We start from the raw sequence: 55,778 nt of genomic DNA, 5'->3' as shown, positions 1-55,778 counted from the left end.
GCTTGTCGCCGCCGCCTTTGCCGAAAACGTACTCAATCTCACCCGTTTTTTTGCTTTTATAGTAAGCCATATTTTCAATAACGCCAAGAATTTCATGTTTCGTATGTGTAGCCATCGCGCCTGCTCGAGCCGCAACAAAAGCTGCGGTCGGATGCGGTGTAGTGACAATGATCTCTTTAGAGTGCGGCAGTTTGAAGTGGATGTCCATCGCCACATCTCCGGTACCCGGCGGAAGATCGAGCAGCAAATAGTCCAAATCGCCCCAATAGACATCATTAAAAAAGTTGTTCAGCATTTTGCCGAGCATTGGGCCGCGCCAAATCACCGGCGAGTTGTTTTCTACAAAAAAGCCCATCGAAATTACTTTAATGCCGAACCGTTCGACCGGGATAATTCGTTCGTCCTTAATCGCCGGCCGCCTCTCGATCCCCATCATATCCGGAACACTGAAACCGTAGATATCCGCGTCAAGCAATCCGATCTTTTTCCCTTGCCGGGCCATTGCCAAGGCCAGATTGACCGAAACGGTTGACTTTCCGACCCCGCCCTTGCCGCTTGCTACAGAAATAAACTGCGTTTTGACGCCCGGAGAAAGCAGTGTCGGTAGTTTAACCGGGAACCCGCCTAATTGACCGATCTCCTCATTGCTGAGCACCGTGAACTGAACGCTCACTGCTTTTGCGCCTTTTTCCTTGAGCTTCGAGGAGATTTCAACCTGGATCTGCATTTGTTTCACTCTGTCTTGTTTCGACAGCGCAATTTCCAAGGCAATTCGTTCGCCATCGGCGGAAAACTGCTTGAGTGCCTTGGTTTCGGCTAGACTTTTATGTAAAAAAGGGTCTTGAACGGTTTGCAGCACGTCCAAAACCTGTTGTCGGTCCATCATCGTTTCACCAGTCCTTCCCGTGCATCTTCAGTATAGCAAGCCGATTAGAAAAAACCCAGCATTTTGAACCTCTATTCATTGATCGGAAGGGATTTTTTCATTGGTGAAATAGCGCATAATCCCTTGACTGATTGAAGATGCAGCCTTCTTCTGGTAATTAGGCTGAATGAGCAGCGCGCGCTCTGCTGCATTTGACAGGAAACCCACCTCTACCAATGCCGAGGGTGCTTCCGCCTTCTTAAGCAGATAAACATGGCCAATCGGCTTCGCGTAACGCTTTGTATTCTCCAGATTCTGTTTAAGGGAATCCTGAATGAATAGTGCAAGCTTGCGGTTTTCACTGGACTTCGGATGATAAAAGGTTTGCGCCCCATGAAGACTCGGCATCGGAATGGCATTCATATGAATGCTCACAAATGCGTCCGGATGCGTTTTATTAACCATTTTTGCCCGTCGAACCAAGTCCTGTGTTTTGTGACTTCCCGAAAAGTCATCGTCCGCCAAATCTGTATCACGGTCACGGGTCATGATCACGATCGCACCCATTTCCTGCAAATAATTGCGAATATCCTTGGTAATTTTAAGTGTAATATCCTTCTCCTCAACACTTCCGCCAACCGCCCCGCCATCAGGGCCGCCATGTCCCGCGTCGAGAACAATCACACGTCCCGCCAGCGGCGTATGCCAACTCTGACCGGTATGCCAGCTAATCAGCCATTTGGCACTGGCGAGGGTCACAAAAGCGAGTACCATAATGATGCTTCCCCAAAACAGCCATCTCCGTTTCAATTCAATCCCCCCAACTGCAAGCCCGTCTCTCTCGTTCAATATATATTGGACAAAGCCTGCAATTATGCGGGAATTAATGAAGCTTAAGCCGCCATCGTTTCAGCGAGGCATCATAGCCTTCGGACCACCAATGAAACAAATAGTTGCGGCTTGCGTCCTGCAAGTCATCAAGCAACGGTTGATCCGTCCCCCAGAAAAGCCAAAAATCATAAAAGTCATCAAACAACCCATAAAATTCAACCTTGCATCGTTTGAAGACATCAATTTTTTCTTCCCCGTAAAAGCCGAAACGCCCCATTGAAGAGCCTAACAAAAAGCTTTCCAATGCATATTCTGCGCACATTTCTTTTCCCGCTGCACCGGCAGCCGGGATCTGGACAAGATATTTCTCAAAATAACGCTGGACAGCCTCCTCAATTTTTGAAAAAGATAAATCCTGAAGCGCACGCCGTTCCGACACAACCTGCTTATGACGCAATTTCTCTCTAAAATCCATGACAACACCCAAATCAGTTCTCCTCCTTTCCTTCTTTATCATCCGGCAAGACGTCGCCGCTCAACCGTAACAGCTTTTTCCATGCCGTTTTTAACCGCTCGGAAAGTGATGGAAAACCACCGACATGGAAGAAAATGAAGCATGAATAAGAAAAATTTAGTCGGCAAACCTAAGCATGCATTTAAAAAAGGAGGTTGGGTCATGTCTCTATTGAGTAACTGGGATCATTGGAAGGATTTCCTAGCTGACCGCATGCATCAAGCAGAAAGCGTCGGTGTAAATTCAGAGGTCATCAATGAGTTTGCAACAAAAATCGGCGGATACCTTTCTGATCATGTTGATCCGAAAAATGAACAGGAGCGGCTGCTCTCGGATCTATGGAGCGTCGCCGATGAAAACGAGCATAAAACCATTGCCCGCCTAATCATGAAACTTGTTGCCAATAACGGAACAAAGAAAGAACCTGAACTCCAACACTAATAAATGCAGCCCCTGCACAGCTCGCGCAGGGGTTTTTTATAAGGTATACTGTGAGTACTACAGCGGCACGTATTCTTTAGCTTGGCTGCACCATGGCCGATCCACAATATTTTTCACCTCATGAAATCAATTCATTATCGTTCCAGCGCCTTACGACAACCACACCAAAAAACCTAACCAAATATGAGGGGATTCAATTGAGCTATAGAAAGGATTTGTTTCTCCGGATAAGAAAGAAAAAACCCCTTGAAAAGCCGGCTTTGATGTACAAAGCGCCATAAACCGGATCATTTAAGAAGGGAGCCTTCACTGTGAAGCGCTATCGGCTAACGTTACTGCTCGGATTGACAACGGCTTTGGCTTGTTATTTTGGCTACTCATTCCAAATGATGGCCTATTGGTCGGCTGAACACTGCATGTTCTGGTATTGGATCGGCGCCGTACTCTCCTATTTGTGTTCAGCAGCAGCACTTATTTTATTCTTTATTGATGTAAAAACAGAAAGAGAATTAACAGTCCTCGAACGTATTATTGACGGATGGGTTATGGCCGTTGGTTTTTTTGCCGTTATCCTAAATATACTCTGGACAACGTTCATCATCGCTTGGATGGGGTAGCTCACTTTGTTTTTCTTTCGGCGGAGAGTGAGCAGCTTTGGCTTATCTTACCCTGACTCAGCCTACTTGTATTTCTTAACGCCTAATTTCGGCATGTTTGCTCTACTAAGTGCTTCTACAAATTGTGGTGGAACTGCACGCATGGAAACCACAATGAACATTTACACTCATGTAGCCAAAAAAGTGAAAATTGAAGAAGCAGGAAAGTACGAGGACTACATGAAAAATGCAAAATCAAAATAAATATGGTCAAAATGTAGTCACAAACCCATTTTTAAGCATCAAAAAAGCCCCTTTCGATTGCTCGAAAAGGGGCTTGAAACGCCTGTAAATCAGCGTTTTGAGAACTGTGGTGCGCGACGTGCGCCTTTGAGTCCGTATTTCTTACGTTCTTTCATTCTTGGGTCACGTGTCAGGAAACCGGCTTTCTTGAGAACAGCGCGGTATTCCGGATCAGCTTCCAGCAGGGCGCGGGCAACTCCGTGACGGATTGCGCCGGCTTGGCCTGTGAAGCCGCCGCCTTCAACGTTAACGAGAACATCATATCTGCCTTCAGTTTCTGTTGCAACGAGCGGTTGCTTTAGAATCGTGCGCAGTGTTTCGAGATTAAAGAATTCAGCGTCGCTACGACCGTTGATAACTACTTTTCCTTCGCCAGGTACGAGACGTACACGAGCGACGGAGCTTTTACGACGTCCGGTGCCATAGTATTGTACTTGTGCCATGATTTATTTTCCCTCCCTGATCAACCGCGAAGCTCGTAAGCTTCTGGTTTTTGTGCGGCGTGCGGATGTTGCCCGCCTTCATAAACATGCAGTTTCGTAAACATTTGACGTCCGAGTCTGTTGTGCGGCAGCATGCCTTTGATCGTCCGTTCGAGCATTGCGCGAGCACGGGTTGCACGCATATCTTGCGCAGAGCGTGCTTTGATACCGCCCGGGAAACCGGTGTGGTGAATGTATTTTTTTGACAGCAATTTCTTGCCGGTTAATTCGATCTTTTCCGCATTGATGATGATGACATGATCGCCACAATCAACATGAGGTGTAAACGTTGGTTTTGTTTTCCCACGCAGAATGGCTGCCACTTCACTTGCTAAGCGGCCGAGCGTTTGACCTTCAGCGTCAACAACGAGCCATTTGCGCTCAACTGTAGCCGCATTGGCCATATAAGTTGTACGCACTTTATTTTCCTCCTCGAACAATTCCATTTTCATTGTTCAAGTGCGACCCACAACCGCACTTGATTTGAGAGTTTCCTCTCTCACCGTTTCATTTATCTATTTGAGCCAATATTTTTGGGGCTAATAGTGGTCAAATTAGAAATGCCGAAGTATATAATATAATACCTGGCTTCTAATGTCAAGCACGCACAGCACTTTGCATGCGTTCCGGTGAATTTTGATTTTATCTGCTCGATTCCATGCACTAATAAGTGACCTTCCACAGGGTCAGACCTTGCGGCGGTGCTGTAGCCGATGCAGCCTGACGGTCGCCGCCGGCAATAATCTCGGCAATGCGTTCCGGTGCCATTTGATGTTTCCCGACATCGAGCAAGGTGCCGGTGATGATCCGTACCATCTGATACAGAAAACCACTGCCCACCACACGAATGACTGTTTCATCATCTTTTTCTTGCCGCACCGATAAATGAAAAATCGTACGCACTTTATCCTTCACATCCGTGTTTGCAGCACAGAAGCAGGAGAAATCATGGGTTCCGACAATCACTTCGGCCGCTTGATTCATCGCTTCCAGATCAAGCGGCTGCGCCACATGCGCGGTGTAGACTCTGCGAAACAGATCGGGTTCCGGCCGCGTCAGCAACCGATAGCGGTACTCCTTCTGCTTCACATCATAACGGGCATGGAAGGTTTCCGGTACGGCTTCAGCATGACGCACATAAATATCGTCAGGAAGCAGACTGTTTAAGGCCATCGGCCAGCGCTCAAGTGGTATCCTGAGCGGGGATTCAAAATGAAACACTTGCCCATAGGCATGTACGCCGGCATCGGTTCGTCCTGACGCAACAATTTTGATCGTGCTGCCTTGATGCATCCGTGCCAGTGCAGCCTGAATCTCTCGCTGAACCGTCCGTTTCTGCGGCTGCACCTGATAGCCATGAAATTGCGATCCGTCGTAAGCAACGGTACATTTGATCTTGGTCATTCAATCACCCATCACTCAATATCTTGCAAGAATTAACAAAACAGCCAGTAGCAGAACTGCAGCCAAAAGCAGTGTATCCCGCCAGTCCCATTTCAACTGGTGCAGCTTCGTACGTCCGAAATCGCCATGATAGCCCCGCGCTTCCATCGCCATTGCCAAGTCCTCCGCACGTTTAAACGCTCCGACAAAGAGCGGCACAAGCAGTGGCACAATCGCCTTCACTCGGCTTTTCAAAGAGCCTGACGTAAAATCAGAGCCCCTTGCCGACTGCGCTTTGATGATTTTCTCCGTTTCTTCAAGCAGTGTCGGAATAAAGCGCAGCGAGATCGACATCATCAGCGCAAATTCATGGACCGGCACTTTGATCTTCTTCAATGGATTAAGCAGGCTTTCCATGCCATCGGTAATTTCGATTGGCGATGTGGTAAGCGTCAATAGGGTGGTAACAACGATGATGACTAAGATGCGAATCGCGATAAAGATCGATTGGAGCAATCCTGCCGAAGTCACACGCAGAAACCCCCAGCTGAAGAGTACGGTCCCTCCGGAGGACAAAAATAAATTTAAAAGAAAAGTAATCAGCACAATAATAAAAACAGAACGCAGCCCTCTATAAATAAACGAGACATTTAGCCGTGACAAAGCAATCCCTAAAAAGCAAAAAAGCACCATTAATGCGTTCGTGACCCAATTGTTCGCCAAGAATACAATAATGACAAAGAGAAAGACGCTAATCAGCTTCGAGCGAGGATCAAGGCGATGAATATATGAATCTGCCGGCACGTACTGGCCGATAACAAGATTAAACATGGTCTCTCACCCCATTTAGCAGGTTAACCACTGCATCTGCCGCTTCGTCAATGGTAAACGCAGGAATCGTTCTCGCTTCGCCGGCTCTCTCCAGCAGCTTGTTTAAAAAAGTCATTGTCTCCGGAAGATCAAGCCCGGCTGCCCGAAGCTTTTCTTTCTGAATAAAGACATCATTCGGCGTACCGATGATCAGCGGCTTGCCGCCCTTCATCGCAACCACTTGATCGGATAAAACGGCTGCATCATCCATGCTATGCGTCACCATGATAATGGTAAGATGCTGGCGCTCCTGCAGCGATTTAAATAGGCCAAGAATTTCTTGACGCCCTTTAGGATCGAGTCCTGCTGTCGGTTCGTCCAAAATGACCGCTTGCGGACGAACCGCCAAAACACCGGCAATGGCCACCCGTCTCATTTGACCGCCGCTCAAGTCAAACGGCGATCGATGCCATAATGAAGCAGGCAGACCAACCATCTGCAGACTCTCTTCAGCCCGTTTGATCGCTTCGGATTCTGAAATACCGAAATTCATCGGACCAAAACATACATCTTTGATAATCGTTTCTTCAAAAAGCTGATGCTCCGGGTACTGGAAGACAAAGCCGACCTTCTCTCGCAATGATTTCAAGTCCTGCTTCTTTGCGCCTGCTTTAATCACAACATCACCAACGGTTATTGTCCCCTTGGAAGGCTTCAACAAACCGTTGATATGCTGCACCAATGTCGATTTTCCGGAACCGGTATGACCAATAATTGAGGTGAACGAACCGGACGGGATATGCAGACTGACGTCATCAAGCGCCAGTTTCTCAAACGGTGTCTTGCTGCCGTAGACGTGGGTCACATGTTCGAATGTAATGTCCATAGTTCATCCACCAACTCTTCCTGAAATAATGCAGTGTCCGATAATGGTACACCTTTAGCACGCAGCGCATTGCGCATTTTAATCGCAAACGGCAAATCGAGCCCGACTTTGTGCAGCAGTTCTGTTGATTTAAAGATTTCCCGCGGCGTCCCTTCGCGAATCATTTCCCCATCGCTCATGACCAGCAATCGATCCGAGTGAATCGCTTCTTCCAAATCATGAGTAATCGAAATAACGGTTAGATGCTGCTCTTTATTCAGCGCACGCACCGTCTTTATAATTTCTTTTCTTCCCTCAGGGTCAAGCATTGATGTGGCTTCATCCATGATAATGATCAGCGGCTGAAGCGCAACAATACCGGCAATCGCTACCCGCTGCTTTTGCCCCCCGGAAAGCCGATGCGGCTCACTTTGAGCAAACGCCGACATTTTGACGAGATCCAGCGCTTCCACCAACCTCTTTTTCATGACATCACGCGGCAGTCCATGATTCTCCATGCCAAAGGCAACATCATCTTGGACGGTTGCTCCGACGAACTGATTATCCGGATTTTGAAAGACCATACCTACAGCGCGACGAATTGCCCATATCTTTTCTTCATCGGAGGTGAGTAACCCAGCGACCTTAACGGTTCCCTTTTGTGGGAGAATCAAGCCGTTCAAACATTTCGCTAAGGTCGACTTTCCAGAACCATTATGTCCGACAATCGACAGCCACTCGCCTTTGTTCACGGTGAAATTGATTTTTTTCAATACATCGGGTTGTTCTTCTGCATAGTGATAGGATAGATCATGCACGTCAATGATTTTTTCCATGTACTTGCCTCCACTCCTCTCTGCCGCAGCCATATCTGCAGGCTACTGCACGCAATCAAGCTGCTCTCTTTCTCATCTCAGCTCATATGATCAAGAAAAACACTATTGAAAATAAGTATAAAGGACATGCGCTCATTTTTAAATGAGTAACTTTTTCATAGTCCTGCAGTCGCTCACTTGCCGCGGGCAGTCCAGGAGCCTCCTCAGACAGGCAGGAATCTGCGGGGTCTCCCTTGGCCTGCTCTCCTGCAGGCGCCAGAGCGCTTACGCGTCTCACAAACTGACTTATTGATGTAATAACACTAATCGTTATACCAGCAAGGCAGGATCATAAACGATCTTTACCTGTAAAAAAAAGCAGAAATCCAAGTTCTTTAGAACCCGGCTTTCTGCCTCTGGAAGTGCTTGATTATTTAACCAGCTCGATGATTGCCAATTCAGCACCATCGCCTTTGCGCGGGCCAACTTTCAGGATGCGTGTATAGCCGCCCTGACGTTCTGCATAGCGTTCTGCAACTTCATCAAACAGTTTCTGAACTGCATTCTTACCTGCTTCTTGATCAGCAACTTCATTGCGAATGAAGGCTGCTGCCTGACGACGTGCATGCAAGTCGCCGCGTTTCGCGAGCGTAATCATTTTCTCAACGATCGGGCGAAGCGCCTTGGCTTTGGAATGCGTGGTCTGAATACGTTCGTTAATAATCAAGTCGGTCGCTAGATCGCGGAACAGCGCCTTCCTCGCAGCTGAATCCCGGCCTAATTTTGCATATGCCATTTACTTTTTACCCCCTTTATTGCTTGTCTTCAATCTTTCTTTTTTGCGCAAAAAAGAAAAATAATCCCTTGTCTATTTACGAGTTACTCTTCAACTCTTAGTCCGAGACCAAGATCCTGGAGCTTTTCTTCAACTTCTTCAAGAGACTTGCGTCCAAGATTACGAACCTTCATCATGTCTTCTTCACTCTTTTGGGTCAGTTCTTGAACGGTATTGATTCCAGCGCGTTTCAGGCAATTGTAAGAACGTACGGAAAGATCCAGCTCTTCAATCGTCATTTCAAGCACTTTTTCCTTCTTATCTTCTTCTTTTTCGATCATGATCTCCGCTTTTTGCGCTTGATCAGTCAGTCCGACGAAGATATTCAGATGTTCGGTCAGAATTTTGGCACCCAGAGAAACTGCTTCTTCAGGACGAATGCTTCCATCGGTCCAAACATCGATCGTTAGTTTGTCGAAATTAGCAAACTGACCAACTCTGGTTTTTTCCACTTGATAATTTACACGCGTAATTGGCGTGTAAATCGAATCAATAGGAATTACGGCAATTGGAAGATCCTCGGATTTGTTTCCTTCAGCAGGAACATAGCCGCGGCCCTTCTTGGCAATCATTCGCAGGTGAAAATGAGCACCTTCATCAAGTGTCGCAATTTCCAATTCAGGATTTAATATTTCCACGTCACTGTCGTGGATAATATCAGCAGCCGTCACTTTCCCCGGTCTCTGAACGTCAATTTCCAATGTCTTGTCTTCATCTGAATAGATTTTCAAGCAGAGCTTTTTAATATTCAAGATGATCGCCGTAACATCTTCCACAACGCCTTCAATGGTGGAAAATTCATGAAGCACAGTATCAAACTGTACCGTCGTTACAGCCGCGCCTGGGAGGGATGAAAGTAAAATTCGACGTAAAGAATTCCCCAGAGTCGTGCCGTATCCGCGTTCGAGCGGTTCAACAACAAACTTGCCATAGCTTCCATCGTCTGCTATTTCAACCGTGTCGATCTTTGGCTTTTCGATCTCAATCATTAACAAAGAACCCTCCTTTAAGACGTCGATACTTCGTGCAGCACACGCTTTCCGAAACGAATGGACGCTTCATGAGCATTGGTGCTTCTCAGTTCGGTGTACACGTTTATTTATAGTTGCATTATTAACAGATTAATAGCGAGCTATACAATCAAACGCGGCGACGTTTTGGAGGACGGCAGCCGTTATGCGGTACCGGAGTAACGTCGCGGATTGCGGTCACTTCAAGGCCTACTGCCTGAAGTGCGCGAATTGCTGCTTCACGACCTGCGCCCGGTCCTTTAACAGAAACTTCAATGGTCTTCATGCCGCTGTCCAGCGCACTTTTGCCCGCAGCTTCTGCTGCAGTTTGTGCCGCAAAGGGCGTTGACTTTCTAGAGCCTTTGAAACCAAGACCGCCTGCACTTGCCCAAGCAATGGCATTACCGTGCGGATCGGTAATCGTCACAATCGTGTTATTGAATGTTGAACGGATGTGTGCCACCCCGTTCTCAACATTTCTTTTAATCCTGCGCTTGCGCGTACGTTGTTGTGCTTTAGCCATAAATGTTTAACCCTCCTTTACTTATTTCTTTTTCCCAGCGATCGTACGCTTAGGACCCTTGCGCGTACGTGAGTTGTTTTTCGTATTTTGACCGCGAACCGGCAGTCCTCTGCGGTGGCGAATCCCTCTATATGAACCAATTTCAATGAGTCGTTTGATGTTGAGCGAAACTTCGCGGCGAAGGTCACCTTCGACCCGGTAGTGGTCGACTACTTCGCGGATGCGTGTTTGTTCTTCTTCCGTTAAATCGCGAACACGTGTATCTTCAGAAACATTTGCCTCAGCCAAGATCTTCTTTGCAGTAGTCAAGCCGACACCATAAATGTAAGTCAGCGAAATGACCACGCGTTTGTCTCTTGGAATATCAATCCCTGCAATACGAGCCATGCGTCAGAGCACCTCCTTCTTAACCTTGTCTTTGTTTATGTTTTGGATTTTCACAAATCACCATGACAACACCTTTACGGCGGACAATCTTGCACTTTTCACACATCTTTTTGACAGATGGTCTTACCTTCATTATTGAACCCTCCTTCTTGCACCGCAGAGAATTATTTATGCCTGAACGTAATGCGGCCACGTGACACATCATATGGCGACAACTCGATCGTTACCTTATCTCCCGGTAAAATGCGAATAAAATGCATACGGATTTTACCGGAAACATGAGCTAAAATCTTATGGCCGTTTTCCAATTCTACACGAAACATTGCGTTTGGCAGTGGTTCGATCACGGTGCCTTCAACTTCAATGACGTCTTCTTTAGCCATCGGCTGACTCACCCTTCCTATTGTTACTGATTTCTCCATCTAAATAATGAGCGATGGCAAAACGCAGCTTTCCATTTGTCACACGCCCGATCTCGCGCAGACTTTTCTGTACTTCGACAGATATATATGATTGAAGTTCGAGATGGCTGATGTTCTTCTTCTTTGCATTGTCAAACTTTCTCTTGTCACCATCTGCAATTTCAACGAAACGATGATCGATAAGCCGCACAATAACAAAATAAGAACCCGATTCTTTTCCCTTCAGCACGCGTGCGAGCTGACCGAGAACAGGTAAGGGGGTTTGATCACTACCCATCAATCATCACCTTCACTTATTGCTTTGTCAAGATTTCATTTCCATTTTCCGTAATTACGATGGTATGCTCAAAATGAGCACAGTTCTTGCCATCCTGGGTCATCAGCGTCCAATCATCATCTTCGACCATCCAAATTTTACGGCTGCCTTCATTAATCAGCGGTTCAATCGCGAGCACCATGCCGGGTTCGAGTACCGGACCTCGGCCGGGCCGCCCATAATTTGGAATATCTGGGTCCTCATGAAGTTCACGTCCAACCCCATGACCGGTCAATTCACGTACGACGGAAAATCCTTTTGACTTGGCACATCTTTGAATCGCGTGGGAGATATTCGACAACCGGGAGCCCGGCCTTGCTTCGGCTATTCCCAAATTGAGCGATTCTTCCGTCGTTTCCAGAAGTTTTCGAGCCGCATCAGACGGCATACCCACAGGAAAAGTCCAGGCGGAGTCTGCATGAAAGTCTTCATACTTGGCACCGATATCGATACTGATTATGTCTCCGTCCTGCAGAACATAGGAACCAGGAATACCGTGAGCCAACTGATCGTTGACGGATGTGCAGATACTGTTTAAATAACCATCATATCCCTTGAATGACGGTTCAGCTCCCGCATCCCTTATCAAGCGCTCTGCCAGCGCATCGAGTTCAATCGTCGATATGCCGGGACAAATAGCCCGCCGCAAGCATTCCAGCGTATGGCCGACTATTTTTCCTGCAATGCGAATCCTGTCCACTTCATCAATCGTCTTCCTCGTGATCACTTGGCAAGTTCGCCGAGGATCGCCGCTACTTCTTGGAATACGTCGTTGATCTCCTGATCTCCGTTGATTGTTTTCAAGGATCCTTTTGCTTCATAGAAATCAAGCAGCGGTTGCTGCTGCTTCATATTGACCTGCAACCGTTCATGAACGGTCGCCGCATTGTCATCCGCCCGCTGCTTCAAAGCGCCGCCGCATTTGTCGCAAACCCCTTCTTTTGCCGGTGGGTTGAAAACCAAATGGTAGGTTGCGCCGCAATCGGAACAGATACGGCGGCCCGTCAGACGAGCCATTAGTTTTTCAGGATCAACACGGATGTAAAGGACTGCATCAATCTTTTGTCCTTTATCCGCCATCATTTGATCAAGCGCTTCTGCTTGTTCAACGGTACGCGGAAATCCGTCAAGCAGAAAACCCTTTGCCGTATCTTTTTCGGATAAACGTTCGTTGACAATGCCGATCGTTACTTCATCAGGAACAAGCGCTCCTTGATCAATAAAGGATTTTGCTTTTTTTCCTAATGGCGTACCGCCTTTAATTGCCGCGCGAAACATGTCACCGGTTGAGATATGAGGATAACCGAACTTATCAACAATCCGTTCTGCCTGTGTGCCCTTACCGGCACCCGGAAGTCCCATTAAAATCAAATTCATCGTCATTCCTCCTGACTCATTCACCACAAGTAACCTTTACCTTTTTCTGATAAAGCCTTGATAGTTTTTCTTTACCAACTGACTTTCAATACGTTTCATCGTATCAAGAGCAACCCCGACAACGATCAGCAAGCTTGTTCCGCCAATTCTTGCACTTTGCGGAAGGCTGCCGATTTCACCGAAAACAATCGGTAGAAGCGAAATGACCGTAAGGAAAAGGGCCCCTAGGAAGGTTAGGCGGTAGAGAATCTTCGTAATGAATTTCTCCGTACTCTTTCCCGGCCGAATTCCCGGAATGTAGCCGCCTTGCTCGCCAAGATTCTTAGCCATTTTTTCAGGATTGACCTGTACGAATGTATAGAAGTAAGTAAAGGCAATGATTAATGCCGCATAGATAATCATTCCATATACCGTTGAATAGTCGAACACGCGGATAATCCACGTGGTCACGTTATTCTCGGGGAAGAAACGAGCAATCGTCGGCGGTGTAATCATCAGGGATATGGCAAAGATTACCGGGATGACGCCCGCCGCATTCACCTTAATCGGTAAATGTGCCGGTTGTGCACTATAGGTTTTCGAGCCAATTGTCCGTTTCGCATATTGAATCGGAATCTTTCGCATCCCTTGCTGAACGAAGATGGTTCCAACTACAATCAGCAAAACAACTGCAACAATGGCCAGCAATCCAAGTACTTCCAAAAATGTGTTGGTTGACGAAGCAAACCGCTGAGCGTAAATCTGGCTGACCGCTGTCGGGATTCGTGCAATAATCCCTGCAAAGATAATAATGGAAATACCATTACCCACACCGTAAGCCGTAATTTGATCACCCAGCCATACGAGAAACGCCGTACCCGTTGTCAGTACCAATGCAATGATCAGAAAGGTCCAGAGGGTTGGATTACTAACCAGCCCCTGGTAATTGTTACTGAACGTGTAGGAAAGTCCGAGTGCTTCGATGAATCCTAAAACAATCGTTCCGTACCTTGTCAGCTGATTCAGCTTGCGTCTTCCCATTTCACCTTGTTTCGACCATTCGGTAAGCTTTGGCACGACATCCATTTGCAGAAGCTGCACAATAATGGATGCAGTGATATAAGGCATAATCCCCATGGAAAAGATTGAGAAGTTCTCCAAGGCGCCGCCGCCAAAGGTGTTGAACAAACCGAAAGCACTTGAATCGCTGATATTGATCAGCTCCGTATTAATTTCGGGAACAGGAATGAATGTCCCGATCCGAAATATAATGAGCATAAGCAATGTGAATACTATTTTTCGGCGAATGTCGGCTTCTCGCCACATGCTGGAAAGCACTTGAAACATCAGATCACCTCAATGTTTCCGCCGGCTGCTTCAATCGCTTCTTTAGCAGAAGCAGAAAATTTATGCGCTTTAACCGTCAGTTTCGATTCAAGCTTGCCTTCACCCAAAACTTTAATGCCATCATTCAGTTTGCGGATGACACGTTTTTGGAGCAGCAATTCCGGAGTAATCTCCGTTCCGTTTTCAAACTGATTCAGCTTTTCAACGTTAACAATTGCGTAAATCTTGCGCGTCGGATTCTTAAATCCTTTCTTCGGCAGTTTCTGCAGCAATGGCATCTGTCCGCCTTCAAATCCGAGACGTACTCTACCGCCTGAGCGTGATTTCTGTCCTTTTTGTCCTCGACCAGATGTTTTGCCAAGTCCTGAACCGTAGCCGCGCCCTACTCTTTTGCGAGCAAACCGAGATCCTTCAGCTGGTTTCAATTCATGGAGTTTCATCTTGGCACCTCCTTATTCTCAAAATCGTTATCAATCATTCATTAATTTCGCGAACAGCGAGCAAGTGGGAAACCTTGTTGATCATGCCGCGAATTGCAGGGTTATCATCCTGAACAACGGTTTGGTAAGTCTTCTTGAGACCAAGCGTTTTTACCGTAACGCGTTGTGATTCAGGACGTCCGATCACACTGCGTTTGAGGGTGATTTCCAATTTTTTAGCCAATCTTGTTCCCTCCTTATCCGAGCAGCTCTTCTACTGATTTGCCGCGCAGTTTTGCCACGTGCTCTGCACGCTTCAGACTTTGCAGGCCTTCAACCGTTGCACGAACCATGTTAATCGGATTGTTCGATCCGAGAGACTTCGAGAGAATATCACCCAAGCCTGACAGTTCGAGCACGGCGCGGACAGGACCGCCAGCGATGATTCCGGTACCTTCAGATGCCGGTTTCAGCAGAACGCTGCCTGCTCCTGCCTGACCCGTTACTTGATGAGGAATAGTCGTGTTTACGATCGGAACATTAAATACATTCTTCTTTGCATCCTCAATCGCTTTGCGAATGGCTTCAGGAACTTCGTGAGCCTTGCCCTGACCATAACCTACATTACCTTTTTTGTCGCCGACAACAACCAGTGCGGAAAAGCGGAAACGACGTCCACCTTTGACTACTTTCGCTACGCGGTTAATTGCAACAACACGTTCTTCAAATTCTGATTTGTTGCGATCATTGTTTGCCATGGATTCCCCTCCTTAATGTTAAAATTCGAGTCCTGCTTCTCGGGCGCCTTCAGCAACAGCCTTAACACGTCCGTGATAGATATAACCGCTGCGGTCGAAAACTACCGCTTTGATTCCTTTTTCCAGGGCACGTTCACCGATCAGTGCGCCAACTTTTTTTGCTGCCACAACATCGCTGCCTTTTTCAAGATCAAATGCTTTGTCAATTGATGAAGAGGAAACAATCGTTACACCCTTTGAATCATCAATTAATTGTGCATATATATTCTTGGAAGAACGAAAAACATTTAAACGCGGACGTTCTGTAGTGCCCACAATGCGGTGGCGCACATGAAGATGTCTTTTCTTACGCAGCGCGTTCTTGTCTTTTTTTGTGATCATAGAGTCTACCGCTCCTTTCTCGTGAAAATGGAATGAAATTACTTACCAGTTTTACCTTCCTTACGACGAACCTTTTCGCCTTCATAACGAATACCCTTGCCCTTGTACGGTTCAGGGGAACGTACGGAACGAATATTGGCAGCAACTTCACCGACACGTTGCTTGTCGATTCCTGCAACAGAAACCTTGTTATTGCCTTCAACAGACAATTCAATTCCTTCTTCAGGAACGATTTCTACCGGGTGAGAGTAGCCGACATTAAGTACCAAGTTCTTGCCTTGTTTGTTGGCACGATAGCCGACACCGACAAGTTCCAGTTTCTTAGTGAAGCCTTTTGTCACACCTTCAACCATGTTGCTGATCAAACTGCTCGTCGTGCCGTGAAGCGCGCGATGCTTATTCGAATCAGTCGGTCGTTCAACTCGGATTTCATTGTTTTCTTGCTTAATGATCATATCTTGATGAAATTCACGTGATAATTCGCCCTTAGGACCTTTTACCGTTACCTTCTGACCGTCAATTGTAACAGTCACACCTTCAGGAACAGCGGTAGGTCTCAATCCTATACGAGACATGAGGACACCTCCATTCTTCTTTACTAATTACCAAACGTATGCGAGAACTTCGCCGCCAACGTTTTGCTGACGTGCTTCTTTATCTGTAATAACACCTTTCGATGTTGATACAAGTGCAATACCAAGCCCGCCAAGTACGCGAGGTACTTCATCGGCTTTCGCATAAACGCGAAGGCCCGGCTTGCTGATTCTCTTTAAACCGGTGATTACACGTTCTTTATTGCCACCGTATTTCAGAATCAGTCGAAGTACACCCTGTTTGTTGTCTTCGATGTATTCAACGTCCTTGATGAATCCTTCACGTTTCAGGATTTCAGCAATTTCCTTCTTGATTCTGGATCCTGGCAGCTCGATTTGTTCATGACGAACAATATTGGCGTTACGAATGCGAGTCAGCATATCTGCGATCGGATCTGTCATGACCATGCAAATCGACCTCCTTCCCTATCACTTAAAATTTTACCAGCTAGCTTTTTTAACACCCGGGATTTGTCCTTTATAGGCAAGTTCGCGAAAACAAATTCTGCATAATTTGAATTTCCTAAGAACCGAATGAGGACGTCCGCAGCGTTCACAGCGTGTGTATTCCTGCACTTTGAATTTTTTTGGGCGATGTGAAGAAACAAGCATTGATTTTTTTGCCAAAATTCATATCCTCCTTACGATTATTTTTTAACGAACGGCATACCGAGCAATGTAAGCAATTCTGCAGCTTCTTCATCAGTGTTGGCAGACGTTACAATGACGATGTCCATACCGCGTACTTTATCGACTTTATCATAGTCAATTTCAGGGAAAATCAATTGTTCGCGGATACCAAGCGTATAGTTGCCACGGCCATCAAAAGCTTTCTTCGAAACACCGCGGAAGTCACGTACACGCGGGAGCGCAACCGTAACCAGCTTGTCAAGAAAATCAAACATGCGGTCTTTTCTCAGCGTAACTTTTGCACCGATTGCTACACCTTCGCGAAGCTTGAACGCAGCAATTGATTTCTTTGCACGAGTGATTACCGGTTTCTGACCGGACAGCGCAGTCAAATCTTCAACGGCACTATCGAGTGCTTTTGAATTGTGAACGGCTTCGCCGACACCCATGTTAATGACAACCTTTTTGATTGCCGGCACCTGCATTACAGATGTGTAATTGAATTTTTCCATAAGAGCAGGAACGACTTCCTGATCATATTTTTCTTTAAAACGGCTCATGTGTTTACCTCCTTTCACAGACAAACGGATCAGTCGATGACTTCGCCTGATTTTTTAGAAACACGTACTTTTTTTCCGTCGACTATTTGATGACCTACACGTGTAGGTTCATTTGTTTTTGGATCAAGCAGCATAACATTTGATACGTGAACTGGCGCCTCGTGTTCGAGGATACCGCCTTGCGGAGCTGCTTGGCTTGGCTTGGAATGCTTTTTAACGATGTTTACACCTTCAACAAGCACACGTTCCTTAGCCGGATATGCTGCAAGGATCACGCCTTGTTTGCCTTTGTCTTTCCCAGCAATAACTTGAACCTTATCGCCCTTTTTCACATGCAATTTTGCCATGTTAAATGCCACCTCCTTTTCCTAACCTTTCGAAATTACAGTACTTCCGGTGCGAGAGAGACGATTTTCATGAATTGACCGTCACGCAGTTCGCGAGCAACCGGTCCAAAGATACGTGTACCGCGCGGGCTCTTGTCTTCTTTCACAAGAACAACGGCATTTTCGTCAAAACGAATGTATGAACCATCGCTGCGGCGAACACCGTGTTTCGTACGAACTACGACAGCGCGAACAATTTCGCCTTTCTTAACAACGCCACCTGGTGTTGCTTGTTTAACCGAAGCAACGATGACATCGCCGATATTTGCGGTCTTGCGTCCGGAGCCACCCAAAACCTTGATGGTCAAGACTTCACGTGCACCCGAGTTATCGGCAACTTTCAAACGACTTTCTTGCTGAATCATAAAATGCAACCTCCCTTCGATCTTCGGTCCTTACCGACAGATCAGATAATAACGGATTCCTCAACAATTTTAACGAGACGAAAACGTTTATCTTTTGAAAGCGGGCGAGTTTCAGCAATTTCTACGATATCGCCGACTTTTGCTTGATTATTTTCATCATGCGCTTTGAATCTCTTGGAATACTTCACGTGTTTTCCATAGAGACGGTCGTTCTTATACGTCTCAACGAGCACCGTAATGGTCTTTTCCATTTTGTCTGAAACAACACGGCCGACCAAAACTTTACGAGCATTGCTACGATTTTCCTCTGCCATTTACGATAACCTCCTTCTCAGCCGTTTTGAACGTTCAATTCACGTTCACGCAAAATCGTTTTTGCACGAGCAATGGACTTGCGGACCGCACGGATGCGAGCCGGATTTTCCAATTGTCCGGTTGCGAGCTGGAAACGCAGATTAAACAATTCTTCTTTTAAAGACTTCACGTTTTCTTCAACTTCAGCAGTGGTCAAGTTACGGATATCCTCAGCCTTCATTTGCGTCACCACCCACTTCTTCACGTTTCACGATTTTCGTTTTAATAGGCAATTTATGGCTAGCGAGACGCAATGCTTCACTTGCCACTTCTTCACTAACACCGCCGACTTCAAAAAGTACACGGCCTGGCAATACTACTGCAACCCATCCTTCTGGAGCACCTTTACCGGAACCCATGCGGACATCAAGAGGTTTCTTTGTGTATGATTTTTGAGGGAAAATTTTGATCCAAACTTTTCCGCCACGTTTCATAAAACGTGTCATTGCAATACGAGCGGCTTCAATCTGGCGACTGGAGACCCAAGCGGAATCCAGCGCCTGCAGTCCGTATTCACCGAAGGTTACCGTAGCGCCGCCCTTTGTTTGGCCGCGCATTCTACCACGGTGCTGTCTACGATACTTTGTACGTTTAGGCATTAACATAATTATTTGCCTCCTTCCTTCTTAGTCGTTCCTTTCGTCGGAAGGACTTCTCCGCGATAAATCCATACTTTAACACCAATTTTACCGTAAGTGGTATCAGCTTCCGCTGTTCCATAATCGATGTCGGCACGCAAAGTGTGAAGCGGAACAGTGCCTTCGCTATAGTCCTCTGTACGTGCCATATCCGCGCCACCAAGGCGGCCGGCACATTGTGTCTTAATACCCTTTGCACCTGCACGCATTGCTCTTTGCAGCGTCTGTTTTTGAGCACGTCTCCAAGAGATACGGCTTTCAAGTTGACGAGCAATGTTTTCAGCAACAAGCTTTGCGTCAAGGTCTGCTTGTTTGATTTCAAAAATATTTACGTGAACGCGTTTGCCAGTCAGTTGGTTCAGTGCTTTACGCAGCGCTTCGACTTCAGAACCGCCTTTACCGATGACCATACCCGGTTTCGCCGTCTTAATGGTTACATTAATCCGATTTGCCGCACGTTCCAGCTCGATACCGGAAACCGAAGCGTCCTTCAGCTTTTCTTCGATATAGTTACGGATCTTGATATCTTCGTGAAGATATTCCGCATATTCTTTATCAGCATACCATTTGGATTCCCAGTCACGAATGACTCCGATTCGAAATCCGACAGGATTAATTTTTTGACCCACGCGTTATCCCTCCTTCTTTTCCGATACGATAATTGTAATGTGGCTGGTCCGTTTGTTGATTCTGCTTGCACGGCCTTGTGCGCGCGGGCGGAAACGTTTCATCGTTGCACCTTCATCAACAAATGCCTTTTCAACAAACAATGTTTCAGCATCAAGATCATAGTTATGTTCCGCATTGGCAATAGCGGATTTCAAAACTTTTTCAATGATCGGCGAAGCGGCTCTCTGAGTGTTTTTCAGTACAGCCAATGCATAGCCGATATCTTTGCCCCTGATAAGATCAATAACAAGACGCGCCTTACGAGGAGCAATACGAATTTGTTTAGCGACAGCTTTTGCTTGCATCATAGTTCCTCCTTTCGTTAGCGTGCACTCGTTTTCTTATCGGAAGAAATGTGTCCGCGGTACGTTCTCGTCGGAGCAAATTCTCCTAGTTTATGTCCAACCATGTCTTCCGTAACGTACACCGGCACATGCTTGCGTCCGTCATATACGGCAATGGTATGTCCAATGAATTCAGGGAAGATGGTTGATCTGCGGGACCACGTTTTAATGACTCTTTTTTCGTCCTTTTCGTTCAAAGCAACGACTTTGTTCATCAAGTGATCATCAATAAAAGGTCCTTTTTTTAGGCTTCGGCTCACGAGTAGGCCTCCTTCCAAAATAAAATATCTATCCAAAAACAATTATTTCTTCTTGCGGTGACGAATGATGAATTGTTCCGACGTATTCTTCTTCTTACGCGTCTTGTAACCCATCGTTGGTTTGCCCCAAGGCGACATTGGCGACTTGCGTCCGACCGGTGCTTTACCTTCACCACCACCATGCGGGTGATCGTTCGGGTTCATTACAGAACCGCGGACCGTAGGCCGAATGCCTTTCCAGCGGGAGCGGCCGGCTTTACCGACTGACACAAGTTCATGTTCCAAGTTTCCAACCTGACCGATGGTTGCACGGCAAGTTTCAAGGATCATACGCACTTCGCCGGATACAAGGCGGATCAGCACGTATTTGCCTTCTTTACCAAGAATCTGAGCAGAAGTTCCTGCAGAACGTACAAGCTGTCCGCCTTTTCCTGGTCTCAATTCAATATTATGAATCGTCGTACCAACTGGAATGTTCTTCAGTGGAAGAGCATTTCCAACCTTGATATCGGCTTCCACACCAGACATAATCTCGGTACCTACTTTAATGCCCTTTGGTGCGAGAATATAGCGTTTTTCGCCATCTGCGTAGTGAACCAACGCAATGTTTGCAGTACGGTTTGGATCATATTCGATCGTCGCAACCTTACCCGGCACGCCATCCTTAGTACGTTTAAAGTCAATGATACGGTATTTACGTTTGTGACCGCCGCCTTGGTGACGAACAGTCAAACGGCCTTGGTTGTTGCGTCCTGCTTTTTTCGGCAGAGACTTCAGCAATGATTTTTCCGGCTGATCCGTTGTGATTTCTGCGAAATCCAATGAAGTCATGTTACGGCGACCATTGGATGTCGGTTTATACTTCTTAATTGGCATGATCAATAACCTCCTTCTTTAGAATTCCTCATTCACCGTCAAAGAAGTTGAGCTCTTTGCTTTCCGGTGTCAAAGTGACAACAGCTTTCTTGCGCTTATTTGTATAGCCTTCATAGCGGCCATAACGTTTCGGCTTGCCTTTTACGTTCAACGTATTGACTTTAACGACTTCCACGTCAAAGATCGCTTCCACAGCACGTTTGATTTCAGACTTATTTGCCTTAACATCAACGTCAAATGTGTATTTCTTGTCAGCCATCTGATCCGTTGTACGTTCAGTCAGCACGGGGCGCTTTATAATATCGCGAGGATCCTTCATTATCCAAGCACCTCCTCAAGCTTTGCCGCAGCATCCTTGGTGACAATCAGTTTGTCATGTGCAATGACGTCAAGTACATTGACCTCATTTGCAGCGAGCACCTTTACACCTGGAAGATTGCGGGATGATAAAACAGCTGTTTCATCAATATCATTCGTGACAATTAATGCTTTTTCTGCAACGGAGAGGTTGCTTAGCAAAGCAGTAATTTCTTTTGTTTTAGGAGCTTCAATCTTCAGTGCATCGAGTACAATCAGATTGTTTTCTCCTGCTTTGTCCGACAGTACCGATCTGATCGCCAATCTGCGGACCTTCTTAGGCAGTTTGTAAGAGTAGCTGCGTGGTGTTGGTCCGAATACCGTACCACCGCCAACCCATTGCGGGGAACGAATGGAGCCTTGACGAGCACGGCCCGTTCCTTTTTGTTTCCACGGCTTGCGACCGCCGCCGCGAACTGCAGAACGATTTTTTACAGCATGTGTTCCTTGGCGAAGTGAAGCTTGTTGCATGACAACCGCTTGATAAATGACATGTTCGTTTGGTTGAATGCCGAATACAGCGTCTGCCAGTTCTACAGCTCCGACTTCTGCGCCTTTCTGATCAAATACAGTTAATTTTGGCATGGAAGCATCCTCCTTTCTTATTTAGCTTCTTTTGCTTTCAAAGCAGATTTTATCACGATATAGCTTTTTTTTGCGCCCGGTACATTGCCGCTGATGAGGATCAATTGGCGTTCCGGGTCAACTTTAGCGACGACGAGATTTTCAACAGTAACCGTTTCTCCGCCCATGCGGCCGGCCAGCTTCTTGCCTTTGAAGACGCGTGCCGGATCAATAACGCCCATGGAACCAGGACGACGATGGTAACGAGAACCGTGTGCCATAGGTCCGCGAGATTGGTTGTTGCGCTTGATTGGGCCTTGATAACCTTTCCCCTTTGAAGTTCCAGTTACGTCAATTGCTTCGCCAGTCTGGAATGTGTCGGCAGTAACTGCTTTGCCTACCTCGTAATCATCTAAATTTACATTACGGATTTCTTTAATGAAGCGCTTAGGTTCAGCTTTCGCTTTTTCAGCGTGACCCTTTGCCGGTTTGGTAACTCGAGAAACTTTCGCGTTATCAAATCCGAGCTGCACAGCTTCATAGCCGTCCGTTTCAACCGTCTTCTTTTGAAGAACAACGTTGCCGGATACGTCTACAACTGTAACGGGAATCACATCGCCGTTCTCAGCAAAAATCTGAGTCATGCCGATTTTCTTGCCCAAGATTCCTTTGCTCATCCGTAACACCTCCTATTGTTCAAAATAAATTATAATTTAATTTCAATGTCGACACCTGAAGGCAGATCCAATCGCATGAGCGAATCTACGGTTTGAGGTGTAGGCTCAACGATATCAACCAAGCGTTTGTGTGTACGCATTTCGAATTGTTCGCGTGAATCCTTGTATTTGTGGACCGCACGCAGAATCGTATAAATCGATTTTTCTGTAGGAAGCGGAATCGGTCCGGATACCTTTGCACCTGAACGTTTTGCCGTTTCCACGATTTTTTCAGCGGACTGATCTAAAATGCGATGATCATACGCTTTTAAACGAATGCGAATCTTTTGCTTTGCCATTGTATTCCCTCCTTCTTTCGTCCATTTTTGAAAAACAGACTTGCTCCACGAAAATTTCCAGACCGCCCGCCTTGGCAAAGGAGCCGGGTGTATCTGCAACCTTCCGCATCATTGCCAAAAAACCAACTTCACTATTATACCTAAAGACTAGGCGTAAAGCAAGACGAACGATCACCTTTTTTCAGTGACTGTTACATTATAAAGACTTTCAAGCGAAAGATCAAATAATTCTTCAATTCCATGCATAAAATTTTGAATCAATGAAACAATACTTCCGTTTTGTGTAGCTTAGGCTAGCTGTCGTAAGTTTTTGCTTCTTTATAATATAAGAAAAACCGGGCAAAAAGCACCCGGTCCTTACTTCCGCAGGATGCGGTGACTTTCGCGTTGCATACAGGACGTATGCGCACTTAGCGAAAGTTCCTTTAGGAAAGTTTCTTCATACATGTGTGATGGATTCGTGTCTTTTCGGTGCTGAATCATCGCTTCGGTTGCTCGCTGGCACGCTGTTCCCGCAGGCGCCAGAGCATCTGCGCGTTGATACACGGTCTTTTGCTTGGACAAAAGCCGCACACTTTTCCTGAAACAAAAAAAGAGCCCTCCGAAGAGGACCCTTTCTTTATAAGGTTGAAATCATTCAATGATTTCAGATACGGAACCAGCGCCTACTGTACGGCCGCCTTCACGAATAGAGAATTTCGTCCCTTGTTCGATAGCGATCGGAGCAAGCAGTTCAACGTCCATTTCTACGTTGTCGCCAGGCATTACCATTTCAGTTCCTTCTGGAAGAGTAATGGTACCGGTAACGTCTGTTGTTCTGAAGTAGAATTGCGGACGATAGTTGCTGAAGAACGGCGTATGACGTCCACCTTCTTCTTTTTTCAGAACGTATACTTGAGCTTTGAACGTTTTGTGAGCAGTTACAGTACCTGGTTTAATCAAAACTTGACCACGTTCGATGCCTTCGCGGTCAACACCACGAAGCAATGCACCGATGTTGTCGCCGGCTTCTGCGAAGTCAAGCGTTTTACGGAACATTTCAACGCCGGTAACCGTTGATTTCTTAGGTGCATCAGTCAGACCAAGAATTTCAACTTCGTCACCGATTTTAACCGTACCACGTTCAACACGGCCAGTTGCTACGGTACCACGACCTGTGATTGAGAATACGTCTTCGACAGGCATCATGAATGGTTTTTCAGTATCACGAACTGGAGTCGGGATGTATTCGTCAACAGCCTTCATCAGGTCGAGAATGTGTTGTTCTTCTTCAGCATCGCCTTGCAATGCTTTCAAAGCAGAACCGCTGATAACCGGAACATCGTCGCCTGGGTAGTCATATTCGCTAAGCAGGTCGCGAACTTCCATTTCTACGAGTTCAAGAAGTTCAGGGTCGTCAACTTGGTCGGTTTTGTTCAAGAAGACAACGATTGCAGGAACACCTACTTGGTGTGCAAGCAGAATGTGTTCACGCGTTTGCGGCATCGGACCGTCAACTGCGGATACAACGAGGATTGCACCGTCCATTTGGGCAGCACCGGTGATCATGTTCTTGACATAGTCGGCGTGTCCTGGGCAGTCAACGTGTGCATAGTGACGAGTATCTGTTTCATATTCAACGTGAGCCGTTGAAATTGTGATCCCGCGTTCACGTTCTTCCGGAGCACCGTCAATGGAATCGTAAGCTCGAGCCTGAGCTTGACCTGTTTTAGACAATACCGTTGTAATGGCAGCTGTCAGGGTTGTTTTACCGTGGTCAACGTGACCAATTGTACCAATGTTAACATGGGGTTTTGTGCGTTCATAATGTTCTTTAGCCATGGATTAGTAATCCTCCTTTAATTCAATAGAAAGTTTAATTTATATGCAGTAAGAAAGTTGGCAAGCTTAGGCCGCCATCTTCCCTAGCTTACAATAAAACATGGGGTGTGACAATTCATTTAGCAAGCGGAAATGAAAATCAAGCTTCGCCGGTTGCCTTCTTAATAATGTCTTCACTGACGCTCTTCGGCACTTCTTCATAATGGTCGAATTGCATCGTAAAGGTACCGCGTCCCTGCGTTGATGAACGCAGGTTTGTTGCATAGCCGAACATTTCTGCAAGAGGAACATGGGCACTGACAACTTGAACACCTTGGCGTGCTTCCATACCGTCCACACGACCGCGGCGACTGGTGATATCACCCATAATATCTCCCAAATATTCTTCCGGCATGCTGACTTCCACTTTCATGATCGGTTCAAGGATCACCGGCGCGCAGACATTCTTCGCTGCCTTCAGTGCCATTGAAGCGGCAACCTTGAACGCCATTTCACTGGAATCGACATCGTGGTAAGATCCGTCAACAAGCGCTGCTTTCACATCGATGAGCGGGTAACCGGCCAGCAGACCGTTTTGCAATGCATCTCTCAAACCTGCTTCAACTGCAGGAACATATTCACGCGGAACAACACCGCCGACAATCTTGTTCTCGAATGTAAAGCCTTCGCCCTCTTTTTGAGGTTCGAATTCGATCCAAACGTGACCGTATTGACCACGACCACCAGACTGGCGGATGAACTTACCTTCCGCCTTGCCTGCTTTCGTAAATGTTTCGCGATAAGCAACCTGAGGGTTACCTACGTTCGCATCCACTTTAAACTCACGGCGCAGACGGTCAACGATAATATCGAGGTGAAGCTCGCCCATACCACCAATGATGGTTTGACCGGTTTCTTCATCCGTATGCGTCTTGAAAGTCGGATCTTCTTCAGCCAGTTTTGACAGCGCAATGCCCATCTTATCTTGGTCTGCTTTCGACTTTGGTTCGATGGCAACGTGGATAACCGGATCAGGGAATTCCATCGATTCAAGTACGATTGGATGATCACCATCGCACAGTGTATCACCCGTTGTCGTATTCTTCAAACCAACTGCAGCAGCGATATCGCCGGAGAAGACTTCTTTGATTTCGCTTCGGTGGTTGGCGTGCATCTGAAGGATACGTCCCATACGCTCACGATTGTCCTTCGTTGAGTTCTGTACATAAGAACCAGCTTCGATTGATCCTGAGTAAACACGGAAGAAAGTCAGCTTACCAACGAACGGATCGGTCATAACTTTAAATGCCAGCGCTGCGAACGGTCCCTTATCGTCTGCCGGACGTGTTTCTTCTTCATCTGTATCCGGAACGTTACCTTTAATTGGCGGCACGTCCAGCGGTGAAGGCAGGTAATCGATGGCAGCATCCAGTACATGCTGTACCCCTTTGTTTTTGAAAGCTGTCCCGCAAAGTACCGGATAGAATTTAACATCACAGGTTGCTTTACGAATAGCGGCTTTCAATTCCTCAACGGAGATTTCATCGCCATTGAGATATTTTTCCATGAGTGCATCATCAACGTCGGCAACGGCTTCAATGAGTTTTTCATGGTATTCTTCGGCCTGCTCTTTGTATTCATCCGGAATCTCTTCCGCATCAACAATTGATCCAAGGTCGTCTTCGTAAATGTAAGCCTGCATCGTAACCAAGTCAATTTCGCCCAGATAATTATCTTCAGCACCCATTGGCAGCTGAATCGGATGGGCATTGGCTTGGAGACGTTCATGCAGTGTTTTGCAAGAATAGAGGAAATCGGCACCGATTTTATCCATCTTGTTAACAAATACAATTCTTGGTACATGATAGGTAGTCGCTTGACGCCAAACGGTTTCCGTTTGCGGTTCAACACCGGACTGCGCATCAAGAACCGTTACCGCACCGTCAAGAACACGGAGTGAACGTTCTACTTCAACCGTGAAGTCCACGTGCCCTGGGGTATCGATAATGTTAATTCGATGGTCTTTCCATTGAGCCGTCGTTGCAGCGGAAGTAATCGTGATTCCGCGTTCCTTTTCCTGTTCCATCCAGTCCATTTGTGAGGCCCCTTCATGGGTCTCACCAATTTTATGAATACGGCCTGAATAGAAGAGAATACGCTCGGTTGTTGTCGTCTTGCCGGCATCAATGTGGGCCATGATACCAATATTACGCGTCTTTTCCAAGGAGAATTCCCTTGCCATGGTTTTCTCTCCTTCCTTTGATCTATTGTTTTATTACCAGCGATAGTGAGCAAATGCTTTGTTTGCTTCAGCCATCTTGTGCATGTCTTCGCGTTTCTTAACCGACGCACCCGTATTGTTCGATGCATCAATGATTTCATTAGCTAATCGTTCAACCATCGTCGTTTCACCGCGAAGGCGTGAGTAATTAACTAAGTAGCGAAGTCCAAGTGTCGTCCGGCGTTCCGGACGAACTTCTACTGGCACCTGGTAGTTTGAACCGCCGACACGGCGTGCCTTTACTTCCAATACAGGCATAACGTTTTTCAACGCTTGTTCGAAAACTTCCATTGGTTCTTGATTGGTCCGTTCTTTAATTAAATCAAATGCCTGATAGAGAATGGTTTGTGCCTTTCCCTTTTTTCCATCTTGCATAATTCGGTTGATCAAACGAGTGACCAATTTGGAATTATACAGTGGATCCGGCAGTACATCGCGTCTTTCGACAGGGCCTTTTCTAGGCATATTAATTCCTCCTCCCAGTTAGTTTTATAATCAAGCCTTAGGCTTCTTTGCGCCGTATTTCGAGCGGCCTTGCTTACGGTCCGTAACGCTCGCCGTATCCAAAGCACCGCGGATAATATGATAACGCACACCAGGAAGGTCCTTCACACGTCCACCGCGAATCAATACAACGCTGTGTTCTTGAAGGTTGTGTCCGATTCCCGGAATGTAAGCATTGACTTCGATGTTGTTTGACAAACGAACACGCGCATATTTACGAAGCGCAGAGTTAGGCTTCTTCGGTGTCATTGTGCCAACACGGGTGCACACGCCTCTCTTTTGTGGAGCAAAATCATCCGTCAATGATTTTTTGAAACTGTTGTAGCCTCTGTTCAATGCAGGTGCCGTAGACTTCTTAATCTTTGATTTGCGTCCGTGACGAATTAATTGGTTGATTGTAGGCATTTACCTGTTCCTCCTTTCAAAATTTCTAAATCCACTGATCCAGGCGGTTCTTTTCTCGCGCAAAAAATTGTTTTTGCAAGGTTTCCCCTGCAAAAACATCATTTTTTTATCGCAACAGCCGATGCCCCGACTTCAATGCCGCAGGCCTGACCTAATTTCTTCATTGAGGCCACTGTACTTACAGGCACCTTCAATTCTTCCGCAAGTGTCAGTACTTTATTGGTTACACGTAAATCGGCGTCTTCAGCAATAATAACCTCTTCAACTCGGTTCTCTTTTAATGCTTTAATCGCCTGTTTCGTGCCAATAATCACATCGTTCTTCGATTGCGTCACTTTTTCATAAGACATGACAATATATCCTCCAAAGTAACCAGGGTAAAAAGAACACTCAGATATAATAGCACCGGCAGTTGACTATTGTCAATGCATGAATCAACTTTCTTGGTTAATCAATGCGCCGGCTGGTTCTGCTGCAGGGTCTGCAGTGGTTGTCTGACCGTCTGTCGTCTCTACGACAACATTGCGATACTTCGGCATTCCTGTTCCTGCCGGAATCAGTTTACCGATAATTACATTTTCCTTCAGACCGAGCAATTCATCAATCTTGCCCTTAATCGCTGCATCAGTCAGCACGCGCGTCGTTTCCTGGAAGGAAGCGGCAGACAGGAAGGAGTCGGTTTCAAGCGCTGCTTTCGTAATTCCGAGCAGCACCGGATGTCCGGTTGCTGGAAGTTTACGATGCAGCAGAACATCCCGGTTTTCTTCCTTAAAGCGATGAATATCGACAAGAGCACCTGGTAATACGGAAGTATCACCACTGTCAATAACGCGAATTTTGCGCATCATCTGACGCACCATGACCTCGACGTGCTTATCGCCGATTTCAACACCCTGCATCCGGTATACTTTCTGAACTTCCCGGAGCAGATAATTTTGTACGCCTTGCAGTCCGACGATGTGGAGCAGTTCTTTTGGATCAATGGATCCACCGATCAAGGCCTGACCTGCCTTAACCTCGTTGCCCTCAGCAACTTTCATACGCGCACTGAGTGGCACCGTGTAGGTACGTGTTTCCAGCGCACCTTTAACAATAACTTCGCGTTTGTCCTTCAGCTCGGTAACTGACGTAACGGTTCCATCAATTTCCGAAATTGTAGCTTGCCCTTTAGGGTTGCGGGCTTCAAACAATTCTTGGATACGCGGGAGACCTTGCGTGATATCGTCTCCGGCAACACCACCGGTATGGAAGGTACGCATGGTCAGCTGGGTACCTGGTTCACCAATCGATTGAGCGGCAATAATACCAACGGACTCGCCGACTTCAACTTCTGAACCGGTAGCCAAGTTGCGGCCATAACACTTCTTGCAGACACCATGACGGGTTTCACAGGTAAACACCGTGCGGATTTCAACTTCAGTGATTCCGGCTTGAACGATCTTGGTAGCCGTTTCTTCATCAATTAACTCATTTTTGTTAACCAGTACCTCATCGGTGTCCGGGTGATATACGGTCTGGTTCGCCGTACGTCCGACCAGACGATCATAGAGGTTCTCAATTTCTTCTGTACCTTCACGAATCGCATGAACAACGATGCCGCGATCCGTACCACAGTCGTCCTCTCTGACGATAACATCCTGGGCAACATCAACCAAACGACGGGTCAGATAACCTGAGTTCGCCGTCTTAAGCGCGGTATCGGCAAGTCCTTTACGTGCGCCGTGAGTGGAGATGAAGTATTCCAGCACGGTCAGACCTTCACGGAAACTTGAGATAATCGGCAGTTCGATGATTCGACCGGATGGATCGGCCATCAAACCACGCATACCGGCAAGCTGAGTAAAGTTCGATGCGTTACCACGGGCACCGGAGTCACTCATCATAAAGATCGGGTTCGTCTTAACCAAGGAATCCATCAGCTTGGATTGGATGGTATCTTTTGCACCGCTCCAAATGCCGACAATGCGTTCATATCGCTCGTCTTCGGTAATCAAGCCGCGACGGAACTGTTTCGTTACTTTTTCTACATTCTCTTCGGCTGTATTCAGAATTTCTTGCTTTTCCGGAAGCACAATAACGTCGGATACACCGACTGTAATGCCTGCTTTAGTCGAATACTGGAAGCCGAGTGCTTTGAGACGATCAAGGAATTTAGAAGTCTCGGTTACTTTATATTTCTTGAAAACTTCCGCAATGATATGACCGAGATAGCCTTTTTTAAATGGCAGAATTTCATCGCGTGATGCGATCTCCTTAGGAAGATCCGTTCCCATTGGAACAAAATACTTGTCCGGAGTCGCAACTTGCAAGTTTTTATCGGTCGGCTCATTAATATACGGGAACGCCGGCGGAAGTACATGGTTAAAGATCAATTTGCCCGGTGTAGTCAGCAAGTACTGCTTATTCTGTTCTTCCGTAAACGTCGGATTATGCGTTGACGCAGCCGGAATGGCAATCCGAGAGTGCAGGTGTACATAGCCATTATAATAAGCAAGCATCGCTTCATCACTGTTCTTGAATACCTTACCTTCACCGCGGGCACCTTTCCGTTCCAGCGTCAGGTAATAGTTTCCAAGCACCATATCCTGTGAAGGCGTAACGATCGGCTTTCCGTCCTTAGGGTTCAGGATGTTTTGAGCACCAAGCATCAACAGACGTGCTTCAGCTTGCGCTTCTGCGGAAAGCGGAACGTGAACAGCCATCTGGTCACCGTCGAAGTCCGCGTTATAAGCGGTACATACAAGTGGATGCAGACGAATCGCGCGTCCTTCAACAATTCTCGGTTCGAATGCTTGAATGCCCAAACGGTGCAGCGTAGGCGCACGGTTCAGCAGAACCGGGTGTTCTTTAATGACGTCTTCGAGCACACCCCATACGTCCGGATGAATTTTTTCCACCTTACGTTTTGCACTCTTAATGTTGTTGGCAATCCCGCGGCTCACCAATTCTTTCATCACAAACGGTTTGAACAATTCCAAAGCCATTTCTTTTGGGAGACCGCATTGATACATCTGCAACGACGGACCTACGGCAATAACGGATCGGCCAGAGTAGTCGACACGTTTGCCAAGCAGGTTCTGACGAAAACGTCCCTGTTTCCCTTTCAGCATGTGAGAAAGAGACTTCAGCGGCCGGTTGCCTGGTCCGGTAACCGGTCGACCGCGGCGACCATTGTCGATCAGTGAGTCAACCGCTTCCTGCAACATCCGCTTCTCGTTCTGAACAATGATGCTCGGCGCACCAAGTTCAAGAAGACGTTTCAGACGGTTGTTGCGGTTGATGACTCTTCGATACAAGTCGTTCAAGTCGGACGTTGCGAAACGTCCGCCGTCCAATTGGACCATCGGGCGCAGTTCCGGAGGAATAACCGGCAGTACGTCTAGGATCATCCAGGAGGGTTCATTGCCGGATTCACGGAATGCTTCAATGACTTCGAGTCGTTTGACAGCACGCGTTCTTCTCTGACCTTGGACCGTTTTCAATTCTTCTTGCAGTTCATCGGATTCTTTATCCAAATCAACATCTTGCAAGAGTTTTTTAATGGATTCCGCACCCATGCCCGCTTTAAAAGTATTGCCGTATTTTTCGCGATACGCACGGTATTCTTTTTCAGAGAGCAGTTGTTTTTTCTCAAGCGGTGTGTCACCCGGTTCGGTCACCACGTACGATGCAAAGTAGATGACTTCTTCCAAAGCTCTTGGCGACATATCCAGCAAAAGGCCCATGCGGCTTGGAATCCCTTTAAAATACCAGATATGGGAAACCGGAGCAGCAAGTTCAATATGTCCCATGCGCTCTCTGCGGACTTTAGCCCGGGTAACTTCAACGCCGCAGCGGTCGCAAACGACGCCCTTATAACGGACACGTTTGTATTTGCCGCAATGGCATTCCCAGTCTTTGGTCGGTCCGAAAATGCGTTCGCAGAACAAACCGTCCTTTTCCGGTTTCAATGTCCGATAGTTGATGGTCTCAGGTTTTTTTACTTCGCCGTGGGACCAAGACCTGATCTTATCAGGTGAAGCTAAACCAATCTTCATAAATTCAAATTTATTGACATCCAGCAAGGGGGCAACCTCCCTTATATTTTCAGTGTTTGGCAAAAAGTGCCATCGCTTTTGTTCACCGAGCTGTTGTATTAGAAAAGCATTCAGGCACGCCAAGGAAAAGCCGTTCTAGCCGTTTCCTTTGTACCGAACGGATTCTATTAAGAGGTTGATTCATTAAACTTGCACATTGAGATTGTCGTCCAGCGACTCTTCTTCGTCTTCAAGCTCTTTGATTACGATTTCCGAGTGATCACCGTCGAGCACCTTAACATCCATACCAAGACTTTGCAGTTCTTTAATGAGCACCTTGAACGATTCAGGGACACCCGGTTCGGGAACGTTGTCGCCTTTGACAATGGATTCGTAGGTTTTTACACGTCCGACAACATCATCTGACTTCACCGTCAGAATTTCTTGAAGGGTGTGTGCGGCGCCGTATGCTTCCAGCGCCCAAACTTCCATTTCACCAAATCTCTGGCCACCGAATTGTGCTTTACCACCGAGCGGCTGCTGTGTAACCAGAGAGTACGGTCCAGTTGAACGCGCGTGCAGCTTATCGTCAACCATGTGGGCCAGCTTGATCATGTACATGACGCCGACTGAAACGCGGTTGTCAAATGGGTCACCTGTGCGGCCGTCATAAAGCACCGTTTTGCCATCCCGTGAAAGTCCTGCTTCTTCGAGCGTGCTCCAGACATCTTCTTCGCGCGCACCATCGAATACAGGAGTTGCAATGTGAATGCCCATTTCGCGAGCGGCCATACCAAGGTGAAGTTCAAGAACCTGCCCGATGTTCATACGGGAAGGCACACCGAGTGGGTTAAGCATGATATCCAGCGGACGTCCGTTTGGCAAAAACGGCATATCTTCTTCAGGAAGGATTTTGGAGATGACACCTTTGTTTCCGTGTCGTCCGGCCATTTTGTCCCCTTCATGAATTTTACGTTTCTGGACGATATAAACACGAACCAATTCATTGACACCTGGTGGCAGTTCATCGCCTGCCTCGCGTGTAAAGATCTTAACATCGTGCACAATACCGCCGCCGCCATGTGGTACCTTCAGCGATGTATCACGCACTTCGCGTGCTTTTTCACCGAAAATCGCATGGAGTAGCCGTTCTTCAGCTGTAAGTTCCGTAACCCCTTTTGGCGTCACCTTTCCGACGAGAATGTCGCCGTCGCGCACTTCCGCACCAACACGAATAATACCGCGGTCATCGAGGTTCTTCAGTGCATCCTCGCCGACGTTCGGAATGTCCCGGGTAATATCTTCCGGTCCGAGTTTCGTGTCACGTGCATCAGATTCATATTCCTCAATATGAATAGAGGTGTAAACATCGTCTTTCACAAGTTTTTCACTCATGATGACGGCATCTTCATAGTTATATCCGTTCCAAGTCATGAATCCGACCAATACGTTGCGGCCTAATGCGAGTTCGCCCATATCCATGGAAGGACCATCAGCAATAATCTCGCCCTTGGAAACAACATTACCGGTTTTCACAATCGGTTTTTGGTTGTAGCACATTCCTTGGTTCGAACGCTCGAATTTAGAGAGTTTATAAGTCACAACATCTCCGGCTACGTCACGTCCATCAATATTCTCTAGCGTGCGAATCTTGATCACACGGGCAGACACATATTCAACGCGGCCGCGGAACTTCGAACGAATTGCCGCTCCTGAATCACGAGCGGACACATATTCCATACCTGTTCCGACCAATGGTGCTTGCGGACGGAGCAGCGGAACCGCTTGACGCTGCATGTTGGCACCCATCAACGCACGGTTCGAGTCGTCATTGGCAAGGAAAGGAATACATGCCGATGCAACTGAAACCACCTGCTTTGGCGATACGTCCATGTAGTCGACGCGTTCCTTATGAACAACCAGGTTCTCACTTCTGAACCGGGCGAGAATATGATCTTCAAGAAATTCTCCGTCATCGCTCAGCTCAGCGTTTGCTTGAGCAACAACATAGTTATCCTCTTCGTCGGCGGTTAAGTAGTCAATGTGCTCGGTAACCCTTCCGGTTTCTGGATCAACACGGCGGTATGGCGTTTCAATAAACCCGTATTTATTGACACGTGCATAACTTGACAACGAGTTGATCAGTCCGATATTTGGGCCTTCAGGCGTTTCAATCGGGCACATACGGCCATAGTGCGAATAGTGAACGTCACGGACTTCCATGCCGGCACGTTCACGCGTCAATCCACCAGGTCCAAGCGCTGACAGACGGCGCTTGTGGGTGAGTTCGGCCAGCGGGTTGGTCTGATCCATGAACTGTGAAAGCTGTGAACTTCCGAAGAATTCTTTGATCGACGCAATAACCGGGCGAATATTGATCAATGCCTGCGGCGTAATGCTGTTCGTATCCTGAATCGACATACGTTCACGGATGACACGTTCCATTCGCGACAAACCGATCCGAAACTGGTTCTGCAGCAATTCGCCTACTGAACGCAGACGGCGATTTCCCAAGTGGTCAATGTCATCGGTATCGCCAATGCCGTGAAGCAGATCAAAGAAATAGTTGATTGAAGAAAGAATGTCGGCAGGCGTAATGTGCTTGATTGATCGGTCAATCTCGCAGTTGCCCATTACACTGACTACCTTGCCCTTATCTTCTTCAAGAGGTGAGTAAACATCGATCTTTTGTACACGGATCGTTTGACCGGCAATAACGCCTTCAGACGGTGTATAGTCAACAAAGCCTAACTTTTTCTCAATCGTCGGCAAAAGACGGTCAAGTGTCCGGCGGTCAAGAAGTGTGCCTTCATCAGCAACAATTTCTCCCGTTTCCGGATCAACCAGTTTCTGTGCGAGTCTCTGGTTGAACAATCTATTTTTGATGTGGAGCTTCTTATTCATCTTGTAGCGGCCGACATTCGCCAGATCATAGCGTTTCGGGTCGAAGAAACGTGCTTCAAGAAGACTTTTCGCATTTTCTACGGTTGGCGGTTCGCCCGGACGCAGACGCTCGTATATTTCAACGAGTGCTTTATCCGTGCTGTCGGTGTTATCTTTTTCCAAAGTGTTTCTCAGATATTCGTCTTCACCTAGAAGATCGATAATCTCTTGATCCGTACTAAACCCAAGAGAACGCAAAAGAACCGTTACAGGGACTTTCCGCGTACGGTCAATTCTCACATAGACAACATCTTTGGCATCCGTTTCATATTCCAGCCAAGCGCCTCGGTTTGGAATAACCGTTGCACCAAAGCCTTTTTTTCCGTTTTTGTCAACTTTGTCATTAAAGTAAACACTTGGCGAACGTACCAGCTGGGAGACGATGACTCGCTCAGCCCCGTTAATAATGAAGGTACCGGCTTCAGTCATTAATGGGAAATCCCCCATAAATACTTCTTGTTCCTTTACTTCGCCTGTTTCTTTATTGATCAGTCGCACCTTTACGCGAAGCGGTGCAGCATAGGTTACATCGCGCGACTTTGATTCGTCAACCGAATATTTTGGTTCTCCCAAACTATAGTCGACGAATTCCAAAATCAGATTACCTGTAAAGTCTTCCACCGGAGAAATGTCTTGAAACATTTCCCGAATTCCTTCATCGAGGAACCACTGATAGGAGGCGGTCTGAATTTCAATAAGATTAGGGAGTTCCAGCACTTCTTTAATCCGAGCGTAGCTCCTGCGTTGGCGGTGGCGTCCGTATTGTACGAGTTGACCTGTCAACTATTTCACCCCTCAAATCAAGCATATTGAAAAAATCGGCAAACCATACTTCTTGAGCTTACCGCAGTTCAAAAATTATTTGATTAGCATTCCCTAAAAAGGAAATACTTATACCTACAAATTTACCCATGTTAGCATTAAAACATAATATCACAGAGGGTATATGTTGTCAATCTTTTCTTGCACACAAAATATAATAGCCTTTTTTCTTTGCCGCAACGTCTACACGATCAAATAAAGATTGCAGCATTTTTAGTGCAGACGGCGCTCCCTGCTTCTTTTGAATAACGGTCCATAACTCACCGCCATGTTTCAAAAAGCAATGGGCATCGCGAAAAATTTGATGCACAACTTGTTTTCCGGCACGGATTGGCGGATTCGTCACAATTGCTGCAAAGTCGCCCGTCACCTTTTCGAATAGTGAGCTCTGCAAAACAACAGGATTCACTTGATTTTCTTGGGCATTCTTTGCTGCCAGCGCAACCGCGCGCTCGTTAATATCAACCATAACCACGTCTCGATCGGGAAAATCCCTAGCTAAAGCAATGCCAATCGGACCATAGCCGCACCCCATATCCAAAAATGCCCCGGAAATTTGTGGTTCGTAAAACGTTTCAATCAGTAGTGCAGAGCCAAAATCAATCGCATTTTTTGAAAAAACACCGGCATCGGTTGTAAACACAAAATTGTGCTGACGCAATGTCGCGCTCAGTGAATGAGGATTGCTTTTCACATGAGGGTGCTCTGAATAGTAATGTTCTGTCAACTCAATCATCCCCTTGAAAATCAGCTGCGCTCCGCAATGACGAGTCATTGTCTTCACTCATTTAGTTTCGCAAATGCGATCTTTTCCATACACTGCCTTGTCTTGTTAACGTTAATTTTTCTTTTTCCGCGGTTGAATCTGCACAGGAATCGTTCTCGCGGATCGTCTCTACACTTATCACCAAACCTGTATAATTCTGTGAGAAAAACCAAGCAAAAAGCGCCCGGTCCTTAATCTCCAACCATGTGTGATGGACTCGTGTCTTTTCGGTGCTGAATCGTCGCTTCGGTTGCTCGCTTGCCGCGGGCGCACCGCGAGCCTCCTCAGACAGGCAAGACTCTGCGCATTTGCTGCACTGTCTTTTGCGGGACCAAAAATCATATCTTTTCTTTTTCTGTGAAAAAAGAAAAGGCCCGCGCAAGCGCGGGCCTTTTCAAGAACTTATTTCAGTTCTACTTTTGCGCCAACTTCTTCGAGTTTGCCTTTGAGTTCTTCGGCTTCTTCTTTAGCAGCGCCTTCTTTAACAGCCTTCGGAACACCATCAACTAATGCTTTTGCATCTTTCAGGCCGAGACCAGTAATTTCACGAACAACTTTGATAACCTTGATTTTTTGTGAACCAGCATCTGCCAGAACAACATCAAATTCAGATTTTTCTTCAGCTGCTGCACCTGCTGCACCTGCTGGAGCGGCAACCTGAGCTGCTGCGGTAACACCAAATTCATCTTCAATTGCTTTAACAAGATCGTTCAATTCGAGAACGGACATTTCTTTAATCGCGCCAATGATTTCTTCTTTAGTCATTGTATATGTTCCTCCTTATAATTCGGTTTGTAGTAGTCAATCAGCTTACGCTTCTTGTTCTTTTTGTTCGGCAACGGCTTTGACACCCAAAGCGAAGTTGCGGATTGGAGCCTGCAGAACATTTGCCAGCATCGAGAGAAGTCCTTCTCTGGACGGCAGTTCTGCCAGCGCCTTGATTTCGTCTAGCGACGTCAGTTTGCCTTCGATGACACCTGCTTTGATTTCGAGTGCTTCATGTTCTTTAGCAAAGTTGTACAATACTTTTGCCGGAGCAATGACGTCATCTTTGCTGAACGAAATAGCAGTCGGGCCGGTCAAAGCATCATCAAGATCGGTCAAGCCGGCAATTTCCGTTGCGCGGCGTGCAAATGTATTTTTGTACACTTTGTATTCAACGCCTGCTTCACGCAGTTGCTTGCGCAATTCAGTAACTTCAGCAACAGAAAGGCCACGGTAATTGACAGCAATCGTTGCAACGCTATCTTTAAGCTTTGCAGCAATTTCATCAACGACCAATTTCTTTTGATCCAAGATTTTTTGGTTGCTCATGTCTTGGGCACCTCCTCTTTCGTTATTTATCCGTATCAGTTATCATCCCAAAATCTAGGTCTATCAAAAAGCCCTCGAATCCGAAGAGTCGAGGGCTTAATCTATCAAACCGATTAGTTATCAAGAATTTGCTAAACCTCGGCTGGGTTTTCATTAAGCATAAACTATGCCCCTGCTGTCTACGGCTAATCATTCAATTCACAACATGAATCATTATACTGAGTTTGAAACAGTATGTCAACTCAGATCCTCATCCATTTGTGTTATTATTTTACGGAAGCAAGCGATACTTTGACGCCAGGTCCCATCGTTGAAGAAATGGCAATGTTCTTCATGTACGTACCTTTTGCTGCAGCTGGTTTCACTTTGAGCAGTGTTTCGATCAACACTTTAAAGTTTTCAACCAGTTTCTGATCGTCAAAAGAAACCTTACCGATCGGCACATGAACGTTTCCGTCTTTTTGTGCACGGTATTCTACTTTACCGGCTTTGATTTCTTTAACTGCTTTTTCAACATCAAAAGTTACCGTACCGGTCTTCGGGTTCGGCATCAGGCCTTTAGGTCCGAGAACACGTCCGAGACGGCCAACTTGAGCCATCATATCCGGCGTTGCGACCACAACATCAAAGTCGAACCAGCCTTCGTTAATTTTTTCAACGTATTCTGTTTCGCCAACGTAATCTGCTCCGGCAGCTTCTGCTTCCTTTGCTTTTTCACCTTTAGCAAAAACGAGTACGCGTTGCGTTTTACCTGTTCCGTTCGGCAGTACCACCGCACCGCGAACCTGCTGATCATTCTTCCGAGTGTCGACGCCTAAACGGACCGCAACATCAACGGATTCGTCGAAACCAGCAGAAGCAATCTTCTTTACCAAGCCGACTGCTTCATCAATCGCGTACGCTTTTGTGCGATCAACAGCTTTAGCTTGTTCTTGATACTTTTTACCTCTTTTAGCCATTTGAAATCCTCCTTCGTGGTATTAACGGTTTGCATATGACCTCCCACCAACCAAAAACCAAAACGCACAGGATAAAGCATACGTTTTATCCGTGCGGCACACGATCAGTCTTCGACAACGATGCCCATGCTGCGTGCGGTTCCTTCAACCATACGCATTGCAGCTTCAACATCTGCCGCGTTCAGATCAGGCATTTTCAGTTCGGCAATCGCGCGGACTTTGTCGCGTTTGATTGTCGCAACCTTTTTCGTATTCGGTTCGCCTGAACCGGATTCGATGCCGGTTTCCTTCTTCAGAAGAACGGCTGCCGGCGGTGTTTTCGTGATGAACGTAAACGAACGATCTTCGAAAACGGTGATTTCAACTGGGATGATCAGACCTGCTTGGTCCGATGTCCGAGCGTTGAATTCCTTACAAAAGCCCATAATGTTAACGCCCGCCTGGCCCAGTGCAGGACCAACTGGCGGAGCCGGATTTGCTTTACCTGCTGGAATTTGCAGTTTCACTAGCTTGACTACTTTCTTTGCCATGAGAGCACCTCCCTATAACGATTTGTGGTACGGGTCTGCCCCTCCCACTCATACACTGCCTCTATGGCTTCTTGCACTTCATGTGTTGCTTTGGTGAGATTGGATAAAATCATACAAACATCAAGATTATACAATCGGCAAGCATAAATTGCAAGGTTTGATCGGTTGTATTTTAAGGAGTACAGCCTTAGTCGAGTTTCGACACTTGGTCAAAATCCAATTCGAGCGGGGTTTCCCGGCCAAACATATTCACATGTACTTTCAGCTTACTTTTCTCTTCGTCAATGTTCTCAATGCTTCCGACAAAATCGGCAAACGGCCCTTCCTTGACTTTGACTTGTTCTTTAATTTCAAAGTCAACATTAGCCGGCTTCTCTTTGAGTCCCATCTGTTTCAGAATGGCATCGACTTCTTCGGGAAGCAGCGGAATCGGTTTTGATCCAGCGCCGGTTGAGCCGACAAACCCGGTGACGCCCGGTGTATTGCGTACAACATACCAGGAGTCGTCTGTCATCACCATTTCAGCCAGCACATAGCCTGGGAATACTTTTTTCATTGCGGTCTTTTTCTGACCGTTCTTCACTTCGGTTTCTTCTTCCATCGGTACAAGGATGCGGAAAATTTTATCCGTCATCCCCATTGTTTCTACCCTTTTTTCAAGGTTCGTTTTTACTTTGTTTTCATAACCCGAGTATGTGTGAACTACATACCAGTTCTTCTCCATATCGTTCTTCCTCCAAATGACCAGCCTCCCGCGGTTTACCCGCAAGAGTCAATCATTGATTTGTTATCACGCGCAGAAGCTCAGAAATTCCAAGATCAACAACAACGAAAAAGAGCGCCAGAAAAACAACGGTAATAATTACAGTAACCGTGTATTTCAACAATTCTTTTCCTGTCGGCCAAGTGACTTTTTTCGATTCAACGACAATGTCTCGGAAAAACTTTCCAGTTCCCTTAATCATGCCCGCCATAGGTGCTACCTCCGCTTATCAAAATTATTTCGGTGTCCGTCATTTTGTATATGTCTTGCAAGTCCAGTACCAGATGCGGATAACTAACATGTCATAAGCCCGGATATGCTTTTCTAAACTATTCTTAAGGGTGCGGGACCGGGACAGGCACGCTCACTCCGACTCTCGCCTGCCCGGAGAAGATGTCTACTTTTCTGCAAGTAAAAGAAAGAAAGGCGTGAAACCGCCTCTCTTGACGTTCTTCATATACTCTCCAAACTTATCACAAGTAACAATAGCATGTCAACAAGCGCATCGATTCGGAGACACTTCTCAAATACTGAATTCTTCCACATGCATGCAGTGTTCTAATTTCCGTTTCACACGCTGCAGCGCATTGTCGATCGACTTCACATGGCGTTTCAAGTCAACAGAAATTTCCTGATAGGTTCTGCCGTCCAAATACTGCCGGAGTACTTTGCGCTCCAAGTCACTGAGTACTTGAGACAGTTTCTCTTCGATATCGTCGCACTCTTCGCGGCTAATCAGCATCTGTTCGGGATTGTTCATCTTTGATTCGCACACCACATCCATCAGCGTTCGTTCCGATTCCTCATCATAAATCGGTTTATCGAGCGAAATGTATGAGTTTAATGGAATATGCTTTTGACGCGTCGCTGTCTTAACCGCCGTAATCATCTGGCGCGTGATGCATAGTTCTGCAAACGCCTTAAACGAAGCCAGCTTGTCCCCGCGATAGTCGCGAATCGCTTTAAAAAGACCGATCATGCCTTCCTGAATAATGTCTTCCCGATCTGCGCCAACGAGGAAATAGGCCTTCGCTTTTGCGCGCACAAAGTTTTTATATTTAAAAATGAGATACTCCAAGGCTTGGTTATTTCCCTCTTGAATCGCTTTCAATAGTTCCGTGTCTTTTTGTGAAACAAAAGCTACATTTGCCTTAACCGGATTATCAATCATCTTTAAACCCCCCGAGCACTAGATGCCTTTTGTTGTGTGAACATTATACATTATAATTTTCAAAATCGTCAATCATTTTCAAAAACCTCTGCGCATTTGTTCCAATTTTTTACGCGTCGCCTCATCAAGATAAATTTTCGTGATCGACGCTTTGCGTTCATTGCTTGTGCTTTTCTTTATTTGCCGCTCAATTTGGCGGATTTCCTCAATCAGTTCTCGTGACGGTTTTCGCAGGGCTCCTTGTGAAAAAACCGCCCACTGTTCGGCCATATCGGAGGTTGCGACATGAATACGTGTCTTCACATTTTGCAGTTTTTTAATCAGCCCCTCAATCTTTTGATCGGCCTTCTCGCTCTTTTTGGTGTAGATGACATCGATCTTGGACTTCTTGGTTTTTGTTTCCTTACCAGGAAGCAGATAGGCATCAAAAATCAGTATGACCTGCCATCCGGTGACCGATTGATACTCCGACAGCTTATCGATCAGCATATCGCGTGCACACTCAAAGTCATCCTTTTGAAGTTGTTTCAGCTCAGTCCAGGCACCGATAACGTTGTAGCCGTCGACAATCAGAATATCTTTCATGGCACGTCATCCTTGCTTTTCGCGGCGTCGAAGCACCTCGTACATGAGCAAGCTGGCAGCAACAGACGCATTCAGCGAAGTCACCTTGCCCTTCATCGGAAGGCGGATCAGAAAATCGCATTTCTTGCGTATAAGCTGCGACATTCCTGCTCCTTCATTTCCGATCACAAGACACAGCGGCATCGTGAAATCTGCCGAACGGTAATCTTCGCTTCCATCGGCTGCCGTTCCAGCAAACCAGACGCCTTGCTTCTTCAATGCATCGATCGTGCTGGCTAGGTTCGCCACGCGCGCAACCGGTACATATTCGATCGCTCCGGTTGATGCTTTAGCCACCACAGACGTTAACCCAACGGAACGTCGTTTTGGAATAATAATTCCATGACATCCAGCGGCATCGGCCGTTCGCAAAATCGATCCGAGGTTATGCGGATCTTCAACATTATCCAACATCATGAAAAAAGGCTGTTCCCCGCGACGTTTCGCCAGCGCAAACAAGTCATCAATCTCTGCATATCGGTAGGCGGCAATTGAAGCGACAACCCCCTGATGCTGCGTCGATTTCGATAGCTGATCCAGTTTCTTTTTCGGGACAAACTGAAAGGCAATGCCGCGTGATTTGATTAAATCCAGCAAATCACCAAGTCCCCGTCCTTCTTTATTCAGCCATACTTTATTTATCTCTCTACCCGATCGAACTGCTTCTGAAACCGGGTGACGTCCAATAATCCATTCGTCACTCATTTTGACCGCTCCCTTCGACCGGATGATATTCAAACATTTTTCCCATAATCGCGTCAATCCGCTCTTGTTTGCCCTCCAGGAACAACGTGCCGATCAGCGCTTCGAATCCGGTACTGAAATTATACGTTTGGACATCCGTATTTCTTGGCACTGAATGTGATTTCGCATTGCGCCCGCGTCGCACCGTATTGCATTCGTCATCCATAAGAAAACCTTCATCCATCAGTTCATGCAAGAACCGGCACTGCGCTTTTGCCGATACATAATCGACGGCCTGAGCGTGGAGCGCATGAGGTTTTGTTTTTCCTGACTCATCGATCAGCATTTTGCGAACGTATACTTCAATCACCGCATCGCCCATATAAGCAAGGGCAAGACTATTGAGCTGTTTCGGATCTGTTTTGCTCTGGCCGACTTTCATACGTTACCTCGTTTCCAGCGCACACCCTGAGGCGTATCCTCAAGAATAATTCCCGCCTCTTTCAGCTGATCACGAATGGCATCGGCGACGTCAAACGCTCTATTTTTGCGTGCTTCCTCGCGATTCTGGATCAACGCTTCAACATCACGATCAACAATACGGTCTGTATCATCTGCAAGGGTCAGCCCAAGCACAGCCGGGAGCTCTGTCAATACCTGAAGATAAGCCTGCAGTTCCTCAATGGTACTCGACTCATTCTGAAGCGCAATATTCGCGTCGCGTGCTGCATCAAAAAGGACCGCAATTGCATTGGCTGTGTTGAAGTCATCGTTCATCGCTTCGATAAATGGTTTCCGATACTTTTCGACAATCGTCTCATTCGCTGCTGATTCGCTCTCGTTTAATCGGTGACTCAGATTGTAATGGGCGGTCTTAAGGCGCCCGAAGGCCTGCACCGCGTCATTTAACAATGCATCGCTGAAGTTAATCGGGTGTCGGTACTGGACGGTAAGAATGAAAAAGCGAACAACCTGCGGGTCAAATTTTTTGATCAGATCATGAACTAGAATCACATTACCAATCGATTTCGACATTTTCTCATGATTAATCTGAATATGCCCGTTATGCAGCCAGTAATGAGCCATCGTTTGATGATGCAGTGACTCGGACTGTGCAATTTCATTTTCGTGATGCGGGAACGTCAAATCCGTCCCGCCGGCGTGAATATCGATGGTGTCGCCTAAATACTTTTCAACCATCGCTGAGCATTCGATATGCCAACCCGGCCGTCCATCGCCCCATGGGCTGTTCCATTTGATTTCTCCTGGCTTCGCTGCCTTCCATAAAGCAAAATCAAGCGGATCTTCCTTGTCTTCACCAATCTGAATCCGCGCGCCCGCCTTCAGGTCATCAATCGATTGATGTGATAGTTTGCCGTATTCCTTGAACTTACGCGTCCGAAAGTAGACATCCCCGTTCGATTCATAGGCGAATCCGGATTCGACCAGTTTATTAATAAAAGCAATGATTTCCGGCATCGTTTCCGTTGCTCTCGGATGAACCGTTGCCGGTTGCACATTCAGCGCGCCGGTGTCCTCTTTGTAAGCCTTGATAAACTGTTCGGCAATCTCTGGAACCGATTGATGGCGTGCTTTGGAAGCATTGATCAGCCGATCGTCGACATCGGTAAAGTTGGATACATAGTTCACTTTATACCCTCGGTACTCAAAATACCTGCGAACCGTGTCGAAAACAACCGCAGGGCGTGCGTTGCCAATATGAATATAGTTGTATACCGTCGGTCCGCACACGTACATTCGCACTTTGCCTTCTTCAATCGGATGAAAGGGTTCCTTTTTCCTTGTCAGCGTGTTGTACACGTTTAATCCCATTTCATTCACTCCTTTTCTTTTTGCAGTGCACTTAATTTCTGAACTTCGTTTTGCAAAGCTTCTATTTGCCGCTCAAGCCGCTGCATTTTATCCGCAACCGGATCCGGGAGATCTGTGTGGTTTAAATCATGGTGATGAACCTTGACGCCGTTTTGCCGGACGACACGTCCTGGGATGCCAACAACCGTTGAATCCTGCGGTACATTATGCAGAACAACCGATCCGGCCCCAATCTTCGAATGATCGCCGATTGTGATTGAGCCGAGCACCTTCGCGCCTGCCGATATTAAAACATCGTTTCCAATCGTAGGGTGGCGCTTACCTTTTTCTTTACCCGTTCCCCCGAGTGTGACCCCTTGAAAAAGCGTCACATCGTCGCCGATCTCGCACGTTTCACCAATCACGATGCCCATGCCGTGATCCATAAAAAAGCGTCTGCCGATCACCGCACCGGGATGAATTTCAATGCCTGTAAAAAAACGTGAAACTTGCGACAAAGCGCGGGCGAGAAAAAAACGTTTCTTCTTCCATAGCCAATGCGCGATGCGGTGCGTCCAGATCGCGTGCAGACCTGAGTAGGTTAAAATGACTTCCCATTTGCTTCTGGCCGCCGGATCTTGGTCAAAAACATTGTGCAGATCTTCTGCAATAATGCTGCGCACAGATGTCCGCCTCCTTGCTGCTTTCCATACTTTCAGAACCGTTCATGTATTAGAAAACTTGGCTTTGCCAAGCCTCTGGCGAAGGCAAAGGCTTAGTTGCACTTACTCGTTTCCTTAAATCTTTTATTTTCTATACTTTCTTACCAGTGTTAAAAAAGCGTCTTTGTGCCGGTCGACACAAAGACGCCTCTTTGGCGCGGTTCCACTTTGTTTGAGATAATCTCCACTCTATGCCGATAACGGCGGCTGCCGTCTTCGCCTACTGCTTTCTGTTTCAGCGATCCACTCAGAGGGGCAATTCGATCATCTGCTTCCCGAGCGGCTTCCAGCCTATGGCCGCGTTCTCTGTCCGGGTGCACAGATCTCTACTTAACCTCGTCATCGTTCGTTTACTAACACATTATGCGTGTTGCGGAAAAACGTCTCCTTCAGGGATCGGCTTTCTGCCTGAACAGCTCAAACGGTCTGTTCTGATGAAAGATAGGTTTCCAGACGTTTGAGTACAAGTTCTTTTCCGAGCAGCTCAAGCGCTTCAGGAAGTTCCGGACCATGCTGCGACCCGGTTGCAATCACGCGAATTGGCATATACAGTTTCCAGCCGCGCTGCTTCGTTTCCTTTTGTGTCACTTTGATCTTCGGTGCAATCGCTTCGGCTGTCCATTCCGGCAGGTTACGCAGCTCGCGGTCAAAGACCGTCAGGACATCTTTCACTTGCTCGCCTTCAAGAATCTTCTGCTCGTCCTTGGTCAGATCCGTTTTAACAAGATCATGATTAAAGAACATGTCGCACAAGTTGACAATGTTTGCACCATAGTGCAGCTGTTCTTGATATAGAAGGACAACTTTTGTCGCCCATTCGCGCTGCTCATCCGTCATATTGGCAGGAACTAAGCCTGCATCAATAAGGTACGGCAGTGTCATTGCAACATAGTCTTCTTTGGACATCTTCTTAATATACTGCCCATTCATCCATTCAAGTTTTGACTTGTCGAACATTGCCGGCGATTTGCTTAACCGGTCGGCATCAAACAGTTTGATAAATTCATCACGCGAGAATAGTTCTTCTTCGCCCTTTGGCGACCAGCCGAGCAAAGTGATGAAGTTGAACAATGCCTCCGGAAGGAAGCCAAGATTCTTATACTGTTCGATAAACTGAACGATGCTGTTATCGCGTTTGCTCAATTTCTTATGATTTTCGTTGACGATCAAGGTCATATGACCGAAAACCGGTGGTTCCCAGCCAAAGGCCTGGAACAAGAGTATCTGTTTCGGTGTATTAGAGATGTGTTCTTCACCGCGAAGAACATGCGTCATCTTCATCAAGTGATCGTCAATAACGACCGCAAAGTTATAGGTCGGCACACCATTTTGCTTGACGATCACAAAATCGGTAACGTCATTTGAGTCAAAAGCTAGATGACCTTTGACAATGTCGTCAAACTCAATTTTCTGATCGTCAGGAATACGAAAACGGATCGTCGGCTTCCTGCCTTCAGCTTCGTACTGTGCGATTTGTTCCGGAGTCAGATGACGGCATTTTCCTGAATAGCCCGGTGTATGCCCGCTTGCCATCTGTTCTTCGCGTTCCGCCTTCAATTCCTCAGGCGTGCAGTAGCACTTGTAAGCAAGTCCTTTTTCGAGAAGCTGTTCGTAATACTTTTTATAGATATCGAGACGTTCCATTTGGCGGTAAGGTCCGTATGCTCCGCCGACATCGACACTTTCATCCCATTCAAGGCCAAGCCACTTCAAATAGTTAAGCTGACTTTCTTCCCCGCCCTCAACGTTACGTTTTTGGTCGGTGTCTTCAATACGAATAATAAATTTGCCGCCGGCATGGCGTGCAAAAAGATAATTAAAAATTGCGGTACGCGCATTTCCGATATGCAGAAAGCCTGTCGGACTCGGCGCATAGCGTACCCTGACTTCTTCTGTCAACGCATTCACCACTTTCTGTTATTCATTTTTATTTTAGCACGTTCTACGCAATGGTTGTCCATCAAATGCATGAAAAAGCAAAAGAAACTGTGCAAATTCTATCGCGTAATAATGGATTCTTCTTCAGGTGTCATTTTTTCAACAAGACAAATGGCTTCTGCCGCGATTCCTTCGCCTCTGCCGGTGAAGCCCAGCTTCTCTGTTGTCGTCGCTTTGACGTTAATCTGATCCTCCGAAAGGTTCAAAACGCGTGCAATCACTTGGCACATCTCGCCAATATAAGGGGCCAGCTTCGGTTTCTGGACAATGACCACGCTGTCAACGTTGCTGATCACAAAACCCTTGGCGCGCACGATACCGGCGACTTCAGCGAGCAGCTGCTTGGAGTCTGCATCTTTATAAGCTTCATCAGTATCCGGAAAATGCTTGCCTATATCGCCTTCTGCAACGGAACCGAGCAGCGCATCGCTGATCGCATGAAGCAGAACATCGGCATCCGAATGACCGACGAGTCCCCGTTCGTAGGGGATCGTGACACCGCCGATAATCAAATCGCGATTCTCTGCGAATTGGTGAACATCAAAACCATGACCAATTCTCATCGGTTATTTCTCCTCTCTCTCCATGAACAGCTGCGCGATCAGCAGGTCTTCCGGGGTTGTCAGCTTGATATTGCGATAACTTCCTTCAACCACAGCAACCGGCATCCCGAGCCGTTCAACTAATGACGCGTCATCCGTGCCCATAAAATGTACGGCAGCACTCTGTTGATGTGCTTCTCGGATCACGGATAATCGAAAAGCCTGCGGGGTTTGTGCCGCCCACAAGCTTTTTCTTTCTAATGTTTTCTCAACTTTTAATTGAGCCGCCTGCTTTATCGTATCCTTGACAGGAACTGCAAGCAACGCAGCACCATATTCCTGGGCTGATTCAACCGCTTTGGCAATGCACGCATGCGTGATGAACGGACGTGCACCGTCATGAATCAGAACAATCATCTTCGGGTCTTGAGGCAGTCGCTCAAGCCCTGAATAAACACTTTCCTGACGTTCTTTTCCACCTTCTGCAAAAGCTCTTACTTTTGCCAAATGATAGTGCTGGACTAATGTGCGGAATTGATCCGCTTCATCAGCGCGTGTAACGAGAACAATACCGGAACACATAGGATCCGTCTCAAAAACACGCAGCGTCCGCACAATTACCGGTGTCCCTGCTAAATCGAGCAGCACTTTATTTGTGCCGGCACCCATTCGCCTTCCTTGACCTGCGGCGAGAACAACCACTTGATAGTCCAATCTGATACGGCCTCCGAATTGAAGGCAATCCACTACCTCAGAGTGCCTTCTCAAGCAATTTAGGCTTGGCAAAGATCATTCGGCCAGCAGATGTTTGCAAAACACTGGTAATGATGACGTCAATCGTCTTGCCTATATACCTATGTCCTTCTTCTACCACAATCATTGTCCCATCGTCAAGGTAGCCAACCCCTTGATTCTGCTCTTTTCCATCCTTGATTACTTGCACGCGCAGTTCCTCACCTGGAAGAACAACCGGTTTCACTGCATTTGCCAGATCATTGATGTTAAGTACCGGCACTTTCTGAAATTCACAAACTTTGTTCAGATTAAAATCATTTGTCACCACAATCCCGTCGATTTCTTTAGCCAAACGAACAAGCTTGCTGTCCACTTCGGTAATGTCGTCATAATCGCCTTCATAAAGATCAACGTGAATTGAATGATCTTTTTGAATTTTATTCAGAATGTCCAGGCCGCGTCGGCCGCGGTTTCGTTTCAACACATCCGATGAATCAGCAATGTGCTGCAACTCCTCCAGAACAAAATGCGGGATAACCATTGTCCCTTCAAGGAAACGCGTTTGGCAGATATCGGCAATCCGCCCATCAATAATGACACTGGTATCAAAAATTTTGTAAGGAATGTAGTCGGTAGCTTGCGTATTTTCTGCACGCAAATCTTTCTTCTTATCTTTTGTTTTGGACGGCAGCCGGAAAAGGCTGATCAGCTCGTCACGCTTTTTAAAGCCAACTTGAAAGAAAAAGTAACCGAGAAAAATATAGATAAAGATTCCCAGTATCGTACCGATCCCTCCAGGCAGACTCGACAGCGGCAACTGAATTAAGAATGCAATCACTAAGCCTAATCCAAGTCCCAATGTACCGAATAAAACATCGGTCACCGGTGCCTTGATGATCCGATCTTCAAAGGCTTTAATCAGATGTACCAATGAGTCCACAAACAAAAAGGATAAAAATGCCATGATCACCCCGCCAACCACCATACCGGCAAAAGGCGAGCTGATCCATCTCGGCGTGCCGCTTCCTAAATTTAATAGAAAAATGATTTTCGGTAGATAGACAAAGCCAAGTGTACCGCCAATTAATACAAAGAATAGTTGAATTACCCGTTTTATCATTTCCATTCACCTCCCCAACACATTATAGACAAATTACAAAAATCAAAACTTGCTGTTTTTCAAGATGTTCACTTTTTTTCATGCCGCACCTCTTGCTTCTTCTTTTCATCGCACAGATGTTTAAAAATCAGATGGAAAAAAATCAGGCTCTGGAGCGGCTTCGCGTTCGGTCCCCAAGGCTAATTTAATCGCCTGAGCAAGAGAGTCGACACCGATCACGGAAACGCCATCCGGTATGGACCAACCGCCAAGATTCTTAGACGGGACAAAAATACGCGAGAAACCAAGCTTAGACGCTTCGTTGATCCGTTGGTCAATACGCGAGACGCGCCGTACCTCGCCGGTCAAACCGACTTCGCCGACAAATGCATCGGTTACTTTCGTCGGACGGTTGTTAAAACTGGAAGCAATACTTATAGCAACAGCAAGATCCACTGCCGGTTCGTCAAGTTTCACGCCGCCGGCCACATTGATGTATGCGTCTTGATTTTGCAGCAGCAAACCCACCCGTTTCTCCAGCACGGCCATTAGCAGGGCAATGCGGTGATTGTCGAGACCTGCCGCCATACGGCGTGGATTGCCGAAGCTTGTCGGTGTGACTAGTGCTTGGACTTCAACCAAAAGAGGACGTGTTCCCTCCATTGAGGCTGTGACTGCCGAGCCCGCCGCCCCTTTTGCTCGTTCTTGCAGAAAGATTTCCGAAGGATTGGCGACCTCAACAAGCCCACCTTCCTTCATTTCGAATACTCCCATTTCATTCGTTGAACCAAAGCGGTTTTTAACCGCCCTAAGAATACGAAAGGTGTGATGGCGTTCTCCTTCAAAATATAATACAGTGTCCACCATGTGCTCAAGTGTCCTTGGTCCTGCCAAAGCGCCATTCTTGGTCACATGCCCGACAATGAAAACAGCGATGCCTTGCTGCTTGGCGAGTCTAAGCAGATATGCGGTGCACTCCTTGACTTGGGAAATACTTCCTGGTGCGGACGAAAGTTGCGAATTATAGATCGTCTGAATCGAATCAATGATCATAATTTCCGGATTTACCTGTTCGATTTGACGCTCAATCTGACCGATATCGGTTTCAGCAAGTACATAAAGTGCTTCAGAAGAGACTCCGAGTCGTGTTGCCCGCATTTTTGTCTGTCGAACGGATTCCTCACCGGAAATATAAAGGACGCGGTGCCCGCCACGTGCCAGTTGGTCGGAGGTTTGCAGCAGCAGGGTCGACTTCCCGATCCCAGGATCACCGCCGACGAGCGTCAGCGAAGCAGGAACAACGCCTCCGCCGAGGACACGATTCAGTTCAGTCATCCCCGTCTTAATGCGAGGTTCTTCTTCCAGAACGACCTCAGTCAATCGGAAAGGCATGCTTACCGTTCCGCTGCCTTGCCTCAACCCAGGCGCAGCCGGTCTGATGATTTCCTCAACCAATGTGTTCCATTGCTGACAGCCGGGACATCGGCCCATCCATTTTGGACTCTCGTAGCCACACTCTTGGCAAATAAAAACGGTTTTGTTTTTTGCCATCGGATCACTTACCTTTCTCTGTTCTGAAACTGAAAAAACTTCTCAAAATAAGCAAAGAAGCCAAGGCTTTATCAAAACTTTGGCTTCTTTAACATCATAACGAAACGTTGTTTTGGCGGACACTCAGGATTTCAGTACGGCTTCTTCCTTTTTCTGATTCACCGAGTATTCTCCATCTTGATAATCGATGACAACGTTCGTCCCTTTCTTAATATTGCCCTTCAACAACTCTTCAGACAATTTGTCTTCGACCTTGCGCTGCAATGCCCGGCGCAGCGGGCGCGCCCCGTATTCAGGATCGTAGCCCTCTTCAACAATCTGTCGTTTTGCCGCATCCGTCAGATCAATTTGTATGCCTTGATTTGACAGTCGATTTCTCAACTGATCGGCAAGTAAAGTGACAATCTCCATCAGTTCTTCCTTCTTCAGTTCATGGAAGACAATAATTTCATCAATTCGGTTCAAGAATTCCGGACGGAACGCACGTTTCAGTTCGCCCATAACCCGTTCTTTCATTTCTTTGTACTCATGACCTTCTTCATCCACTGAGAAGCCCACATACTTATTCTTTTTTAATTGGCTTGCGCCAACATTTGAGGTCATAATAATTGCCGTGTTGCGAAAATCGACTGTCCGGCCCTTTGAATCCGTTAAACGTCCGTCATCAAGCACTTGAAGCAAAATATTGAATACATCCGGATGTGCTTTTTCGATTTCGTCAAACAAGATCACCGAATAAGGCTTTTGACGTACCTTTTCTGTAAGTTGTCCGCCTTCATCATGACCAACATAACCTGGCGGCGATCCAACGAGCCGTGATGTTGTATGCTTCTCCATGTACTCGGACATATCGATACGTATGATCGACTCCTCGTCACCAAACAGCGTTTCAGCAACCGCACGCGCAAGCTCCGTCTTGCCGACACCGGTTGGTCCGAGGAAAATAAAGGAGCCGATCGGCCGTTTCGGATCTTTCAATCCAGCCCTCGCCCGGCGAATCGCATGAGAAATCGCATTGATCGCTTCATTTTGTCCGATGACGCGCTCATGTAGAATGGATTCCATGTTCAGCAGCCGTTCGCTCTCTTTTTGCTCCATTTTGACAACCGGAACACCGGTCCAGTTCGACACAACAAGTGCTACGTCGTCAGGAAGGACTTGCGTATTTTCTTTGCCCTGCTTTTCTTTCCATTCTTTTTTGCAGCGATCAACCTGTTCTTTCAGCTTCTGTTCCTGATCGCGAAGTGAGGCTGCTTTTTCAAATTCCTGGCTTTGCACCGCGGAGTCTTTTTCTTTTTTAACCGACTCAAGATGCTGTTCCAGTTCCTTTAGGTTCGGCGGAGCCGTGTAGGAACGCAACCGAACTTTTGATGCTGCCTCATCAATCAAATCAATCGCTTTATCCGGCAAGAAACGATCCGAGATGTAGCGGTCGGACAAGCGAACCGCCTCTTTGATCGCTTCATCTGTAATCTTTACGCGGTGATGTGCTTCATAGCGATCGCGCAGCCCTTTCAAAATCTGAATGGATTGGTCCTTTGTCGGTTCCTTGACCTTGATCGGCTGGAAACGTCTTTCCAAAGCCGCGTCTTTTTCGATGTACTTTCGGTATTCATCAAGTGTCGTGGCACCGATGCACTGCAGCTCGCCGCGAGAGAGTGACGGTTTCAAAATGTTCGAAGCATCGATCGCTCCTTCCGCACCGCCTGCGCCGATCAGCGTATGCAGTTCATCAATAAACAGAATGACATTGCCGGCTTGACGAATTTCGTCCATTACCTTTTTTAAGCGGTCTTCAAACTCGCCGCGATATTTTGTTCCGGCGACAACTGTTCCCATATCTAAAGTCATGACCCTTTTTTCCCTTAGGATTTCCGGGACTTCATTGTTTACAATTTCTTGTGCCAGCCCTTCAGCTACTGCTGTTTTACCAACACCAGGTTCACCAATCAGAACAGGGTTGTTCTTCGTACGGCGGCTGAGGACTTCAATCACACGCTCAATTTCTTTGCTTCGTCCGATAACCGGATCAAGAGAGCCGTCACTGGCCATTGCGGTCAAGTCACGTGCCAAACTGTCCAGCGTCGGCGTGCTCGCATGCGAGGCATTTCGTCCCTGGGCACTGCCTGAGTTCGCTTCATGGCTGCCGAGAAGCTGCAGAACTTGTTGGCGTGCTTTATTTAAACTGACCCCAAGATTATTCAAGACTCGGGCAGCAACTCCCTCGCCCTCGCGGATCAGCCCGAGCAGAATATGCTCCGTTCCCACGTATGAATGCCCGATTTTTCTTGCCTCATCCATCGAAAGTTCAATAACGCGCTTTGCACGCGGTGTGTAGTGCGGGGTCTGTACCTCATCCGTGCCTCTGCCGATTAATGCTTCGACTTCCTTCTGGATTTTTTCAGGATCCAGATTCAAAGCAAGCAGCGCTTTGGCAGCGATACCGTCGCCCTCACGTACGAGGCCGAGCAGAATATGTTCTGTTCCAATATTATTATGCCCAAGACGCATCGCCTCTTCCTGTGAAAGCGCGAGTACTTTTTGAGCGCGTTCTGTAAATCGTCCAAACATCATAACGGTGGCCTCCTTTAGTTGCTGTTTCTTGTCACTGGCCTTAGTCAATCAATACGGTTTCAAAAAACCTTTACCTGTACACTATTCATTAAAAGGTCATTTTGATCTTTCTCCACCTGTTTTTTCGGAATGAAACAGCTAATGAACACTCACAAGACGCCGGTATCTAATACTATTCGGCAGCAGGACTACCAAATCCTCTTTGCACTGAAAAAAGATGCCAACGCTGAGCAATGGACAGCTCACTGTGCGGGTCTGCTGCTCATTCCTAATTTAGTATATTATTATAGCCAAACAAAAAGGTATTTACCAAGATGAGGCCTCCAAGTATTCTGCAACGCTGAGACAGAAGCTCATCTGCTGTATGTGAGTGAGCGAAGCATTGCCTTCATAAGATTCGCTCGCAGCTCATCCCTTAGAGGGATATCTATGTTAATCGCTGTATGATTCATAACCGTCATCATCAATCGTGCTTCGCGGTCGCTGAGCACATCTTCCTCAAGCAGATGCATGACAATCGATTCCGCCATACTTTGTGTTAACCGATAGCCGATGAGGCCAATCATTTCATCAATCAGTTCTGCGTCGGTAACCGGGCGCACCTTGACGACTTGAATATAGCCACCGCCGCCGCGCTTGCTTTCGACAACATAACCGCGCTCAATGGAAAAACGCGTCTTCAAAACATAGTTGATCTGTGAAGGGACACATTGAAACTTTTCCGCCAATTCACTTCGCTTCAACTTGATGATATCATTCGAATCGAGAATTTCTTTAATATACTTCTCAATAATATCAGAGATATTTCTCACCGTAGCACCCTCCCTGACTTTGACTAACTTTGACTATAACTTTATTATGTATGATTTTCAGGAAATAATCAACTGAACAAGCGATTTATTACGTCTAAACACCACAGTTTTGAAAAATACTCAACCACTCATCAGATGCTTATTTTCTCATCGTAAAAACCCATTTACAGGTACAAGCAGATCGATAAAGCAAAATCATAAACTTTCTTTTTATCTGTAAAAAAGCAGCGTTCCTCAGTAAAAAACAGGAACGCTGCTTCAGCTGTTTCAATCAGCCGATTGGCTAACAATTAATTTAAGTGGAGCCTAGGGGGATCGAACCCCTGACCTCCTGCGTGCAAAGCAGGCGCTCTCCCAGCTGAGCTAAGGCCCCATTTATGAAATACACAATAAATTGAGTCGTTACCGACCTACAAAAATAATGAGAATAACCTGTCCATTATTTTTGCAAAAAATCGGGAAGACAGGATTTGAACCTGCGACCCCCACGTCCCGAACGTGGTGCTCTACCAAGCTGAGCCACTTCCCGATAAATCAATGCGCCCTAGAGAAGTCGAATCCCTAACCTTCTGATCCGTAGTCAGACGCTCTATCCAATTGAGCTAAGGGCGCAAATAACTGAAATGGTGCCGAGAGCCGGACTCGAACCGGCACGGTAGTCACCTACCGCAGGATTTTAAGTCCTGTGCGTCTGCCAATTTCGCCATCCCGGCATAGATAAAATGGAGCGGAAGACGGGATTCAAACCCGCGACCCCCACCATGGCAAGGTGATGTTCTATCACTGAACTACTTCCGCATAATAATAAACAGATGGTGAGCCACGAAGGATTTGAACCTTCGACCCTCTGATTAAAAGTCAGATGCTCTACCCCTGAGCTAGTGGCTCATTCACAGTGCCGGTCAGAGGACTTGAACCCCCAACCTACTGATTACGATTCAGTTGCTCTACCAATTGAGCTAGACCGGCATAAAAATGGAGGATATAGGGCTCGAACCTATGACCCTCTGCTTGTAAGGCAGATGCTCTCCCAGCTGAGCTAATCCTCCGCAATGCCTGGCAGTGACCTACTCTCACAGGGGGACAGCCCCCAATTACCATCGGCACAGAAGAGCTTAACGACCGTGTTCGGGATGGGAAC

The 55,778-nt window shown here is 46.8% G+C and carries 69 protein-coding genes, 8 tRNA genes, 1 rRNA gene and 2 other annotated features (1 of these 80 running past the window's edge); of the genes, 2 read left to right on the top strand and 76 right to left on the bottom strand.

The genetic code is table 11. From position 1 onward, the window contains the following. From AA84_RS0111825 to AA84_RS0111815, 3 genes are all read right to left on the bottom strand, one after another. On the bottom strand, positions 1 to 886 hold the 5' portion of the coding sequence (locus AA84_RS0111825; RefSeq protein WP_028977372.1) for a P-loop NTPase. The gene continues 161 nt to the left of window position 1, outside the view; only the first 886 of its 1,047 coding nucleotides appear in the window; its start codon is at positions 884 to 886; the stop codon falls past the left edge of the window. A 75-nt stretch (positions 887 to 961) separates the two neighbouring features. Further along, the gene (gene cwlD / locus AA84_RS0111820; RefSeq protein WP_028977371.1) at positions 962 to 1,675 is read right to left on the bottom strand and encodes an N-acetylmuramoyl-L-alanine amidase CwlD; all 714 of its coding nucleotides are present in this window, start codon (positions 1,673 to 1,675) and stop codon (positions 962 to 964) included. Positions 1,676 to 1,748: 73 nt separating this feature from the next. Continuing rightward, the gene (locus AA84_RS0111815) at positions 1,749 to 2,183 is read right to left on the bottom strand and encodes a DUF2521 family protein (RefSeq protein WP_028977370.1); all 435 of its coding nucleotides are present in this window, start codon (positions 2,181 to 2,183) and stop codon (positions 1,749 to 1,751) included. A 189-nt stretch (positions 2,184 to 2,372) separates the two neighbouring features. Here AA84_RS0111815 and AA84_RS0111810 point away from each other — a divergent pair, with 189 nt between their 5' ends. After that, the gene (locus tag AA84_RS0111810) at positions 2,373 to 2,651 is read left to right on the top strand and encodes a DUF3243 domain-containing protein (protein ID WP_028977369.1); all 279 of its coding nucleotides are present in this window, start codon (positions 2,373 to 2,375) and stop codon (positions 2,649 to 2,651) included. Positions 2,652 to 2,962: 311 nt separating this feature from the next. Further along, positions 2,963 to 3,268, top strand: a complete 306-nt coding sequence (locus AA84_RS0111805) for a hypothetical protein (RefSeq protein WP_028977368.1) — start codon at positions 2,963 to 2,965, stop codon at positions 3,266 to 3,268. 332 nt (positions 3,269 to 3,600) lie between these two features. Here the strand turns inward: AA84_RS0111805 and rpsI are convergent, their stop codons facing one another. The 73 genes from rpsI to rrf all read right to left on the bottom strand — a co-directional run. Next, on the bottom strand, positions 3,601 to 3,993 hold the full coding sequence (gene rpsI / locus AA84_RS0111795) for a 30S ribosomal protein S9 (RefSeq protein WP_010025254.1): 393 nt from the start codon (positions 3,991 to 3,993) through the stop codon (positions 3,601 to 3,603). A 20-nt stretch (positions 3,994 to 4,013) separates the two neighbouring features. After that, positions 4,014 to 4,451, bottom strand: a complete 438-nt coding sequence (gene rplM / locus AA84_RS0111790; RefSeq protein WP_028977367.1) for a 50S ribosomal protein L13 — start codon at positions 4,449 to 4,451, stop codon at positions 4,014 to 4,016. A 244-nt stretch (positions 4,452 to 4,695) separates the two neighbouring features. Continuing rightward, complete coding sequence (gene truA, locus AA84_RS0111785; protein WP_028977366.1) at positions 4,696 to 5,436, bottom strand: tRNA pseudouridine(38-40) synthase TruA; 741 nt, start codon at positions 5,434 to 5,436, stop codon at positions 4,696 to 4,698. 15 nt (positions 5,437 to 5,451) lie between these two features. After that, positions 5,452 to 6,246 (bottom strand): energy-coupling factor transporter transmembrane component T family protein, encoded by a 795-nt coding sequence (locus tag AA84_RS0111780; protein WP_028977365.1) that lies wholly within the window; start codon positions 6,244 to 6,246, stop codon positions 5,452 to 5,454. After that, the gene (locus tag AA84_RS0111775) at positions 6,239 to 7,111 is read right to left on the bottom strand and encodes an energy-coupling factor transporter ATPase (protein WP_028977364.1); all 873 of its coding nucleotides are present in this window, start codon (positions 7,109 to 7,111) and stop codon (positions 6,239 to 6,241) included. Before AA84_RS0111775 ends, AA84_RS0111780 begins: the two co-directional genes overlap by 8 nt. After that, positions 7,087 to 7,926, bottom strand: a complete 840-nt coding sequence (locus tag AA84_RS0111770; RefSeq protein WP_028977363.1) for an energy-coupling factor ABC transporter ATP-binding protein — start codon at positions 7,924 to 7,926, stop codon at positions 7,087 to 7,089. The genes AA84_RS0111775 and AA84_RS0111770 overlap by 25 nt, the downstream gene beginning before the upstream one ends. A gap of 409 nt (positions 7,927 to 8,335) precedes the next feature. Then, positions 8,336 to 8,701 (bottom strand): 50S ribosomal protein L17, encoded by a 366-nt coding sequence (gene rplQ / locus AA84_RS0111765; protein ID WP_028977362.1) that lies wholly within the window; start codon positions 8,699 to 8,701, stop codon positions 8,336 to 8,338. 83 nt (positions 8,702 to 8,784) lie between these two features. Then, entirely contained in the window at positions 8,785 to 9,729 is a 945-nt protein-coding gene (locus tag AA84_RS0111760; RefSeq protein WP_028977361.1) for a DNA-directed RNA polymerase subunit alpha, read from the bottom strand. A gap of 151 nt (positions 9,730 to 9,880) precedes the next feature. Beyond that, positions 9,881 to 10,273 carry a 30S ribosomal protein S11 gene (rpsK, locus tag AA84_RS0111755; protein WP_028977360.1) on the bottom strand — a complete coding sequence of 131 codons (393 nt, stop codon included), beginning with the start codon at positions 10,271 to 10,273 and terminating at the stop codon, positions 9,881 to 9,883. A 21-nt stretch (positions 10,274 to 10,294) separates the two neighbouring features. Continuing rightward, on the bottom strand, positions 10,295 to 10,660 hold the full coding sequence (gene rpsM, locus AA84_RS0111750; RefSeq protein ID WP_028977359.1) for a 30S ribosomal protein S13: 366 nt from the start codon (positions 10,658 to 10,660) through the stop codon (positions 10,295 to 10,297). A gap of 19 nt (positions 10,661 to 10,679) precedes the next feature. Next, a complete protein-coding gene (rpmJ, locus tag AA84_RS0111745; RefSeq protein WP_010024581.1) occupies positions 10,680 to 10,793 on the bottom strand; it encodes a 50S ribosomal protein L36 in 114 nt (37 codons plus the stop codon). A 31-nt stretch (positions 10,794 to 10,824) separates the two neighbouring features. Then, positions 10,825 to 11,043 carry a translation initiation factor IF-1 gene (gene infA / locus AA84_RS0111740; RefSeq protein ID WP_028977358.1) on the bottom strand — a complete coding sequence of 73 codons (219 nt, stop codon included), beginning with the start codon at positions 11,041 to 11,043 and terminating at the stop codon, positions 10,825 to 10,827. Then, positions 11,036 to 11,359 (bottom strand): KOW domain-containing RNA-binding protein, encoded by a 324-nt coding sequence (locus AA84_RS0111735; protein ID WP_010024575.1) that lies wholly within the window; start codon positions 11,357 to 11,359, stop codon positions 11,036 to 11,038. The genes infA and AA84_RS0111735 overlap by 8 nt, the downstream gene beginning before the upstream one ends. Before the next feature lie 16 nt (positions 11,360 to 11,375). Then, complete coding sequence (gene map, locus AA84_RS0111730) at positions 11,376 to 12,125, bottom strand: type I methionyl aminopeptidase (RefSeq protein WP_028977357.1); 750 nt, start codon at positions 12,123 to 12,125, stop codon at positions 11,376 to 11,378. Further along, entirely contained in the window at positions 12,122 to 12,775 is a 654-nt protein-coding gene (locus AA84_RS0111725; RefSeq protein ID WP_028977356.1) for an adenylate kinase, read from the bottom strand. The genes map and AA84_RS0111725 overlap by 4 nt, the downstream gene beginning before the upstream one ends. Before the next feature lie 36 nt (positions 12,776 to 12,811). Next, complete coding sequence (gene secY, locus AA84_RS0111720) at positions 12,812 to 14,101, bottom strand: preprotein translocase subunit SecY (protein ID WP_028977355.1); 1,290 nt, start codon at positions 14,099 to 14,101, stop codon at positions 12,812 to 12,814. Next, on the bottom strand, positions 14,101 to 14,541 hold the full coding sequence (gene rplO, locus AA84_RS0111715; protein WP_028977354.1) for a 50S ribosomal protein L15: 441 nt from the start codon (positions 14,539 to 14,541) through the stop codon (positions 14,101 to 14,103). The genes secY and rplO overlap by 1 nt, the downstream gene beginning before the upstream one ends. A 34-nt stretch (positions 14,542 to 14,575) precedes the next feature. After that, entirely contained in the window at positions 14,576 to 14,764 is a 189-nt protein-coding gene (gene rpmD, locus AA84_RS0111710) for a 50S ribosomal protein L30 (RefSeq protein WP_028977353.1), read from the bottom strand. A gap of 13 nt (positions 14,765 to 14,777) precedes the next feature. After that, positions 14,778 to 15,278 (bottom strand): 30S ribosomal protein S5, encoded by a 501-nt coding sequence (rpsE, locus tag AA84_RS0111705; RefSeq protein WP_028977352.1) that lies wholly within the window; start codon positions 15,276 to 15,278, stop codon positions 14,778 to 14,780. Between the two features lie 18 nt (positions 15,279 to 15,296). Then, entirely contained in the window at positions 15,297 to 15,659 is a 363-nt protein-coding gene (gene rplR / locus AA84_RS0111700) for a 50S ribosomal protein L18 (RefSeq protein ID WP_028977351.1), read from the bottom strand. A gap of 38 nt (positions 15,660 to 15,697) precedes the next feature. After that, positions 15,698 to 16,234, bottom strand: coding sequence for a 50S ribosomal protein L6 (gene rplF, locus AA84_RS0111695; protein ID WP_028977350.1), 537 nt, complete (start codon positions 16,232 to 16,234; stop codon positions 15,698 to 15,700). Between the two features lie 27 nt (positions 16,235 to 16,261). Further along, the gene (rpsH, locus tag AA84_RS0111690) at positions 16,262 to 16,660 is read right to left on the bottom strand and encodes a 30S ribosomal protein S8 (RefSeq protein ID WP_028977349.1); all 399 of its coding nucleotides are present in this window, start codon (positions 16,658 to 16,660) and stop codon (positions 16,262 to 16,264) included. Positions 16,661 to 16,693: 33 nt separating this feature from the next. Further along, a complete protein-coding gene (locus AA84_RS0111685) occupies positions 16,694 to 16,879 on the bottom strand; it encodes a type Z 30S ribosomal protein S14 (RefSeq protein ID WP_010024562.1) in 186 nt (61 codons plus the stop codon). Between the two features lie 20 nt (positions 16,880 to 16,899). After that, the gene (gene rplE, locus AA84_RS0111680) at positions 16,900 to 17,442 is read right to left on the bottom strand and encodes a 50S ribosomal protein L5 (protein WP_028977348.1); all 543 of its coding nucleotides are present in this window, start codon (positions 17,440 to 17,442) and stop codon (positions 16,900 to 16,902) included. A gap of 29 nt (positions 17,443 to 17,471) precedes the next feature. Continuing rightward, positions 17,472 to 17,780, bottom strand: coding sequence for a 50S ribosomal protein L24 (gene rplX, locus AA84_RS0111675; RefSeq protein WP_028977347.1), 309 nt, complete (start codon positions 17,778 to 17,780; stop codon positions 17,472 to 17,474). A 44-nt stretch (positions 17,781 to 17,824) separates the two neighbouring features. Then, complete coding sequence (gene rplN / locus AA84_RS0111670) at positions 17,825 to 18,193, bottom strand: 50S ribosomal protein L14 (protein ID WP_028977346.1); 369 nt, start codon at positions 18,191 to 18,193, stop codon at positions 17,825 to 17,827. 41 nt (positions 18,194 to 18,234) lie between these two features. After that, a complete protein-coding gene (gene rpsQ, locus AA84_RS0111665) occupies positions 18,235 to 18,507 on the bottom strand; it encodes a 30S ribosomal protein S17 (protein WP_028977345.1) in 273 nt (90 codons plus the stop codon). 17 nt (positions 18,508 to 18,524) lie between these two features. After that, positions 18,525 to 18,728, bottom strand: a complete 204-nt coding sequence (gene rpmC, locus AA84_RS0111660) for a 50S ribosomal protein L29 (protein WP_028977344.1) — start codon at positions 18,726 to 18,728, stop codon at positions 18,525 to 18,527. Then, positions 18,718 to 19,152, bottom strand: coding sequence for a 50S ribosomal protein L16 (rplP, locus tag AA84_RS0111655; protein WP_010024553.1), 435 nt, complete (start codon positions 19,150 to 19,152; stop codon positions 18,718 to 18,720). Before rplP ends, rpmC begins: the two co-directional genes overlap by 11 nt. A gap of 2 nt (positions 19,153 to 19,154) precedes the next feature. Further along, a complete protein-coding gene (rpsC, locus tag AA84_RS0111650) occupies positions 19,155 to 19,814 on the bottom strand; it encodes a 30S ribosomal protein S3 (protein WP_010024552.1) in 660 nt (219 codons plus the stop codon). A 3-nt stretch (positions 19,815 to 19,817) separates the two neighbouring features. Continuing rightward, entirely contained in the window at positions 19,818 to 20,159 is a 342-nt protein-coding gene (rplV, locus tag AA84_RS0111645; protein ID WP_010024551.1) for a 50S ribosomal protein L22, read from the bottom strand. Between the two features lie 17 nt (positions 20,160 to 20,176). Beyond that, complete coding sequence (gene rpsS, locus AA84_RS0111640; protein WP_010024550.1) at positions 20,177 to 20,458, bottom strand: 30S ribosomal protein S19; 282 nt, start codon at positions 20,456 to 20,458, stop codon at positions 20,177 to 20,179. Positions 20,459 to 20,500: 42 nt separating this feature from the next. Beyond that, the gene (gene rplB / locus AA84_RS0111635; protein WP_028977343.1) at positions 20,501 to 21,334 is read right to left on the bottom strand and encodes a 50S ribosomal protein L2; all 834 of its coding nucleotides are present in this window, start codon (positions 21,332 to 21,334) and stop codon (positions 20,501 to 20,503) included. Positions 21,335 to 21,362: 28 nt separating this feature from the next. Next, complete coding sequence (rplW, locus tag AA84_RS0111630; RefSeq protein ID WP_028977342.1) at positions 21,363 to 21,653, bottom strand: 50S ribosomal protein L23; 291 nt, start codon at positions 21,651 to 21,653, stop codon at positions 21,363 to 21,365. Continuing rightward, a complete protein-coding gene (gene rplD / locus AA84_RS0111625) occupies positions 21,653 to 22,276 on the bottom strand; it encodes a 50S ribosomal protein L4 (protein ID WP_028977341.1) in 624 nt (207 codons plus the stop codon). The genes rplW and rplD overlap by 1 nt, the downstream gene beginning before the upstream one ends. A gap of 17 nt (positions 22,277 to 22,293) precedes the next feature. Continuing rightward, positions 22,294 to 22,932, bottom strand: coding sequence for a 50S ribosomal protein L3 (gene rplC / locus AA84_RS0111620; protein ID WP_028977340.1), 639 nt, complete (start codon positions 22,930 to 22,932; stop codon positions 22,294 to 22,296). Between the two features lie 29 nt (positions 22,933 to 22,961). Next, positions 22,962 to 23,270, bottom strand: a complete 309-nt coding sequence (gene rpsJ, locus AA84_RS0111615) for a 30S ribosomal protein S10 (RefSeq protein ID WP_010024543.1) — start codon at positions 23,268 to 23,270, stop codon at positions 22,962 to 22,964. Between the two features lie 633 nt (positions 23,271 to 23,903). Next, positions 23,904 to 25,091 carry an elongation factor Tu gene (gene tuf, locus AA84_RS0111605; protein ID WP_028977338.1) on the bottom strand — a complete coding sequence of 396 codons (1,188 nt, stop codon included), beginning with the start codon at positions 25,089 to 25,091 and terminating at the stop codon, positions 23,904 to 23,906. 139 nt (positions 25,092 to 25,230) lie between these two features. Continuing rightward, positions 25,231 to 27,312, bottom strand: coding sequence for an elongation factor G (gene fusA / locus AA84_RS0111600; RefSeq protein ID WP_028977337.1), 2,082 nt, complete (start codon positions 27,310 to 27,312; stop codon positions 25,231 to 25,233). A 33-nt stretch (positions 27,313 to 27,345) separates the two neighbouring features. After that, a complete protein-coding gene (gene rpsG / locus AA84_RS0111595; RefSeq protein ID WP_028977336.1) occupies positions 27,346 to 27,816 on the bottom strand; it encodes a 30S ribosomal protein S7 in 471 nt (156 codons plus the stop codon). Between the two features lie 30 nt (positions 27,817 to 27,846). Beyond that, complete coding sequence (gene rpsL / locus AA84_RS0111590) at positions 27,847 to 28,260, bottom strand: 30S ribosomal protein S12 (RefSeq protein WP_010026426.1); 414 nt, start codon at positions 28,258 to 28,260, stop codon at positions 27,847 to 27,849. Positions 28,261 to 28,358: 98 nt separating this feature from the next. Next, on the bottom strand, positions 28,359 to 28,610 hold the full coding sequence (locus AA84_RS0111585) for a 50S ribosomal protein L7ae-like protein (protein ID WP_028977335.1): 252 nt from the start codon (positions 28,608 to 28,610) through the stop codon (positions 28,359 to 28,361). A gap of 84 nt (positions 28,611 to 28,694) precedes the next feature. Continuing rightward, entirely contained in the window at positions 28,695 to 32,324 is a 3,630-nt protein-coding gene (gene rpoC, locus AA84_RS0111580; RefSeq protein ID WP_028977334.1) for a DNA-directed RNA polymerase subunit beta', read from the bottom strand. Between the two features lie 156 nt (positions 32,325 to 32,480). After that, positions 32,481 to 36,002, bottom strand: a complete 3,522-nt coding sequence (rpoB, locus tag AA84_RS0111575; protein WP_028977333.1) for a DNA-directed RNA polymerase subunit beta — start codon at positions 36,000 to 36,002, stop codon at positions 32,481 to 32,483. Positions 36,003 to 36,171: 169 nt separating this feature from the next. Beyond that, a complete protein-coding gene (locus AA84_RS0111570) occupies positions 36,172 to 36,768 on the bottom strand; it encodes a class I SAM-dependent methyltransferase (RefSeq protein ID WP_028977332.1) in 597 nt (198 codons plus the stop codon). 441 nt (positions 36,769 to 37,209) lie between these two features. Beyond that, on the bottom strand, positions 37,210 to 37,572 hold the full coding sequence (rplL, locus tag AA84_RS0111560; RefSeq protein ID WP_028977330.1) for a 50S ribosomal protein L7/L12: 363 nt from the start codon (positions 37,570 to 37,572) through the stop codon (positions 37,210 to 37,212). A gap of 45 nt (positions 37,573 to 37,617) precedes the next feature. Then, positions 37,618 to 38,121, bottom strand: a complete 504-nt coding sequence (gene rplJ / locus AA84_RS0111555; protein ID WP_028977329.1) for a 50S ribosomal protein L10 — start codon at positions 38,119 to 38,121, stop codon at positions 37,618 to 37,620. 55 nt (positions 38,122 to 38,176) lie between these two features. Next, positions 38,177 to 38,324: a sequence feature (ribosomal protein L10 leader region), on the bottom strand. A gap of 63 nt (positions 38,325 to 38,387) precedes the next feature. Next, entirely contained in the window at positions 38,388 to 39,080 is a 693-nt protein-coding gene (rplA, locus tag AA84_RS0111550) for a 50S ribosomal protein L1 (RefSeq protein WP_028977328.1), read from the bottom strand. 104 nt (positions 39,081 to 39,184) lie between these two features. Beyond that, on the bottom strand, positions 39,185 to 39,610 hold the full coding sequence (gene rplK, locus AA84_RS0111545) for a 50S ribosomal protein L11 (protein ID WP_028977327.1): 426 nt from the start codon (positions 39,608 to 39,610) through the stop codon (positions 39,185 to 39,187). Between the two features lie 187 nt (positions 39,611 to 39,797). Then, a complete protein-coding gene (nusG, locus tag AA84_RS0111540) occupies positions 39,798 to 40,334 on the bottom strand; it encodes a transcription termination/antitermination protein NusG (RefSeq protein WP_028977326.1) in 537 nt (178 codons plus the stop codon). Positions 40,335 to 40,386: 52 nt separating this feature from the next. Beyond that, complete coding sequence (secE, locus tag AA84_RS0111535) at positions 40,387 to 40,584, bottom strand: preprotein translocase subunit SecE (RefSeq protein ID WP_028977325.1); 198 nt, start codon at positions 40,582 to 40,584, stop codon at positions 40,387 to 40,389. Positions 40,585 to 40,896: 312 nt separating this feature from the next. Next, a complete protein-coding gene (gene sigH / locus AA84_RS0111530; RefSeq protein ID WP_028977324.1) occupies positions 40,897 to 41,544 on the bottom strand; it encodes an RNA polymerase sporulation sigma factor SigH in 648 nt (215 codons plus the stop codon). A gap of 78 nt (positions 41,545 to 41,622) precedes the next feature. Continuing rightward, on the bottom strand, positions 41,623 to 42,129 hold the full coding sequence (locus AA84_RS0111525; protein ID WP_028977323.1) for an NYN domain-containing protein: 507 nt from the start codon (positions 42,127 to 42,129) through the stop codon (positions 41,623 to 41,625). A gap of 6 nt (positions 42,130 to 42,135) precedes the next feature. Then, positions 42,136 to 42,873 carry a 23S rRNA (guanosine(2251)-2'-O)-methyltransferase RlmB gene (gene rlmB / locus AA84_RS0111520; protein WP_028977322.1) on the bottom strand — a complete coding sequence of 246 codons (738 nt, stop codon included), beginning with the start codon at positions 42,871 to 42,873 and terminating at the stop codon, positions 42,136 to 42,138. Beyond that, entirely contained in the window at positions 42,866 to 43,294 is a 429-nt protein-coding gene (locus tag AA84_RS0111515; RefSeq protein ID WP_028977321.1) for a Mini-ribonuclease 3, read from the bottom strand. Before AA84_RS0111515 ends, rlmB begins: the two co-directional genes overlap by 8 nt. Then, on the bottom strand, positions 43,291 to 44,685 hold the full coding sequence (gene cysS, locus AA84_RS0111510; RefSeq protein WP_028977320.1) for a cysteine--tRNA ligase: 1,395 nt from the start codon (positions 44,683 to 44,685) through the stop codon (positions 43,291 to 43,293). The genes AA84_RS0111515 and cysS overlap by 4 nt, the downstream gene beginning before the upstream one ends. A gap of 5 nt (positions 44,686 to 44,690) precedes the next feature. After that, the gene (gene epsC, locus AA84_RS0111505) at positions 44,691 to 45,347 is read right to left on the bottom strand and encodes a serine O-acetyltransferase EpsC (RefSeq protein WP_010024051.1); all 657 of its coding nucleotides are present in this window, start codon (positions 45,345 to 45,347) and stop codon (positions 44,691 to 44,693) included. A gap of 176 nt (positions 45,348 to 45,523) precedes the next feature. Beyond that, positions 45,524 to 45,738, bottom strand: a binding site (T-box leader). 65 nt (positions 45,739 to 45,803) lie between these two features. Next, complete coding sequence (gene gltX, locus AA84_RS0111495; RefSeq protein ID WP_028977317.1) at positions 45,804 to 47,285, bottom strand: glutamate--tRNA ligase; 1,482 nt, start codon at positions 47,283 to 47,285, stop codon at positions 45,804 to 45,806. Positions 47,286 to 47,383: 98 nt separating this feature from the next. Next, positions 47,384 to 47,887, bottom strand: a complete 504-nt coding sequence (ispF, locus tag AA84_RS0111490; protein ID WP_028977316.1) for a 2-C-methyl-D-erythritol 2,4-cyclodiphosphate synthase — start codon at positions 47,885 to 47,887, stop codon at positions 47,384 to 47,386. Positions 47,888 to 47,890: 3 nt separating this feature from the next. After that, complete coding sequence (gene ispD, locus AA84_RS0111485) at positions 47,891 to 48,580, bottom strand: 2-C-methyl-D-erythritol 4-phosphate cytidylyltransferase (RefSeq protein WP_028977315.1); 690 nt, start codon at positions 48,578 to 48,580, stop codon at positions 47,891 to 47,893. Between the two features lie 37 nt (positions 48,581 to 48,617). Continuing rightward, the gene (locus AA84_RS0111480) at positions 48,618 to 49,721 is read right to left on the bottom strand and encodes a PIN/TRAM domain-containing protein (RefSeq protein ID WP_028977314.1); all 1,104 of its coding nucleotides are present in this window, start codon (positions 49,719 to 49,721) and stop codon (positions 48,618 to 48,620) included. A gap of 120 nt (positions 49,722 to 49,841) precedes the next feature. Continuing rightward, a complete protein-coding gene (gene radA / locus AA84_RS0111475; RefSeq protein ID WP_028977313.1) occupies positions 49,842 to 51,251 on the bottom strand; it encodes a DNA repair protein RadA in 1,410 nt (469 codons plus the stop codon). Between the two features lie 123 nt (positions 51,252 to 51,374). Continuing rightward, a complete protein-coding gene (gene clpC / locus AA84_RS0111470) occupies positions 51,375 to 53,825 on the bottom strand; it encodes an ATP-dependent protease ATP-binding subunit ClpC (RefSeq protein WP_028977312.1) in 2,451 nt (816 codons plus the stop codon). Between the two features lie 353 nt (positions 53,826 to 54,178). Next, on the bottom strand, positions 54,179 to 54,637 hold the full coding sequence (locus tag AA84_RS0111465) for a CtsR family transcriptional regulator (protein WP_028977311.1): 459 nt from the start codon (positions 54,635 to 54,637) through the stop codon (positions 54,179 to 54,181). Between the two features lie 300 nt (positions 54,638 to 54,937). Next, positions 54,938 to 55,010 (bottom strand) — tRNA-Ala (locus AA84_RS0111455). An 82-nt stretch (positions 55,011 to 55,092) separates the two neighbouring features. After that, a tRNA-Pro gene (locus AA84_RS0111450) sits at positions 55,093 to 55,166 on the bottom strand. A 9-nt stretch (positions 55,167 to 55,175) separates the two neighbouring features. Further along, positions 55,176 to 55,249 (bottom strand) — tRNA-Arg (locus AA84_RS0111445). A gap of 12 nt (positions 55,250 to 55,261) precedes the next feature. Next, positions 55,262 to 55,350 (bottom strand) — tRNA-Leu (locus tag AA84_RS0111440). Between the two features lie 10 nt (positions 55,351 to 55,360). Beyond that, positions 55,361 to 55,435 (bottom strand) — tRNA-Gly (locus tag AA84_RS0111435). A gap of 15 nt (positions 55,436 to 55,450) precedes the next feature. After that, positions 55,451 to 55,525: transfer RNA gene (locus tag AA84_RS0111430), tRNA-Lys, on the bottom strand. A gap of 8 nt (positions 55,526 to 55,533) precedes the next feature. Next, positions 55,534 to 55,606, bottom strand: a tRNA-Thr gene (locus AA84_RS0111425). Positions 55,607 to 55,613: 7 nt separating this feature from the next. Then, positions 55,614 to 55,686, bottom strand: a tRNA-Val gene (locus tag AA84_RS0111420). A 5-nt stretch (positions 55,687 to 55,691) separates the two neighbouring features. Next, a 5S ribosomal RNA gene (rrf, locus tag AA84_RS18415) occupies positions 55,692 to 55,778 on the bottom strand; the annotation flags it as partial.

The organism is Sporolactobacillus terrae DSM 11697, from assembly GCF_000648615.1.
Taxonomy (GTDB): domain Bacteria; phylum Bacillota; class Bacilli; order Bacillales; family Sporolactobacillaceae; genus Sporolactobacillus; species Sporolactobacillus terrae.
Note: the sequence above shows the minus strand (reverse complement) of the source record. Positions and strands in the feature narration are given on the sequence as shown.

Coding starts and splice junctions, on each gene's coding strand:
- AA84_RS0111810 (WP_028977369.1), top strand. CDS start 2,373: ATGTCTCTATTGAGTAACTGGGATCATTGGAAGGATTTCCTAGCTGAC.
- rpsI (WP_010025254.1), bottom strand. CDS start 3,993: ATGGCACAAGTACAATACTATGGCACCGGACGTCGTAAAAGCTCCGTC.
- truA (WP_028977366.1), bottom strand. CDS start 5,436: ATGACCAAGATCAAATGTACCGTTGCTTACGACGGATCGCAATTTCAT.
- AA84_RS0111780 (WP_028977365.1), bottom strand. CDS start 6,246: ATGTTTAATCTTGTTATCGGCCAGTACGTGCCGGCAGATTCATATATT.
- AA84_RS0111775 (WP_028977364.1), bottom strand. CDS start 7,111: ATGGACATTACATTCGAACATGTGACCCACGTCTACGGCAGCAAGACA.
- AA84_RS0111770 (WP_028977363.1), bottom strand. CDS start 7,926: ATGGAAAAAATCATTGACGTGCATGATCTATCCTATCACTATGCAGAA.
- rplQ (WP_028977362.1), bottom strand. CDS start 8,701: ATGGCATATGCAAAATTAGGCCGGGATTCAGCTGCGAGGAAGGCGCTG.
- AA84_RS0111760 (WP_028977361.1), bottom strand. CDS start 9,729: ATGATTGAGATCGAAAAGCCAAAGATCGACACGGTTGAAATAGCAGAC.
- rpsK (WP_028977360.1), bottom strand. CDS start 10,273: ATGGCTAAAGCACAACAACGTACGCGCAAGCGCAGGATTAAAAGAAAT.
- rpsM (WP_028977359.1), bottom strand. CDS start 10,660: ATGGCTCGTATTGCAGGGATTGATATTCCAAGAGACAAACGCGTGGTC.
- rpmJ (WP_010024581.1), bottom strand. CDS start 10,793: ATGAAGGTAAGACCATCTGTCAAAAAGATGTGTGAAAAGTGCAAGATT.
- infA (WP_028977358.1), bottom strand. CDS start 11,043: ATGGCTAAAGAAGACGTCATTGAAGTTGAAGGCACCGTGATCGAACCA.
- AA84_RS0111735 (WP_010024575.1), bottom strand. CDS start 11,359: ATGGGTAGTGATCAAACCCCCTTACCTGTTCTCGGTCAGCTCGCACGC.
- AA84_RS0111725 (WP_028977356.1), bottom strand. CDS start 12,775: ATGAATTTGATTTTAATGGGACTTCCGGGTGCCGGTAAGGGCACACAG.
- secY (WP_028977355.1), bottom strand. CDS start 14,101: ATGTTTCAAGTGCTTTCCAGCATGTGGCGAGAAGCCGACATTCGCCGA.
- rplO (WP_028977354.1), bottom strand. CDS start 14,541: ATGAAACTCCATGAATTGAAACCAGCTGAAGGATCTCGGTTTGCTCGC.
- rpsE (WP_028977352.1), bottom strand. CDS start 15,278: ATGGCAAACAATGATCGCAACAAATCAGAATTTGAAGAACGTGTTGTT.
- rplR (WP_028977351.1), bottom strand. CDS start 15,659: ATGATCACAAAAAAAGACAAGAACGCGCTGCGTAAGAAAAGACATCTT.
- rplF (WP_028977350.1), bottom strand. CDS start 16,234: ATGTCTCGTATAGGATTGAGACCTACCGCTGTTCCTGAAGGTGTGACT.
- rpsH (WP_028977349.1), bottom strand. CDS start 16,660: ATGGTCATGACAGATCCGATCGCAGATATGCTGACTCGCATTCGTAAC.
- rplE (WP_028977348.1), bottom strand. CDS start 17,442: ATGAGCCGTTTTAAAGAAAAATATGATCAGGAAGTCGTTCCTGCTCTT.
- rplN (WP_028977346.1), bottom strand. CDS start 18,193: ATGATTCAGCAAGAAAGTCGTTTGAAAGTTGCCGATAACTCGGGTGCA.
- rpsQ (WP_028977345.1), bottom strand. CDS start 18,507: ATGGCAGAGGAAAATCGTAGCAATGCTCGTAAAGTTTTGGTCGGCCGT.
- rpmC (WP_028977344.1), bottom strand. CDS start 18,728: ATGAAGGCTGAGGATATCCGTAACTTGACCACTGCTGAAGTTGAAGAA.
- rplP (WP_010024553.1), bottom strand. CDS start 19,152: ATGTTAATGCCTAAACGTACAAAGTATCGTAGACAGCACCGTGGTAGA.
- rplV (WP_010024551.1), bottom strand. CDS start 20,159: ATGCAAGCAAAAGCTGTCGCTAAACAAATTCGTATTGCTCCTCGTAAG.
- rplB (WP_028977343.1), bottom strand. CDS start 21,334: ATGCCAATTAAGAAGTATAAACCGACATCCAATGGTCGCCGTAACATG.
- rplW (WP_028977342.1), bottom strand. CDS start 21,653: ATGAAGGATCCTCGCGATATTATAAAGCGCCCCGTGCTGACTGAACGT.
- rplD (WP_028977341.1), bottom strand. CDS start 22,276: ATGCCAAAATTAACTGTATTTGATCAGAAAGGCGCAGAAGTCGGAGCT.
- rplC (WP_028977340.1), bottom strand. CDS start 22,932: ATGAGCAAAGGAATCTTGGGCAAGAAAATCGGCATGACTCAGATTTTT.
- rpsJ (WP_010024543.1), bottom strand. CDS start 23,270: ATGGCAAAGCAAAAGATTCGCATTCGTTTAAAAGCGTATGATCATCGC.
- tuf (WP_028977338.1), bottom strand. CDS start 25,091: ATGGCTAAAGAACATTATGAACGCACAAAACCCCATGTTAACATTGGT.
- fusA (WP_028977337.1), bottom strand. CDS start 27,312: ATGGCAAGGGAATTCTCCTTGGAAAAGACGCGTAATATTGGTATCATG.
- rpsG (WP_028977336.1), bottom strand. CDS start 27,816: ATGCCTAGAAAAGGCCCTGTCGAAAGACGCGATGTACTGCCGGATCCA.
- rpsL (WP_010026426.1), bottom strand. CDS start 28,260: ATGCCTACAATCAACCAATTAATTCGTCACGGACGCAAATCAAAGATT.
- AA84_RS0111585 (WP_028977335.1), bottom strand. CDS start 28,610: ATGTCTTATGAAAAAGTGACGCAATCGAAGAACGATGTGATTATTGGC.
- rplL (WP_028977330.1), bottom strand. CDS start 37,572: ATGACTAAAGAAGAAATCATTGGCGCGATTAAAGAAATGTCCGTTCTC.
- rplJ (WP_028977329.1), bottom strand. CDS start 38,121: ATGAGCAACCAAAAAATCTTGGATCAAAAGAAATTGGTCGTTGATGAA.
- rplA (WP_028977328.1), bottom strand. CDS start 39,080: ATGGCTAAAAGAGGTAAAAAGTATCAAGAACAAGCTAAAGCTGTTGAT.
- rplK (WP_028977327.1), bottom strand. CDS start 39,610: ATGGCAAAGAAAGTAGTCAAGCTAGTGAAACTGCAAATTCCAGCAGGT.
- nusG (WP_028977326.1), bottom strand. CDS start 40,334: ATGGAGAAGAACTGGTATGTAGTTCACACATACTCGGGTTATGAAAAC.
- secE (WP_028977325.1), bottom strand. CDS start 40,584: ATGGCGGGCATGATTAAGGGAACTGGAAAGTTTTTCCGAGACATTGTC.
- sigH (WP_028977324.1), bottom strand. CDS start 41,544: ATGATTGATAATCCGGTTAAGGCAAATGTAGCTTTTGTTTCACAAAAA.
- AA84_RS0111525 (WP_028977323.1), bottom strand. CDS start 42,129: ATGAAAGATATTCTGATTGTCGACGGCTACAACGTTATCGGTGCCTGG.
- rlmB (WP_028977322.1), bottom strand. CDS start 42,873: ATGAGTGACGAATGGATTATTGGACGTCACCCGGTTTCAGAAGCAGTT.
- AA84_RS0111515 (WP_028977321.1), bottom strand. CDS start 43,294: ATGAAAGTCGGCCAGAGCAAAACAGATCCGAAACAGCTCAATAGTCTT.
- cysS (WP_028977320.1), bottom strand. CDS start 44,685: ATGGGATTAAACGTGTACAACACGCTGACAAGGAAAAAGGAACCCTTT.
- ispF (WP_028977316.1), bottom strand. CDS start 47,887: ATGAGAATTGGTCATGGTTTTGATGTTCACCAATTCGCAGAGAATCGC.
- AA84_RS0111480 (WP_028977314.1), bottom strand. CDS start 49,721: ATGATAAAACGGGTAATTCAACTATTCTTTGTATTAATTGGCGGTACA.
- radA (WP_028977313.1), bottom strand. CDS start 51,251: ATGGCAAAAAACAAAACCGTTTTTATTTGCCAAGAGTGTGGCTACGAG.
- clpC (WP_028977312.1), bottom strand. CDS start 53,825: ATGATGTTTGGACGATTTACAGAACGCGCTCAAAAAGTACTCGCGCTT.